The following is a 48,726-nucleotide window of genomic DNA, read 5'->3' on the forward strand; positions in this document are numbered from 1 at the left end:
CAACGGGGGCGGTCGGCCGCCCGACGTACCACCCGGCGGCGACGCGATCCAGCAACGCACCACCCGCCGCCGGCAGTTCCGTGCGGATCGCGGAAGCGGTCCGCGAACCCCGGCACTCGAAGGAGTTCTCGATGATCAGGAAGCGTCTCGCGACGGTCCTCGCGGCCACGGTCCTCGCCGGAGGCTTCGTCGGCCTCTCCGCCGGCGCGGCCCACGCCTCCGCCCGGGTCAACAAGTGCGGGAGCGCGTACGACTTCAAGCGGAGCTGGGAGATCAACGACATCCACAACGTGGCCGCGGTGGTCGGCTTCATCGACATCTACTACAACAGCGGAAACGGGTACAACTGCGCGATCGCCCGCGGGAACGACGCGGTCGTCAGCGGCCAGCACGAGATCTTCGTCGAGATACGGCGCTCCCGCGACAGCACCTGGATCAAGGACGGTGTCGGCAGCAACTACACCCAGTACGCGGGCCCGGTCTACGCGTACGCCAAGGGGGCCTGCATCGACTTCATCGGGGGGCTGAAGTACAACGAGTTCTCCGGCACCGGTGACACCGGCTACAGCTTCGAGCACTGCGGCTGAGCCGTGGCCGGGCGGCAAGGCCCGCTGGAGCCGGTCCGGCCCGCCCGAGGCCCGCGCGCGTGGGGTGGGGTTATCCCCACCCCGCGCACGCCGGTCGCCACCATGGTTCGTGCCCACCCGCCGTTCCTAGCCTGGACCCCGTCGCTGACGGACACGATCCACGAGGGATGGCAGCACCATGGCAGCCCGCCACCACCGCCCGGAGTACGAACCGCCCGAGCCTCACGCCCCCGCCCGCCCCGCGATCGGACCGCGCGCGGTGCGGCGCGGCCACGGGCGCGGCGGCGACGAGGTGCACGCGGTGCGCGGGGTCGACCTCGCGCCGGGCCGCGACAGCTCCACCGCCGCGTCGGGGGCGGCGGCATGAGCAACGGACTCGCGCGCGCCTCCGTGCGCTTCCGGCCGCCTTCCTTCGCGGGGACCTTCGTCGCCCTGCTGTTCGGCGCCGCGGTCATCATGGGTTGCGGCACCCTGTTGCAGACCGGCATCACCGCGAGCGTGCCCCCGGTGCGCTACGCGCAGGCGCCGGTCGTCGTCGCGGCCGGTCCGGACGTCGGGATCGTGCGCAAGGTCAACAAGAAGGAGAAGGCCGTCGACCGGCCGGTGCCCGACCGGCCCCGGGTGGACGCGGCCCTGGCCCAGCGCATCGCCGCCCTGCCCGGTGTCGCGGCGGCCCGTCCCGACACCGCCTTCCCGATCCAACCGGGTCCGGCCGCACCCGGCCTGACCGGGCGCGGGTACGCGGCGCTCGGCATCGCCGGCGGCGCGGACACCCTGGTCGAGGGCCGCGCCCCCGGCCCGGGCGAAGTGGTCCTGGACGCCGCCACCGCACGGGACGCCCGGCTGGCACCCGGCGCGAGCCTCACCCTGGTCGCACCCGGCGGCAACGGCACCTACCGGATCTCCGGCCTGGCCGCGCCGCAGAACGCCGGCCCGACGGCCTGGTTCGCCGACGCGGTGGCCGGGCAGCTCTCCGGTCACCCCGGCCGGGCGGACGCCATCGCCGTCCAGCCGAGCGAGGGCGTCGGTGCCAAGGACCTCGCCCGCCGGCTCCGCGAGGCCCTGCGCGACACCGCCGGCCCGCGGGCCTCCGGAGCGTCGCCCACCGGGATCAGGGTGGTCACCGGCGAGGACCGCGGCTCCGTCGAACAGCCTGGGCTCGGGCAGAGCCGGACGCTGCTGATCGCGATCGGCGGATCCTTCGGCGGCACCGCCACCATGACGGCCGTCTTCGTGGTGGTGTCCACCGTCGCCCTGGCCGTCGGTCAGCGGGCCCGCGAGTTCGCCCTGCTGCGCGCCGTCGGCGCGACCCCCCGCCAGATCCGTCGCACGGTCGCCACCGAGGCGATGCTGGTGGCACCCCTCGCCGGCCTGCTCGGCCTCGTCCCGGGCGTGGCGCTGGCCCGCTGGTGGTTCGACGGACTGGTCTCCCGCGGCGCCGTCCCCGAGGGCGTCGAACTGGACGTCGGAGCGGTCCCCGCGCTCGTCGCCGTCGCCACCTGCTCGCTGGCCGCGCTGGCCGCCGGCTACCTCGCCGCGCACCGTCCCTCCCGCCTGCGCCCCGGCCAGGCACTCGGAGAGGCCTCGGTGCCGGCCGGACGGGCGGGCGTGGTGCGGGCCCTCCTCGGTCTGGCGGCCGTCGTGGGCGGCGTCGTGCTGGCCGCCGTCGCCGCCGGCCTGAGCGGTGAGAACGCCGCCAACACCGCGCTCGGCGTGGTCATGTGCTTCCTGGTGGCCACCGCCCTGCTCGGCCCCTGGGTGGCCCGGGTCGCCGCCGGAGTGCTCGGCCTGCCGCTGCGGGCGGGCGCGGGCGGCACCGCCGGATCGCTGGCCGCCGACAACGCCCGGGCCGACGCCCGCCGGCTGACCTCCGCGATCACACCCATCGTGATGGTCAGCGCCTTCTGCGGCACCATGCTGTTCATCCAGAGCAGCGTCGGGCACGCCACCGGCGAACAGCTGCGTGCCGGGGTCGTCGCCGACCACGTGCTCGGCTCCACCGGTCGCGGCCTGCCCGCCGCCACCGCCGAACGGGCCGCCGAGGTGCCCGGCGTCGAAGCCGCCGTGGGCGTGCTGCGCACCGGAGCCGTCTACCGCTCCGACGGGAAGCTCCGCTCCGCCAACGCCCTCGGCGTGTCCGGCGATCCGGCGAGGCTGCCCCGGGTCCTCGACCTGGGCGTGCGCAGCGGCTCGCTCGCCGACCTCGCCCGGGGCACGGACACCGTCGCCCTCGACGCGGCCCTCGCCGACAGGCTCGGCCACAGCGTCGGCGACCGCGCCTCCTTCTGGCTCGGCGACGGCACCCAGGCACGGCTGACGGTCGTCGCCACCTACGAACGCGGCCTCGGCTTCGGGCAGTTGATCCTGCCCCGGGCCGCCGTCGCCGCACACGCCGCCGTCGCCTACGACAGCCAGGTGCTCGTCGCGGACGCACCCGGCGCCGACCGCGCGGACGTCGCCGCCCGACTGGCGAAGCTCCCCGCCGAGGCCTCCGCCACCGGGACCGCCACGATCGGAGGGCTCACGGTGGCCGACCGCGCCGGGTACGTCGCGCAGACCGACCGCAGGCGCGAGGCCGGCGACTGGGCGAACTCCGTGATGGCGTCCGTCCTCGGCGGCTTCGCCGCGATCACCGCCGCCAACACCCTGGTGATGACCGTCCTGGACCGCGGCCGCGAGGTGGCCCGGCTCCGCCTCACCGGCGCCACCCGCCGCCAGATACGCGGCATGATGCGCTGGGAGGCCCTGCTGGTGGCCGCGGCCGGGCTGCTGCTCGGCGGCCTGATCGCCTGGATCACCCTGGTCCCGATCGCCCGGGGCCTCGCCGACGCCCCGCCGTACATCCCGCCCGGCACCGCCCTGCCGCTGGCCGCCGCGGCCGTGGGCCTCTGCCTCGCCGCGACGGCCCTGCCGACCCGCGCCCTGCTGCGCTCCCGCCCGCTCGCGGCGAGCGGCCGGCGGTAGGCGGACAGGGCCAGGGGAACTGTCGGACCGGGGGCGGGACGCCCGGCCGCCTGCCGCCGGACGGGTGAACCCTGCGCGGGCCGGTTGGCGCCCCGGCTGCCGCTTCGCCACCATGACGTCCGCGAACCACCGTTCCCGTCCGTCCGACGCCGACGGCGGGCGGTGACCCGCCCGAGAGCCGCCGGTGCCTGCCGACCGCACCGCAGCCATCCGACGATCCCAGGGGGAACCGTTGCCCCAGACCGAGAACCTCACAACCACTGTCCCCGGAGCACGGCTGGTCCCGATGCACCGCATGGAGCTGCCGCCCGTGGGGCCGCCGCGCCGTGAGCAGTTGCCGAACGGCACTCCGATCTGGCTGGTCACGCGCTACGACGACGTCCGCCGGGCCCTCGTGGACGCCCGGTTCAAGCGGTCGCTGCTGTTCGCCCCGGACGCGCCGCCGCTGAGTGACACGCCCAACCTGGGCAGCGACCGGGACTCGATGTTCCACAAGGACGGGATCGAGCACCACCGGATGCGCCGCGTCTTCCAACGGGCGTTCACCCCCGGCGCGATCGAGCGGTCGCGTCCGTGGGTGACCTCCGTGGTCGACCGGCTGCTGGACGACCTCGTGCGGCTCGGCGCCCCGGCCGATCTGGTCACCGGGTACACCAGGCCGCTGCCGAGCGCGGTGATCGCCAGGATGATGGACCTCCCCGGCGAGGACCTCGGACGCGTCCGGGACTGGACCGGGCTCGCCTTCGCCACCGCCGACCGCGACCCCGCCGAAGTGACCCGCGCAATGCGGGAGTTCACCGCGTACGTGGCCGGGCTGCTCGCCGGCCGTCGGCGCGCACCCGGCGACGACCTGGTCAGCGCCATCGTCCGGGCCGCGGACCGGGAGGGTGAGGTGTCCGATCGCCAACTGGTCAACCTCGTGTGCGGGTTGATGGTGGCCGGACACGAGACCAGCATGACCACGCTGGCCAACGCGGTGCTCTACCTGCTCGCCGAACGCCCCGACGCCTGGAGCCGCATCGGCTCGGACGAGGCGGCGGCCGCCCTGGCGGCGGAGCGGCTGCTGCACACCATCCCCCTGGGGGCCAACAGGGAACGCCCCGGAAGCCTCCTTCGTACCGCCGAGGAGGTCGAGCTGGGCGGCGTGACCATCGGCGCCGGCGACATCGTCGCGGCCGACCGCACCACCGCCAGCCGGGACCCCGGCGTTTTCCCACCCGATTCCCTCAGCCGGCTGTTCGACCCGCTGGAAGCCGGCACCCTGGCCTTCGGCGCCGGTCCCCACTTCTGCCCCGGCGCGTGGCTGGCCCGCCTCCAGGTGCGGATCGCCCTCCACCGTCTCGCCGCCCGTCTGCCCGGCCTGCGCCTCACCCTGCCGACCACCGGGATCGAATGGCGGCTGGGCACCTCCACCCGCAGCCCCCTGCACCTGCCCGCCACCTGGTGACGAGCCGGCCTGGTGCCGGACCGGCCGCCACCGATGCTCCGGGACAGCCGTCCTCGTGAACGCCGGTGTCCCGGAGTCCAGGCGGTCGCCGTCGACGGAGACGGCGACGACCGGTCCACACAGCTCTTGACGATCACGCGGTGGCCGCACCCGCTTCCGGTGAGGGCGACGCAGGAGCGCAGAGTCACACGGAGTGCTGACGGAGGTACTGCTCGATCACGTCGGCGCCGCGTGTGACTCCACCGCTTCGCAGGATGGCTTGGCGCATTCCCGCAAGGCTGACGCGTACTGCCGGGTCTGAGGCGACCCTGTCGATCGCCGCCCGCAGTGCTTCGGCGCTCACCATGTCGGCGTCCAGGCATTCGCCGAGCCCGAGTTCCCCCAGGCGCCCGGCGTTGGCAGCCTGCTCGGGTGTCCGCGGGACGGCGACGAGGCCGACCTCGTAATGCAGCGCCTCCATAACGGAGTTAATCCCGGCGTGCGATACGAAGGCGGTGGCATGGCGGAGTACCGCCAGTTGCGGGAACCGCGACCGGACGTCCACCCGGCTCGGGATGGCGCCGAGTACGGCGGCATCCGTATCGCCCACGGTCATCGCCAGCTGCCAGGGCCCGTCGGCGATGGCGTCGATGCAGGCGCGGTAGAACTCCGGGCGACCGTTGAAGACGGTGCCCAGTGAGACATACAGCAGTGGCGCGTCGGGGTCGGGCGGCGACCAGTGCTCGGTCTGCTCGCGACTGCCCATCGAGGGGCCGACGAAGTGAAAACGTTCGTCGAAGCTGTCAGCGGCCGGCTGGAACTCTCGCGGGACGAACACGAGGTTGAGCCCGTCCGCCATCGTCATGGTGTCGGCGACACCGAGCGGGACGCCGTACTCGGTGGAGAAGGCCTCACAGTCAGCGGCGAGCAAGGCCATCGCCGGATCGCCGGTGTCGAGCCCTGCGGTCAACTGCCGGTCCAGTGAGTACGCCTCGTTCGAGGCGAGGTGAGGGAAGCACTGCACGGCGGGGATCCCCAGCCTCCTGGCGATGGTCCGGGCAGGCCAGTTCGTCGTGTCGTAACAGATTGCGTCCACCGGCTCCGAGGCACAGTACTTCTGCAACACCGGGTAGGTCGCGCGCATCGCCGCGAAGTAGTGGCGTAACCAGCCGGCCACGGCCTCTGGGCCGATCTTCGATGGTGGTGTGAACGGCTCCAGCGGCGGCAGTTCCAACCAGCGTGCGCCGGCACTGGTGACCGCGGCGGCGTGGCCTGCTCCGGTGGCGTAGTCCACCTGGTGCCCGCGCCGTACGAGTTCCTCGACCAACGGCACCATTGGATTGATGTGTCCATGTCCGGCTAGAGTCATGAAGAGTAACTTCTTCAGCACGGGGACACCCTGGCAGCACCAGCGCCGCAACGCCATCGAGATTCGCGACTCGCCGCAGCCACCGGCGGCGATGATGCCCGGGCCGCCGTCGAGCCCCGCAGTTCGACGCCCTCGCCATCGGCGACCCCTGGTACACCGTTGGATCGGTCATCCGCGCTCTTTTCGTACGACTTTTCGGAGTGGACGGTCAATTGTGAGAGCGGCGTATTCATCTTTCCTGCGCGGATCCATTCCAGGAATCCGGTCGATAGCACATCACGGCGGCTGGATGTCAATTCGTCGGCGGCTTCGTCACGCTTACGGATTACCACGAGACATCTGGCCCCGATGTTTCGTGGAACGATGCGACGGTACTGAAAAATGACGGACCGGCAGGGGAAGGAAAAGAACCATGGGAGCCTCTCGCGGCGGACCGATCGAATCCGGGCGGAGCACCCTGCTGTGACCGTCACCGTGGAGCAGACACTGCACCACCAGACCGGCGCCGGGCTGCCCGTGCCGTTCGCCGTCGCCGGGACGGGGGTGCACCTGCCGCCGGCCGTCGTCACCAACCAGGAGCTCACCCGCACCCTGGACACCAGCGACGAGTGGATCACCAGCCGCACCGGGATCCGTGAGCGCCGGCGGCTGGCCCCGGACCTGGCGACCTCCGACATGTGCGTCGCCGCGGCCCACCCGGCCCTGGAGGCCGCCGGGGTCGGGCCTGCCCAGCTAGACGCGGTCGTCGTCGCCTCCTACACCGGGGACCAGCCGCTCCTGTCGACCGCATTGATCGTCAAGGACGCCCTCGGTGCCCACCGCGCCCTGTCCCTGGACGTCACCCAGGCGGCCTGTGCCTCCGGCGTCCAGGCCATGCTGATCGCCGCCCACCTCCTGCAGAACCCCTCCATCAGCACCGTCCTGCTGCTCGCGGCCGACTGCGCCTCCAGGGTCACCGATCCGACCGACCGCACCGCCGGGGTGTTCTTCGGAGACGCGGCGGCGGCCGTGGTGCTCGCCCGCACCGACGAGGCCGGAGCGGGCCTGCTCTCCTACGACCTGGGATCCCAGCTCTCCTACGGCGTCCAGATCCCCGCCGGGGGCTCCCGGCTGCCCACCACCGCGGCCACCGTCGCCGCCGGGGAGCACTACCTGCGGATGGACGGCCGTGCCGTCTGGAACACCGCCACCGCCCGCCTGCCCGAGAGCATCGCGAGCGCCGCACACCGGGCCGGTGTGCCGGTTGACCGGATCCGGCACTTCTTCCTGCACCAGGCCAACCTGAACATCCTCACCGAGACCATGACCGCCCTGGGCGTTCCCCGCGAGCGCGTCCCCGTCACGGTCGAGCGGCTGGGCAACACCGGGTCGGCCGGGCTGTTCACCGCGCTCCACGCCACCGTGGCCGAAGGCGCCCTGCTCCCGGGGGACACCTATGTGCTGTCCGGGATCGGTGCGGGATTCCAGTGGGGAACCCTCTGCCTCCGGCACGCCTGACCGGCCGACACGTCTGACCGGCCAGCCAGGGGGTCAGCCGAGTTCGTTCCTGTGGACGACGCCGTCCTTGACGATCAGTCGCAGGTTGCGTTCGGGGTCGGCGAGGACGGACAGGTCGGAGGTCGGGTCGCCGTCGACGACCAGGAGGTCGGCCCAGGCGCCCGGCGCGATGACGCCGAGCGGCGCGGCGCGGTAGGGGTCCCGGCGGCCGGACAGGCGGAACAGCTCGGCGTTGCCGGAGGTGGCCGTCCGCAGGGCCTCGACCGGGCCGAGGTGCTCGCCGAGCCGGACGAGCATCTCGTTCTGCCGGTGCGCCTTCCCGGGGTCGAAGACCAGGTCGGTGCCGAAGGCCAGCCGTACGCCGTGCCGCACCGCCCAGCCGATGGTGCGGGCGACGCCTTCGCAGACCTCGCGGTTCTTGCGGGCGCTGTCCGGGGAGGCGTAGTGGTGGTCGTCGACCTCGAACGGCTGGGTGCTGAGCCAGACGCCGTGCTCCGCGAGGTGGCGGACGGTGTCCTCGTCGAGGAGGTGCCCGTGTTCGACGCAGCGCACCCCGGCCCGTACCGCGCGGCGGACGCCTTCGGAGGTGTAGACGTGCACGGTCACGTAGGTGCCCCAGTCGGAGGCCGCGGCGACGGCGGCCTCCAGCTCGGCCGGGGTGAACTGCAGCACGTCCAGCGGGTCGAACTCCGAGCTGACGCCGCCGCCGGCCATCAGCTTGATCTGGGTGGCGCCCTTCCTGAGCTGTTCGCGCACCGCGGCGAGCACCCGTTCCGGCCCGTCGGCCACCCGGGTGAACCCGAGCTGCTCGCTCCTGGCCGGCGGCCCGCCCAGGGCGGTGGGGGCGTCGTGGACCGTCCCGAAGTCCCCGTGGCCGGAGGTCTGGGAGACGGCCGCCTGGCTCGGGTAGATCCGCGGGCCGGGGAACAGCCCGCGGTCCAGCACCCGCCGCAGCGGTTCGGTGTCGCCGGCCATGTCCCGCACCGTGGTGAAGCCGCGCATCAGCATGGAGCGGGCCGCGGCCAGGGCCTGGTAGTAGACGGTGCCGGTCGGGGCGAGCTGGAGCTCCGCCATGGTGCCGCCGGCCGCGAACAGGTGGACGTGGGCGTCGGTGAGCCCGGGGATGAGGGTGTGGCCTCCGCCGTCGAGCACCGCCGCGCCACCCGGGGGACCGGACGGGAAGGGACGGCCCAGCACCACCTCCGCGATCCTGTCCCGCTCCACCCGGACGTACCCCGGCGCCGCCTCCGCTCCGGTCCCGTCGAAGACGCGCACGTTCGTCACCAGCAGCCCGGCACCCGCTCCGTCGACACCCATGCCGCCATCTTCGACCGGTCACGGAGCCGGGACCAGGGGGCCGGACGGATCGGGTCGGTCCGGCGGTGCCCGGCCGGCAGCCGACCGGCACGGCCCCGGGTGCGTCCGGGGCCCGGAATGCCGGACCGTGGGGGAGTTGATCAGGGTGAGGGCACGAGCGGGCGGGAAAGAGAAGGCCAGGGGGCAGTTGTCGGACGCGCTGCTGTCGCGGAGGGCCGATGCGACGGGACGGACGAATGGCGAACTCCCTGCTCGCAGTGGTGAGCCGGGACTGGATCGGGGCGCCGGTCGCGCTGGCGGTGGCGGCGGCGGGCGGCGGCCTCCTCGCGGTGGGGGCGCCCTGGGCGGTGGCGCTCGCTGGCCTGGCGCTGGCCGTCGGGGTGCTGCTGGAAGTGGGGGCCGTTCGGCATCTGGTGCTGGTGGCCCGGGAGGCGCGGGCGCATCCGCCGCCGGGGCGGTTGGTGGACGTGGGCGGTCACCGGATGCACGTCCTCGCCGAGGGCCGGGCCGGGGCGGGGCCGACGGTGGTCTGGATGCCCGGCGGGCACGCCCCCGGCGAGGACCTCCGCGAGCTGCACACGATGCTGTCGGCCCAGGCCCGGTCGGTGCTGGTCGACCGCCCGGGGACGGGCTGGAGCGACGTCGGGCCCTTCCCCCGGACGACGGCGGCCGAGGCGGCGGAGCTGCCGGCGGCGCTGGAGGCGGCGGGGGAGCGGGCACCCTTCGTGTTCGTCGGCCACTCCTTCGGCGGGCTGCTGGTCGCGAACGTGGCCAGGCGCCGGCCGGACCTGGTGGCGGGGCTCGTCCTGCTGGACCCGACCCCCCTGGAGGTCATCGCCTTCGCGCCGCCCAACGGGCAGCTCGCGGCGCTGCGCCGGGGCGTCCTGCTGACGGCGGTGCGGCAGCTGTTCGGCGCGCACCGGGGCCCCGGCGGCCGGACCGGGCCGTGCTGCGCCGCCGCGTCGATCTTCGCCGAGCTGTCGCCGTCCGGGCTGGCACAGGTGGGCTGGGACACCGTGGTGTACGACGGGGACCTCGGGGACCTGCCGCTGGTGCTGGTGGTACCGCGGGACCTGATCGGCGGCGAGGCGGTGCTGGCCGGTGCCCGGGACGCGGTCGAGGCCGAGCGGATCAGCCGCTTCTACCTCCGCAGCCGGGTCCGCTACCTGGCGGCGTCGACGGCGTCGAGGCTGGTGTACACACCGGCGGGGACGGGCCACGACTTCCCGCACGAGGCGCCCGAGTTCGTGGTCGGCGTGGTCGGGGACCTGGTGCGCGAGCTGCCCGCGATCAGCCCATGACCGTCCGCGCGGAGTCCGTCCGGACCGGGCGGCGGCGGGAGAAGGCGCCCAGGTCGACCACGGTGCCGGTGTGGTCGCAGCGGAAGTGCACCGGGTCGCCGTCGTGGTCGTGCCCGGCCTCGACCCGGTCGATCAGGGTGGCGAGGTAGCGGCCCACCAGCGGGGCGTTCTTGAACTGGTTGCCGCTGGTGCCCATCGCGACGTAGTAGCCGTCGAGGGCGGTGCGGTCGTAGATCGGGGTCCAGTCGTCGGCGACGTCGTACACGCCCGCCGCGCCGAGGGGCCGGTTGGGGACCCGGAGCGCCGGGAACCGGCGTGCCGCCCGGGTCACCTGGGTGCGGAAGCGCCGGGCGGTGGGGCGGGGATCGGCCCCGTCCGGGTCGTCGATCCACTCGTGCGGGTCGCAGTCCGGCTCGGTCCCGCCGACCAGGAGCTGCCCGCCGGGGGCCGTGCGGACGTAGGTGCCGACGTCGAGGTCGGCGACCAGCGGGAAGGGGTCGGCGGTCCGGACGTCCGGTGCGGGGACCTGGTGGACCTCCTCGCGCAGCGGACGCACACCGATCGTGAAGTCGGCGCCGACGCCCGCCAGCCGGTTGAGGCCGCCCGACCACGGGCCGGCGGCGTTGACCACGACCGGTGCGGCGATCCGCGAGCCGTCGGCCAGGCGGACGCCCGTGACCCGGTCCGCGTGCCGGTCGACGGCCACCACGGTGTGGTGGAGGAGGAGTCGGGCGCCCAGCGCGACCGCGGCGTCGGCGAGGTTCAGGGCGGCGAGCCGGGGGTCGTCGACGTACCCGGCGTCCGGGGTGAACAGGGCGCCGAGTTCGCCGGACGGGTCGGCGAAGAAGGCGTCGTCGTCCACCGGTTTCGGCGGCCAGTACCGTCCGGGGTCGATCCCGGGAAGGCGCTCGCGCAGCGTCGGGGCGTCCCACCGCTCGTACGGGACGCCGGCGCGCTCGAACAGGGCGGCGGTCTCGGAGGGTTCGACCTCGGGGGAGTCGAGCAGCACGGCGCCGGTGCGGTGGAAGGCGGCGAGCGGGCGGGGGCCGGTGAGCCGCAGGTGGTCGGGCCAGGACGTCCAGAGGTGCTGCGCCTCCCAGGCGGTGGCGACGCTCGCGAAGGTGGAGTAGTTGAAGCGGATGATCGCGCTGGAGGCGCTGGTGGACCCGTGGCCGACGGCGCCCGCCTTGTCCACGACGACCACCTGCCGCCCGGCGCGCGCGAGTTCGAGGGCGACGGCGGCGCCGATCACTCCGGCTCCGACGACCACGGCGTCCGGTCGAACGTCGGTCATGGCGGCCCCTCCCCGGGCGGCGGCGTGCGCAGGCTCGGCACGGCGGCGAGTAGCGTCCGAGTGTACGGGTGCCGCGGGGCGCGCAGGAGGGTTCCGGTGGGGGCGGTCTCGACGATCCGGCCGTGCCGCATGACCGCGACCGCGTCGGAGACGTGGCAGACCGCCGGCAGGTTGTGGCCGATGAACAGCATGGACAGGCCGAGGCGTTGCTGGAGTTCCCGGATCGTGTTGAGGACGGAGGCCTGCACCGAGACGTCGAGCGACGAGGTGATCTCGTCGGCGATCAGCAGGCCGGGTTCGACGGCCAGGGCGCGGGCGATGGCGACCCGTTGGCGCTGCCCGCCGGAGAGCCGGCGCGGCAGCCGGTCGGCGAGCCGCGGGTCCAGGCCGACGAGGCCGAGCAGTTCGGTGACGCGTTCGGCGCGGGCGGGCCGGTCGAGCCGACGGAAGACGGTGGCCGCCTCGACGAGCGTCTGGCGGACCGTCATCCGCGGGTCGAGCGCGGTGTCCGGGTCCTGGAGGACGACCTGGACCAGGCGGCCGAGGCGGCGGCGGTCGCGGACGGTGCGGGTGCGGGCCTCCCGGCCGTCGAGCAGGACCCGGCCGGCGTGCACGGGGGTGAGGCCGACGATCGCGCGGGCCAGGCTCGACTTGCCGGAGCCGGACTCGCCCACGAGCCCGAGCGTCGTACCGGACGGGACCTCCAGCGAGACGCCGTCCACGGCGGTGACCGGGCCGCGCGGGCCGGGGTGGCGGACGGTGAGGCCGGTGACCTGGAGTTCGGTCATGACGCGGCCACCGCCTCCGGGTCCGCCGCCACCGGTACCGGGGACCAGCACGCGACCCGGTGGCCGGCGTCGAGGTCCTCCAGCGGCGGGGCCTGTTCGGCGCAGTGGTCCCGGCGGCGCGGGCAGCGGGGCTCGAACGCGCACCCCGGGGCGGTCCGCAGCGGGTCGGGCGGTGCGCCGTCGACGGTCCGCAGCGGCCGGTCGCGGTCGGCGGTGAGCTCCGGGACCGAGGCGACCAGGGCCCGGGTGTAGGGGTGCCGGGCGCCGTCGGCGAGGCGGTCGGCGGGCAGGGCCTCGACGATGGTGCCCGCGTACATCACCAGCACGCGTTCGCAGAACTCCCCGACGAGCGCGACGTCGTGGCTGATGAACAGGATCGCGGCGCCGGTGTCCCGCCGGATCTCGGACAGCAGCCCGGTGATCTGCCGCTGCACGGTGACGTCGAGCGCGGTGGTCGGCTCGTCGGCGATGATCAGGCCCGGACGCACCATCAGCCCGGAGGCGATCATCACGCGCTGGCGCTGGCCGCCGGAGAGCTGGTGGGGGCGGGAGCGCAGCAGCGCCGGGGGGAGGGCGACCCGGCGCAGCGCGTCGGCGGCCTCCGCGGCGGCCCGGGCACGGCTCGCACCCCGGTGGGCCCGGACGGTCTCGGTGAGCTGGGTGGCGATCCGCAGGGACGGGTTGAGCGCCGAGGCCGGGTTCTGGAAGATCACCGCCAGGCCCGTCGCGAGGTGCCGGTCCCGTTCCTTCGGGGGCAGGGCGGCGAGGTCGGCCCCGAGCAGCCGCAGGGTGCGCCGGGGCGCCCGGGCACCGTACGGCAGCAGGTCGGCGATGGCGAGCGCGGTGAGCGACTTGCCCGACCCCGACTCGCCGACGAGCCCGACGGTCTCGCCCGGCCGCAGGGCGAGGTTCACGCCGCGCACCGGCCGGATCACGCCGTCAGGGGTGGGGAGTTCGACGTGGAGGTCCTCGACCTGGAGCACCAGGCCGTCCTTGGCGGGGCTGCTCGCGGCGGGGGTCGGTACGGGCGTGCGCGGCGCCGGGCCGCGCCGGGCGACGCTCCCGGCCAGGACCTCGCCGAGCAGTTGGAAGGTCAGGGCCGCGTAGAGGATGGCCAGACCGGGTGCGAGGGCGGGCAGCGGCTCGGCGTAGACGCGGTCGAGCCCCTGGTTGAGCAGCTGCCCCCAGTCGTAGCCGGGTGGTTGGACGCCCAGGCCGAGGAAGCTCAGCCCGGAGAGGGCGACCAGGGAGGTCCCCGCCGCCGTGGTGGTGGCCAGGAGCAGCGGCTCGGCGATGTTGGGCAGGACGTGCCGCCACAGCAGCCGCAGGCGGCGCAGGCCGAGGACCCGGGCCGCGGCCAGGTGGTCGGTGCCCGCCACCCCGGCGGCGAGGGTCTGGGCGAGCCGGGCGAAGCCGGGGACGCCCGCGGCCGCGAGGGCCAGCATCGCCCCGGCGGCGCCCGCGCCGAACACGACCGCGAGGAACATCGCGACCAGGAGCGCCGGGAAGGCGAGCAGGAGGTTGACCAGTCCGGCGGTCAGCCGGCGGGCACGCCGACCGAGTACGGCGGTGGCGGCCCCGAGGAGGACCCCCGCGCTCGCGCCGAGCAGGACGGCCGCCAGCGCGAGCAGCAGGGAGGGCCGGGTGGCCGCCAGGACCCGGGCGAGCAGGTCCCGGCCGAGGTTGTCGGTGCCGAACGGGTGCCCCGCGGACGGCCCCTGGAGCACCGCCGAGGGGTCCGGGCGGTCGGCCGCCGCGCCCCAGACCAGCGGTCCGGCCAGCGCGAGCAGGACGAGCGAGGCCAGCATGACGGCGGTGACCCAGGCCATGGGTGAGCGCCGGAGGCCGGACGGAAGGCTCATGGTCACATCTCCCTGATCGCCGAGCGGGGGTCGAGCACGGCGAGCAGCACGTCGACCAGGAGGCCGGCGAGCAGCACGGTGGTGCCCAGCACCAGCACCATCGCCTGGACCACCGGGTAGTCCTGGGCGACCACGGACTGCGCCATGGCGGAGCCGATGCCGGGCCAGGCGAAGACCTTCTCGACCAGCACGGTGCCGGCGATCAGGCCGGGCAGCAGGCTCCCGGCGACGGTGAGCGCGGCGGTGGCCGTGTTCGGTGCCGCGTGCCGCAGGTAGTACCGCGCGGGGGACAGCCGTTTGCTCCGGGCGGTGCGCAGGTAGTCCTCGTCCAGCACCTTCAGCGCCTCCACCCGGACGATGCGCAGCAGGACGGCGGTGGGCGCGAGGGAGAGGGCGAGGACGGGCAGGACGAAGGACTCGACACCCGCCGCACCGGCCACCGGCAGGAGTTGGAGGCCGACGGCCAGCAGCGCGGTGAGTCCGGCGGCCAGGACGAAGTCCGGGACCCCGGTCAGGCCAGCGGTGACGGCGGTGAACGCCAGCTCGGTGCGCGGGCGGCGGCCGTCGCGGGTGCGGACGGCGGCGAGCAGGCCGCCGGGCAGGGCGACGGCGAGGGTGGCCAGGAAGGCCAGCCCGGCGATCTCCAGGGTGGCCGGCAGCCGGGTGCGGACCAGCTCCGCGACCGGTGTCCCGGTGGTCAGCGAGGTGCCGAGGTCGCCGTGCAGGAGGCCGCCGAGGTAGTGCCGGTACTGGGACAGGAACGGCGCGTCGAGCCCGAGGCTGTGCCTGCGGGCGGCGACCAGGGCGGGGGCGGCGTCGACGCCGAGCGCGGCGCGGACCGGGTCGCCGGGGACGAGGCGGATCATCGCGAACGAGGCGGTGAGGACGACCGCGAGGGAGAGGAGCAGCCGGACGGTGCGGCGGCCGAGGAACACGGTCCAGGGGTGCCGCAGCAGTCGGGGTACGGACATGGTGGCCCCGGTCACTGGTGGAGGCGGATGCTGGTGGGGACGAGCTGGCCGCCGAAGGTGGTGGTGAAGGTGGTGCGGTGGCCGTACACGCCGCTGCGGCCGTCGGCGATCGGCAGGGCGTCGGCCGCGCGGAAGAGCGCGGCGGCGGCCCGGTTCCAGGTGCCGCAGCCCGTCGTGTCGGTCTCCCGGAGGGCCTGGGCGACCAGGGCGTCGTACTCGGGGTTGCGCACGCCCGCGAAGTTGAGGCCCTGGGCGGGGGTGGGGCCGGAGAAGAAGGGGATGAAGCCGACCGGTAGGGCGAAGCCCGGCGAGGTGCCGACCACCACGTCGAAGTCGGCGCTCTGGTACATGGCGTTGACGAGGGCGGGCAGGCTCTCGGTGACCAGGTCGACCCGCGCGCCGAGCGCCGTCCACTGCCGGGCCATCAGCTCGGCGACGGAGGAGAGGGTCGGGCCGAGGTCGGGGCTGGTGATCAGGCGGAGCCGCAGCGCCCGGCCGTCCTTGGTGAGCGGGCCGCCGGGGGAGCGGGTCCAGCCGGCCGCGCGCAGGGCCTCGGCGCCGGCCTGGGCGGGCAGGTTGGCGTCGGCGAGGTCGGCGTGGCAGACGGCGCCCTCGGCGCCGAGGTCGCCGGCGGGGCGGCCGGTGCCGCCGACGGCGACGTTGGCGAGCCCCTGGCGGTCGAGGGCGGAGACCAGGGCGCGGCGCAGCGCCGGGTCGGCGAGGGCCCGGCCGGGGCGCTGGTTGAAGAAGGTCAGCCCGACCACGGTGGCCACGTCGGTGACGGCCAGGCCGTGGCCGGTGAGCCGGGCGCGGTCGGGACCGTTCACGTTCGCGATGTCGACGCCGCCGGTGAGCAGCAGGTTCGCCGCGGTGGAGGCCTGGGGGACGACGGAGATGACGATGCGCGCGGGGAGGCCGGGCGCCGCGGTGCTCGCCCCGGCGGGCCCCCAGGTGTAGCCGTCGCGGACGGTGAACTCGTAGGGCCCGCCGGGGGTGTAGCGGGTGAGCACGTAGGGGCCGGTGCCCTGGGTGGTGCGGTCCAGCGACCGGGGGTGGTCGAGGCCGGCCGGGCAGACGATCGGCAGCAGGCCGATGCTGCGGGTGAGGAACGGGAAGGGGGCGGTGGTGGTCGCCGACACCGTGCCGGTCGCGTCGTCGGCGCTCGCGGTGAACGGCACGTTCGGCAGGACGGTCTGGGCGCCGGCGAGCTGGTTGGCCGGGTCGCCCGCGTAGCTGAGGGCCCGGGCGACGGCGGAGGCGGTGAGGGGTGTGCCGTCGGAGCAGGTGACGCCCGGGCGGAGGGTGAAGTCGGCGGTGGTGGCGGTGGCCTGCCAGGACGTGGCCAGGCCGGTGACCAGGGTGCCGTCGGGGGCGACGTTCACCAGGGAGTCGTAGGCGTAGCGGGCCTGGGAGGCACCGAAGGTGGAGTACGGGTCGAAGCTCGGGGTCTCGCCGGCCGCCGCGATCCGGACGGTCCCGCGGTCCACCAGGGGGGTGCTCGTCGAGGACGTGGCAGTGCTGCCGCAGCCGCTGAGCGCGAGGGCGGCAGCGGTCAGGGTGGCCGCGAGGGCGGCCGGCGGGGGGCGACGGAGCATGGCGTCATGGTGCCACCGGGCCTTGGCGATGGCGAGTCAACTCACCTGGGGGAAAGGCGTGTTCGATTCAAGGGGCGCAGTGCTCCCGCCTTGTGGGGAGCGGTGGGCGCCGGGGCGCGGGGCGCGGCGGCGGCGTGCCCCTGGTTCACTCTTTCGAGGGGTGTCGGGGCCTGTAGGCCGTCGGCCGGGTGACCTGGCCGTCCGCCATCGCCACACTGTGTCGACATGACGACGAACGATCCGGGCCGTGAGGTCGGCCACCTGGCGGACCGCTACTGGGAGTTCCTGCTGGAGCGGGAGCCGTTGCTGCGGGTCCGCCAGGGGCTCCCGGTCGAGGCGCTGCCGGGGGCGTCGCTCGCCGAGTCCGAGGAGCGGGAGCGGTTCGCGGCCGGTGTGCTGGAGCGGATGCGGCCGCTGGACGGCGCGGAGCTGTCCGGTGCCGATGCCGACACCGCGGCCGTCCTCGTGGCGCTGGCGGAACAGGAGTTGCGCGCCCACCGGTGGTACTGGCTGACGCCCGCCGCCACGCCGTACCGGCTCTTCCCGCTGTCGCTGTACGTCGATGCGGTCCTGGGTGCCTTCCGCTTCGCCGAACCAGCCGACGGTGAACGGTACGTGGCGCTGGTGCACGACCTCGCGCGGGTGGTCGGCTCGATCGGTGACAAGGTGGCCGGCCAGGCCGCGCGCGGCTTCCGGGTGCCGGCGGCGGCCCTGGCCGGGGTGCGGGCCACGGTCGAGGGCCTGCGGTCCTCCGCCGGGCGCCGGGTCACGGTGGCGGACGACCGGCTCGGTGGGCTCGGGCCGGCCGGGCGCGGACGCCTCCGGGACGGTGTCCGGCGGCTGGTGGAGGCGGAGTTGGCGCCGGCCTTCGACCGGCTGCTCGGGTGCGTCGACGACCCGGCGTACCCGGGAGGGGCGCCGCGGGACGTCGGGTGGGCGCACTACGAGGGCGGCGAGGAGGCCTACCGGGACTTCGTCCGGACCCACACCGGGAGCGACACCGGTCCCGAGCGGCTGCACGAGCTCGGCCGCGACCAGTGCCGCGAACTGGCCGAGCGGATGCGGGAGGTGCGCGCGGCCCTCGGCTTCCACGGCACCGAGGCGGAGTTCCACGAGCGGCTGCGGACCGAGCCCCGCTTGTACGCCCGGACGCCCGAGGAGGTCGAGGCCCGGTTCCGCGGCCACCTCGACCGGCTGGAGCCGCGGCTGCCGCAGTGGTTCGCCGTCCTGCCCGCCGCCCCGTACGGGCTGGCCCGGCTGGACCCGGCGCTGGAGCCGGGGATGACCTTCGGGTACTACGAGGTCCCGACCGCGGCCAGTGCGGTCGGGCGCTACCGCTACAACGGCTCGGACCTGGACCGGCGGTCCCTGATCGGCTCGGCCTCCCTGATCTACCACGAGCTGGCGCCCGGGCACCACTTCCACCTCGCCCGGCAGGCGGAGGACGCCGCGCTGCCGCGACTGCGCCGCGAGGCGGCGGAGTTCGGCGCGTTCAACGAGGGCTGGGCCGAGTACGCGGCGGGGCTCGGCTGGGAGATGGGCCTCTACGAGGACCCGTGGGACGCGTACGGGCGTCTCGCGCAGGAGCGGTTCACCGCGCAGCGGCTGGTCGTCGACACCGGGCTCAACCTCGGGACGATGGACCTGGCGGGGGCGCAGGACTTCATGCGCGCCAACTCCACGGAGGAGGACGGCCAGATCGCCTCGGACCTGTTGCGGTACTCGACGGATCTGCCGGGGCAGGCGCTCTCCTACCGCGCGGGCTACCTGGAGTTCGTCCGGCTGCGGGCGGAGGCGGAGGCCGGCCGGGGTGCCGGGTTCGACGTGCGGGCCTTCCACGAGGCGGTGCTGGGAGGTGGCGCGCTGCCGTTCCCCGCCCTGCGCCGGCGGGTCACGCGGGAGCTGAAGGTCGTAGCCGATCAATAAATATTACTATCTGACAAATTGCTTGGCGTACATACAAGCGATCGTTCTGGGTTATGTTCAGATTGCACTCGCACGAGTGAATCCCCTTGGGAGCATTTGGTTTTGGTGAGCTCGACTCGACTACGGTGACGGAGGATCGGGCGGTGGACCCCATCGGCGAGGAGTTTCGGTTCCGCGGGAAATCCGCGAGGGGAACCGGTCATCCCGCGAGGCGGGTACGTCCGTCCGTTCTGCTGTGTGCGCTCCGGAGTCCGAAGCGCCCGGATCCCCTGTCATCCGTCTGCGTAGAGAGATGGGAACACCATGCCGCCCGTAGTTCCGCCGTTCCTGATCGGTCTCGTCGTCGCGCCGCTGGCCAAGCGCCTCCTCAAGCCACTGGTGCGCGGTGTCGTCAAGACGTCCGTCGGCATCGTCATGGAGGTGAAGAAGGCCGCCCACGAGGCCGGCGAGAACATCCACGACCTCGCGGCCGAGGTGGCCGCCGACGTGGTGGCGGCCCAGGTCGCCTCCGGTGAGGGCCACCGCGCCGCGGAGGCCACTGCCCCGTTCGAAGAGAAGGCCGGGGCGACCGCCCCGGGCGACGCCGAGGCGAGGGCGCCGAAGATTCGCGCGAACGCCGGTGCTGGAAAGGCACACTGACGCACCATCATGTCCTGACCCGCCGCCTGGACGCACACCGCGATCGAACTCGCGCGCCGTGTCCACGCGGCGGTCGGCCGAGGGCCTTCCGGCCGCATCGGCCGCCCGTTCAGAATTCCGCTCCGTCGCGGTGTTCCGTCATGCCCGATGGCGGATCGTTCGCGACCTCTGCAAACAGGTGATCGTACACATGCCATCTCTGCTGGGTGCCGCGGCCGGATTCCGCTCCGTGGATCCGGACGTGAGCCCGCGCTCGGTCATTCCGGGCCGCCAGCGCTGGGACGTCAAGCTGGTCCTCGGACGGCCGAGGACGGCCGAAGTCCTCGCGGCGGCGCTGCGTCGCGTCCCCGGGATCACCGAGGCGCAGGCGAACCCGATCACCGGTGGGGTCCTCGTCCGGCACGAACCGCGGCTGCCCGCCGCGGATGTCGGCCGGATCCTGCGCCGGGTGGTCGCCCGGGTTGCGGAGGGTCCGGTCAGGACCGCCCCGCCGGCGGCGGCCCGGCCCGCCGCCGGACCGGGGACGCGGGCGGACCGCGTTCCCGCCCTGCGCCCCGTCCTCGCCGTGGGCGGCGGGGCGGCGGCCGGCCTCGCGCTGATCCGCGGGTCGGCGCTGAGCAGGCAGCTGGTGGCGCTCGGCGGGGTCGCCGTCGCGACGGCCGCCGTCGTCCGGACGGCATGGCGCCGAGCGGTCGAGCGGACCAGGGAGCTGTCCGGGTCCGGCACCGGCCGGCACCCGCTGCGGGAGGTCGTCGGGCCGCACCGCCGGCGCCTCTACCGGGCCTCCGCGCTCTCGGTCGCCTGCCAGGTCTCGGAGATGGCGCTCGGCACCTTCCTCGGCTGGACCGCCCTGGTCCTCATCAAGGGCGAGGCCGCGCCGCTGGTCCGCTTCGGCCTGACCACCGCCACCGCCCAACTCTGGGGCCTGGCAGGGCTGGTGACCGTCGCCTGCGCCGCCGTGGCAGGCCTCTCGTACGCCTCGAACCTCCAGTGGCGCGGGCTCGGCCAGGACATCGAGCACGACTGGCGCGGCCGCACCTACGCCCATGTGCAGCACCTCGAACTGGGGCAGCTGGAAGGCGAGCGGACCAGCCGGATCGCCGGCGTGCTCACCGACGACGTCCGGCAGCTGGGCAGCTTCTTCGCCACCTCGGCCAACGACGTGCTGCAACTGGGCACCAGCCTGGCCCTGTTGGTGCCGGCGTTCCTGCTGCTGGCCCCGCAGATCGCCTGGATCGCGTTCCTGCCGATCCCGGTCATCGCCTGGCTGTCGCTCCGCTACCAGGACAGGGCCGCGACCGACTACGCCGTCTCCGGCGAGCGCCGGGCCAGGCTGCACAGCCAGCTGGTGAACACTTTGGAGGCCGGCGCCACGGTCAAGAGCTTCTGCACCGAGGACTACGAGGCCGAGCGCATCGACCGGCTCAGCGGGGAAGCCCAGGAGAGCAACCGGCAGACCGACCGGGGCACGATCCGGCACGCCGAGGTCGTCCGGGTCTGCACGACGAGTTCGATGGCCGGCACCCTGCTGCTCGGCGGCCGCTCGGTGCTCGACGGCACCCTGCGGTTCGAGGTGTTCAGCCCGCTGATCGGGCTGCCGCAGATGGTGATGCTGCGGATGAACCGGCTCGGCGGCATCGTCGACCAGTACCAGCGCACGCTCGCCGCCTACGACCGGGTCCACCGGCTGGAGGCCCTGCCCGCCGAGACCGAGGGCACCGGGGAAGCGCTCGACGTCGCGACGGTGAAGGGCGAGATCGTCCTCGACGGCGTGACCTTCGCCTACCCCGGACGGCCGCCGGTCCTGGAGGATCTCTCGCTGACCATCCCCGCCGGGCAGGTCACCGCCCTCGTCGGCGCCACCGGCTCCGGCAAGACGACCGTCGCCAAGCTGCTGATGCGCTTCCAGGACGCGGAGTCCGGCAGCGTGCTGCTCGACGGGCGGGACGTGCGCGACCTGCGCCGGCGCGACCTGCGCCACGCGATCGGGTTCGTCGCCCAGGACGCCTTCCTCTTCGACGGCACCATCGCCGACAACATCCGCTACGGCAGTTTCGGCGCCTCGGACGAGGCCCTGGTGGAGGCGGCCACGATGGCCGAGGCCCACACCTTCATCGCGACGCTGCCGGACGGCTACGACACGGTGATCGGCGAACGCGGCGCCGCCCTCTCCGGCGGCCAGCGGCAGCGGATCGCCCTGGCCCGGGCGATCCTCAAGGACGCGCCGGTCGTCGTCCTCGACGAGGCCACCTCGGCCGTCGACAACGAGACCGAGGCCGCCATCCAGCGCACGCTCCGGGCCTTCTCGGCCGACCGCACGATGGTCGTGATCGCCCACCGGCTCTCCACCGTCCGCCACGCGGACCGGATCTACGTCATGGACAAGGGCGGCGTCGTGGCCGAACAGGGCACCCACGACGAACTCATCGCCCGGCACGGACTCTACGCATCCCTCTGGCAACTCCAGGCCGGCGAACTCGCCGCCTGACCGCCACCAGGCCGCTCCGCTCGCCGACAGCGTGACGCCACCGACCAGGCCGCTCCGCTCGCCGACAGCGTGACGCCACCGACCAGGCCGCTCCGCTCGCCGACAGCGTGACGCCACCGACCAGGCCGCTCCGCCCGCCGACAGCGTGACGCCACCGCAGTCGGCGCGTCCTGCGCGCCTGCCCGCCCACACTCTTCCGGAGGTCTTCCCATGTCCCGTCGCGACGGCGACGTCCTTCCCCTGACCGGGGCCCAGCGCGAGATCTGGCTCGCCGAACAGCGCTCCCGGACACCGATCCCCGGCTACCGCGTCGGCGAGTGCCTGGAGATCCACGGGCCGGTCGACGCCGGGCTGTTCGAGACGGCGCTGCGCCGGGTGGTCGACGAGGTCGACGCCCTGCACGTGACCTTCGTCGACGACGGCGAGGGCCCGCGCCAGGTCCTCCGCGAGACCTGGGACTGGGCACCGGCCCACCTGGACCTCAGCGGGGAGCCCGAACCCCGTGCGGCGGCCCTGGAGTGGATGGAGCGGGACCTGCTGCGCCCGCTGGACCTCGCGCGCGACCCGCTGTTCGGCCACGCGCTGATCCGGCTGTCGCCGACCGAGTACCTCTGGTACCTGAACTACCACCACGTGGTGCTGGACGCGATCAGCAGCTCGATGGTCCGCGGGCGGGTCGGCGAGGTGTACTCGGCGCTGGCCGACGGCGGCCCGGTGCCGCCGTCCCCGTTCGGCCCGCTGCGGGACCTGGTCGACAGCGACGCCGCCTACCGCGCGTCGGCGGACTTCACCGCCGACCGCGACTACTGGACGGAACGATTCGCCGACCGGCCGGAACCGACCCGGCTGACCCGCACGGCCCCGACCGACCCGGACCGCGCGCTGCGGCTGGCCGAGGAGCGGGAACTGCGGCGCCCGGACGCGCTGCGCGCCGCGGCGGCGAGGACCGGCGTCCGCTGGTCCCGCCTGGTGGTCGCGGCGGCGGCGCTCTACGCGCACCGGCTGACCGGAACGCGGGACGTGGTGCTCGCCCTCCCCGTCACGGCCCGGCGGTCCGCCGACCGCGACCTGACGGCGGTGCCCGGCACGATGTCCAACGTGGTGCCCCTGCGGCTGACCGTACGACCGGACATGCCGTGGGGCGACCTCGTCGCCCAGGCGGCGCGGGAGGTCGAGGCGGCCGTCGCGCACGAGCGGTACCGGAGCGAGGACCTGCTGCGGGACCTCGGGGCCCCCGGCAGCATCGGGACGGCGTTCCCGCTGATCGTCAACATCATGGCCTTCAACTCCCGGCCGACCTTCGCCGGGCACCCCGCCTCCGTGCACCACTTCGTGTCGGGGTCGACCAGCGACCTGGCCGTCTGGGTGTTCGACTACCGGGACGGCAAACCGCCGCTGCTCAGGCTGCACGGCTCGCCCGAGGCGTACGGCGCGGACGACCTCGCCGCCCACCAGCAGCGGCTGATCGCCCTGCTCGACGCCGTCGCGGACTGCGACCCGGACGAGCCGCTGGCCCGGATCGACCTGCTCACCGCCGAGGAGCACCGCGAGGTGGCCGCCCTCGGCACCGGGCCGACGGCGGAACTCCCGGCCGAGACCCTGCCGGAGCTGTTCCGCAAGCACGCGCGGGCCACGCCGGACGTCGTCGCGGTGGTGGGGCCGGAAGCGTCGCTGACCTACGGGGAGCTGGACGCGCGGGCGAACCGGCTGGCGCACGCCCTGATCGCCCGGGGCGCCGGGCCGGAGCGGTTAGTGGCGGTGGCGCTGCCGAGGTCGGCCGAACTGGTCGTGGCGATCCTCGCGGTGCTGAAGACCGGAGCGGCCTACGTCCCGGTCGATCCCGAGTACCCCGCCGCCCGGATCGCCCACCTGCTCGACGACGCCCGCCCGGCCCTGGTGGTGACCGACACCCTCAGCGCGGGGCGGCTGCCGGGGGAGGGCTCCGTCGACCGGCTGGTGCTCGACGACCCGGCGACGGCCGACCTGGTGAACGGCCAGTCGCCGGCCGACCCGATGGCGGCCGTCGACCCGGGCCACCCGGCGTACGTCATCCACACCTCCGGCTCCACCGGCCGGCCCAAGGGCGTGGCGCCGACCCACGGCGGCCTGCTCAACCTGCTCACCGACCTCCGGCAGGTTCACCTCCCGCCGGTGACGGGCGACCGGCCGCGGCGGCGGGTGGCCCTGACGACGTCGGTGTCGTTCGACGCCTCGTGGAACCAGCTGCTCGCCCTGTTCGCGGGCCACGAGCTGCACGTCCTGGACCACGAGACCTGGACCGACCCCGACGCCTTCGTCGGCTACGCGGCGCGCCACGGGCTGGACTACGTCGAAGCCACCCCGTCCTACCTCCAGGTCCTGGTCGCCCACGGGCTCCTGGCCGACGGGAACCGGCGCCCGGCGCTGGTCGCGGCCGGTGGCGAGGCCGTCCCGGAGCGGCTGTGGGCGGAACTGCGGGCGGCGGACGGGGTGTCCTGCCTCAACCTCTACGGACCGTCCGAGTGCACCGTCAACCCGGTGGTCGCCTCCGTGGGGTCGAGCCCGCTCCCGGTCATCGGCCGGCCCGCCACCAACGTCCGGCTCCACGTGCTCGACGGCGCCCTGCGGCCGCTGCCGGCCGGCACGCCCGGCGAGCTGTACATCGCCGGGCCCGGCCTGGCCCGCGGCTACCTGAACCGGCCGGGCCTCACCGCCGGGCGGTTCGTCGCCGATCCGTACGGTCCGGCCGGCTCGCGCATGTACCGCACCGGCGACCTGGTGCGCTGGAACGCCGAGGGGCAGCTGGAGTTCCTCGGGCGCACCGACGACCAGGTCAAGGTCCGCGGCTTCCGGGTGGAGCTTGGCGAGGTCGAGGCCGTCCTCGCCGAGCACCCGCTGGTCGCCGGGGCCGCCGCCGTGGTGCGCACCGAGGACGAGCCCCGGCTGGTCGCCTACGCCGTCGCCGAGCCCGGCGCCACGGTCACCGACACCGCCCTGCGCGAACACCTCCGGGAGCGGCTGCCCAAGCACATGGTGCCCTCGGCCTTCGTGCTGCTGGACGCCCTGCCCCTGACGCCGAACGGGAAGCTCGACCGGCGGGCTCTCCCCGCGCCCGACCGGCAGCCCGCCGACCGGGGCCGCGCACCGCGCACCGCGACCGAGCAGCTGCTCGCCGGGCTGTTCGCCGAGGTGCTCGGCGTGCCGGAGGCCGGCGCCGACGACGACTTCTTCGACCTCGGCGGGCACTCCCTGCTGGCCACCCGGCTGGTCGCCCGGGCCCGGTCGGTGCTGGGCGTGGAGCTGGGGCTGCGCGACCTGTTCGACGCGCCGACGGTGGCGGGACTGGCCGCGGCGGTGGACGTCGCGGGCCGGGCCCGCCCGGCGCTGGGGCGGCGCGAGCGGCCCGCGGCCGTCCCGCTGTCCTTCGCGCAGCGCCGGCTGTGGTTCCTGCACCGCATGGAGGGCCCGAGCGCCACGTACAACATCCCGCTGGCGCTGCGGCTCGGCGGAACCCTCGACCAGCGGGCCCTGGACGCCGCCCTGGCGGACCTGGTCGAGCGGCACGAGAGCCTGCGCACCGTCTTCCCGGTGGTCGACGGCGTGCCGTGCCAGCGGGTCCTGGAGGCCGACGAGGCCCGGCCGCGGCTGCGGGTGACCGAGGCCGGCGGGCGCGAGCTGCCGGACCTGCTGGGAGAGGCGGCGCGGTACGGCTTCGAGCTCGCCGAGGAGCCGCCGCTGCGCGCCGAGCTGTTCCGGCTCGGCGCCGAGGAGCACGTGCTGCTGCTGGTCGTGCACCACATCGCCGGTGACGGCTGGTCGGCGGGGCCGCTCCTGCGGGACCTGCGGACCGCCTACGCGGCCCGTACCGGGGGCGCGAAGCCGCCGTGGTCGCCACTGCCCGTCCAGTACGCCGACTACGCCCTCTGGCAGCGGGAGCTGCTCGGTGACGGCGCCGACCCGGACAGCCTGCTGAGCGGCCAGCTCGCCTACTGGCGGGAGCGGTTGGCGGACCTGCCCGAGCAGGTGGAGCTGCCCTTCGACCGGCCCCGCCCGGCGGTGATGTCCTACCGGGGCGCCCACCTGCCGGTGCGGATCGACGCCGAGCTGCACCAGGGCCTGCGCGACCTCGCCCGCGACGGCGGCGCCAGCCTCTTCATGGTGCTCCAGGCCGGGCTGGCCGCCCTGCTGGGCAAGCTCGGCGCGGGCAGCGACGTCCCGATCGGCACCCCGATCGCCGGCCGCACCGACGAGGCCCTGGACGACCTGGTCGGCTTCTTCGTCAACACCCTGGTGCTGCGCACCGACCTCTCCGGCGACCCGTCCTTCACCGAACTGCTGGGCCGGGTGCGCTCCGACGCGCTGGCCGCGTACGCCCACCAGGACGTGCCGTTCGAGCACCTGGTGGAGGCGCTGAACCCGACCCGGACCCTGGCGCACCACCCGCTGTTCCAGACCATGCTCGCCCTGCAGAACGCGCCGCTCGACACCGTCGACCTGCCCGGACTGAGGGTGACGACCGACCTGGTGCACACCGGGACGGCCAAGTGCGACCTGACCTTCATTCTGGCCGAACAGCCCGAGGGCCTCTCGGGCGTCCTGGAGTACAGCACCGACCTGTTCGACGAGGCCACCGCGGCGGGCATCGTCGACCGGTGGCTGCGGCTGCTGCGCGCCGTCGTCGCCGACCCGGGCCGACGGATCGGCCGGGTGGACGTGCTGTCCGCCGACGAGCTCCGCGCGCTGCTCCCGGCCCGTACCGAGGAGGAGGACGCGCCGGGCAGCAGCCTGACCGCGCTCTTCGAGCGGCAGGTCCGGGCCGACCCGGCCGCCGTCGCCCTCACGGACGGTGAAGCAACCTTCTCCTACGGCGAGTTGAACGCCAGGGTCAACCGGCTCGCGCACGCGCTGATCGAGCGGGGTGTGGGCCCGGAGCAGCTGGTGGCCCTGGCCCTGCCGCGCTCGGCGGAGCTGGTCGTGGCCGTCCTCGCGGTGCTCAAGGCCGGCGGCGCCTACGTGCCGGTGGACCCGACGTACCCGGCGGCCCGGATCTCCTACCTGCTCCAGGACACCCGGCCCGCGCTGCTCGTCACGACGAGCGCCGTCGGTGAGCTGCCGGGGGCGGACCACCTGGACCGGCTGCTGCTGGATACCGCCGACCTGGACGGGCGGCCGGACACCGACCCGGGGGTCGCCGTCGACCCCGGCCACGCCGCCTACGTCATCCACACTTCCGGCTCCACCGGCAACCCCAAGGGCGTCGTGGTCCCGCACCGCAACGTGGTGCGCCTGTTCCGGACGACGGAGGAGCTGTTCGGCTTCACCGCCGAGGACGTCTGGACGCTCTTCCACTCCTACGCCTTCGACTTCTCCGTCTGGGAGCTGTGGGGCCCGCTGCTGCACGGCGGCCGCCTGGTGGTCGTGGACCACGAGACCAGCCGCTCGCCCGGCCGGTTCCTGGAACTCCTCGCCCGCGAGCGGGTGACCGTCCTCAACCAGACGCCGTCCGCCTTCTACCAGCTGATGCAGGCGGACGCCGAGCAGCCGCGTGAACTCGCCCTGCGCACCGTCGTGTTCGGCGGCGAGGCGCTGGAGCACGCCCGGCTGGCGAGCTGGTACGAGCGGCACCCGGAGGACGCGCCGCGGCTGGTCAACATGTACGGCATCACCGAGACCACCGTGCACGTCACCCACGCCGCGCTCGACCGGTCCGGCACCGGCGCCGGCGGGATCGGCGCGGCCCTCCCGGACCTGCGGACGTACGTGCTCGACGACGGCCTGCGGCCGGTGGCCCCGGGCGTGGCCGGCGAGCTGTACGTCGCGGGCCCCGGCCTGGCGCGCGGCTACCTGAACCGGCCCGGCCTGACCGCCGGACGGTTCGTGGCGGACCCGTTCGGACCGGCGGGCAGCCGGATGTACCGCAGCGGCGACGTGGTGCGCCGCGCCGCCGACGGCGGCCTGAGCTACGTCGGCCGCGCCGACCAGCAGGTGAAGGTGCGCGGCTTCCGGATCGAGCTCGGCGAGATCGAGGCGGCGCTGGCCGCGCACCCCGGCGTTGCCCAGGTCGCCGTCCTCGCCCGGCAGGACCGGGCCGACGACACCCGGCTGGTCGCCTACCTGGTGCCGGCCCCGGGCGCCGCGCCGAGCCCGGCCGAGCTGCGCGAGCGCCTCACCGAGCGGCTGCCGGAGCACATGGTGCCCTCGGCGTTCGTCGTCCTGGACGCGCTGCCGCTGACCGCCAACGGCAAGCTGGACCACCGGGCCCTGCCCGCCCCCGACCTCGCCCCGGCGGCCTCCGGCCGTGCCCCGCGCACCCCGCAGGAGCAGGTGCTCTGCGAGCTGTTCGCCGAGGTCCTGGGCGTGGCGTCGGCCGGCGTCGAGGACGGCTTCTTCGACCTGGGCGGGCACTCCCTGCTCGCCACCCGCCTGGCCGCCCGGATCCGCGCGACGCTCGGCGTGGAGATGCCGCTGCGCACCCTGTTCGAGGCGCCGACCCCGGCCGGCCTGGCCGCCGCCCTGGTGGCGGCCGGACCGGCGCAGACCGCCCTGGTGCGGCGCGAGCGCCCCGAGGCGGTCCCGCTGTCCTTCGCGCAGCGGCGGCTCTGGTTCCTGCACCAGCTGGAGGGCGCCGGCGCGAACTACCACATCGCGCTGGCCTGGCGGCTCTCCGGGGAGCTGGACCGGCGGGCCCTGGAGGCCGCCCTCGCGGACGTGGTCGGACGGCACGAGAGCCTGCGGACCGTCTTCCCGGCCGTCGACGGCGTCCCGCACCAGCGGGTGCTGGGCGTCGTGGCGGCCCGCCCGCGGCTGCTCGTGAGCCGAGCCACGGAGGCCGGGCTGCCCACCCTGATGGCGGCGGCGAAGGACCGGCCGTTCGACCTGGCGGCCGACGCGCCGCTGCGGGTCGAGCTGTTCGAACTGGCGCCGGACGAGCACGTGTTCCAGCTGGTGCTCCACCACATCGCGGGTGACGGCTGGTCGCTGGGCCCGCTCACGCAGGACCTGACCGCCGCCTACGCGGCGCGCCGCCACGGCGGGGCACCGCGATGGGAGGGCCTGCCGGTCCAGTACGCCGACTACACCCTGTGGCAGCACGAGCTGCTCGGCGACTCCACCGACCCGGACAGCCCGTTCGCCCGCCAGGCGGCCTACTGGACACGGCAGTTGGCCGGCCTCCCGGAGCGGATCCAGCTGCCCGCCGACCGGCCCCGCCCGGCGGCCGCCTCGCACCGGGGCGGCTTCGTGCACGCCGGACTGGACGCCGAACTGCACCGTGCGCTGCGCGCGCTCGCCCGCGAGCACGGCACCAGTCTCTTCATGGTCCTCCAGGCCGGCCTGGCGGCGCTGCTGAGCAAGCTCGGCGCGGGCGACGACATCCCGGTCGGCAGCCCGGTCGCCGGCCGGACCGACCAGGCGCTGGACGAGCTGGTCGGCTACTTCGTCAACACCCTGGTCTTCCGCACCGACACCTCGGGCGATCCGACCTTCGCCGAACTGCTGGACCGGGTCCGGGACACCTCGCTGGCCGGGTACGCCCACCAGGACCTGCCGTTCGAGCACCTGGTCGAGGCCCTCAACCCGGTGCGCTCGCTGGCGCACCACCCGCTGTTCCAGGTCATGCTGGTGCTGCAGAACGCGCCCCGGGCCGACTTCGCGCCGCCCGGACTGCACGTCGACGACATGCCGTCGACGACGACCACCGCCAAGCTCGACCTGATCTTCACCCTGTCCGAGCGGCAGGCGCCGGACGGTTCCCCGGAGGGGATCGACGGGCTCGTCGAGTACGCCGGCGACCTCTACGACCCGGCCACCGTCGAAACCATGTTCGGGCGCCTGGAGCGGCTGCTCCGCGCCGTGATCGCCGACCCGCGGCGGCGGCTCAGCCGGTACGGCCTGCTCTCCGCCGAGGAGCACGGCGACCTGGCGGCCCTGGGCACCGGACCGGAGGTGGAGCTCCCGGCCGCGAGCGTGCCGGAGCTGTTCCGGGCGCAGGTGCGGGCGACGCCGGACCAGGTGGCGCTGGTGAGCGGGGACGTCTCGCTGACGTACGCGGAGCTGGACGCGCGGGCGAAGCGGCTGGCGCACGCCCTGATCGCGCGGGGCGCGAGGCCGGAGCGCCTGGTGGCGGTCGCCCTGCCGAGGTCGGCCGAACTGGTCGTGGCGATCCTCGCCGTGCTGCGGACCGGGGCGGCCTACGTGCCGGTCGATCCCGAGTACCCGGCCGCGCGGATAGGGCACATGCTGGACGACGCAGGCCCGGTCCTGGTGGTGACCGACGCCCGGACCCGGGACGGGCTGCCGGAGGCCGGTCCGGCCGGGTGGCTGGTGCTCGACGACCCGGCGACGGCCGCCCTGGTGGCCGACTGCCCGGCGACGGACCCGCTGGTCGCCATCGACCCGGGGCACCCGGCCTACGTGATCTACACCTCCGGTTCCACCGGCAGGCCCAAGGGCGTGCTGTCGACCCACGGCGGCCTGCTCAACCTCTTCGTCAGCCAGCGTCCGCTGCTGTTCCCCCGGGGGACGAAGGAGCGGCTGCGCATCGGGCTGACCACCTCGGTGTCGTTCGACGCCTCCTGCGACCAGCTGTCCAGCCTGTACGCGGGCCACGAACTGCACGTCCTGGACGAGGCGACCTGGTCCGACCCGGACGCCTTCGTCGACTACGTCAGGCGCGCCGGGCTGGACTACGTCAACGCCACCCCGTCCTACCTGCACGAGCTCGTCGCACGGGGACTCCTGGACGACCCGGAGCGCCGTCCCTCGGTGGTCTCGATGGGCGGGGAGGCCGTTCCGGACCAGCTGTGGGAGCGGCTGCGGGCCGTCGAGGGCGTGTCCTGCCTGAACTACTACGGGCCGTCCGAATGCACGGTGGACGCCGTCGTCGCACCGCTGGGATCGAGTCCGCGCCCGGTGATCGGCCGGCCGCTCGGGGGCCTCCGGCTGTACGTCCTCGACAGCACGCTGCGCCCGGTGCCCGCGGGCGTGGCGGGCGAGCTGTACCTCGCCGGGGCGGGCCTGGCCCGCGGCTACCTGAACCGGCCGGGCCTCACCGCCGGACGCTTCGTGGCGGACCCGTTCGGTCCGACCGGCACGCGCATGTACCGCACCGGCGACCTGGTCCGCTGGGGCGCCGACCGGAACATGGAGTTCCTCGGCCGGACCGACGACCAGGTCAAGGTGCGCGGCTTCCGGATCGAACTCGGCGAGGTCGAGGCGGCGTTGGCGGAACACCCGCAGGTCGCCCAGGTCGCCGTGACCGTCCGGGAGGACCGGGCCGGGGACGCGCGGCTGGTCGCCTACCCGGTGGCCGTCACCGGGGCGGAACTCCGGCCGGAGGAGCTGCGGGCGCACCTGCGCGAGCGACTGCCGGAGTACATGGTCCCGACCGCCTTCGTGCCCCTGGGGAGCCTGCCGCTGACCGCCACCGGCAAGCTGGACCGGCGCGCGCTGCCCGCACCCGTCCATACCGCGCCGACGACCGGCCGCGCCCCGCGCACCCCGCAGGAGCAGGTCCTCGCCGAGCTGTTCGCCGAGATGCTGGGCGTGGCCGAGGTCGGGGCCGACGACGACTTCTTCGAGCTCGGCGGGCACTCCCTGCTCGCCACCCGGCTGGTCGCCCGGGCGCGGGCCGCCCTCGGGGTGGAACTGGAGCTGCGCGCCCTCTTCGAGACGCCGACGGTGGCCGGGCTGGCCGCCGGCCTCGGCGGGGCCGGCCGGGCCCGGCTCGCCCTGGAACGGGCGGAGCGGCCCGCGCTGGTGCCGCTGTCGTCCGCCCAGCGGAGGCTGTGGTTCCTGCGCCAGCTGGAGGGCGCCGACTCCGTCTACAACATGCCGCTCGCATGGCGGCTCTCGGGACCGCTGGACCTGGCGGCCCTGGAGGCGGCGCTGGGCGACGTCAGTGCCCGGCACGAGACCCTGCGCACCGTCTTCCCGGCCGTGGACGGGGTTCCCCACCAGCAGGTGCTGCCCGCCGGAGCGGCACGCCCGACGCTGTCGGTCACCCCGGTCGACGAACCGGCCCTGCCGGAACGGCTGGCGGCGGCAGCGGCGCGCGGATTCGACCTCGCGGCCGAACCGCCGCTGCGCGCCGAGGTGTTCGGGCTCTCGGCGGAGGAGCACGTGCTGCTCCTGGTGATGCACCACATCGCCGGTGACGGCTGGTCGCTGGGCCCGCTGGCGGCCGACCTGGCCACCGCGTACGCGGCCCGCCGCCGGGGCGAGGAGCCGCGGTGGGCGCCGCTGCCCGTGCAGTACGCCGACTACACGCTCTGGCAGCGCGACCTGCTCGGCGACGCGGCGGACCCGGACAGCCTGTTCGCCCGCCAGGCGGACCACTGGACGCGGACACTGGCCGGCCTGCCGGAGCAGCTCCGGCTCCCCGCCGACCGCCACCGCCCCGCGACCCCCTCCTACGCCGGCGGCCACCTCGCGATCGAACTGGACGCCGAACTGCACGCCGGACTGGTCCGGTTGGGCCGGGAGCACGGCGCCAGCGTCTACATGGTGCTGCAGGCCGCCCTGGCCTCGTTGCTGGACAAGCTCGGCGCGGGCACCGACATCCCGGTCGGCAGCCTGATCGCCGGCCGGACCGACCAGGCGCTGGACGACCTCGTCGGCTTCTTCGTCAACACCCTGGTGCTGCGCACCGACACCAGCGGCGACCCGACCTTCGCCGAGCTGCTGGCCCGGGTCCGGGAGGGCGCGCTCGGCGCGTACGCCCACCAGGACCTGCCGTTCGAGCACGTCGTCGAGGCCCTCAACCCGGCCCGGTCGCTCGCCCGGCAGCCGCTCTTCCAGGTGCTGCTCGCGCTGCAGAACGTGCCCCGCACCGAGTTCGCGCTGGACGGTCTGGACTCCGAGATCCTCCTGGTGCGCACGCCCACCGCGATGTTCGACCTCGGCTTCCACCTGCTGGAGCACGGCGGCACCGGCGGGCCGGCCGAGGGCATCGTCGGGCGGGTCGAGTACAGCACCGACCTGTTCGACCACGCCACGGTGGAGACGCTGCTCGCCCGGTGGCTGCGGCTGCTGGCGGCGGTGGTCGCCCAGCCGGACCGGCCGCTGAGCCGGATCGACGTCCTCACCGCCGAGGAGCGGCACGAGCTGCTGGTCGTGCGCAACGACACCGCCCGCCCGGTGCCCGTCGAGAGCCTGCCCGCCCTGTTCGAGGCGCGGGTCCGGGCGACCCCGGAGGCCCCGGCCGTGGTGTTCGAGTCCACCGTGCTGACGTACGGCGAGCTGAACGCCCGGGCCAACCGGCTGGCGCACGCGCTGATCGCGAGGGGCGTCGGGCCGGAGCAGACCGTCGCCCTGCGGCTGCCGCGCTCGGCCGAGCTGGTGGTCGCCGTCCTCGCCGTCCTCAAGACCGGCGCGGGGTACCTGCCGGTCGACCCGGACTACCCGGCCGCCCGCATCGCGTACATGCTGGAGGACGCCCGGCCGACCGTCGTGCTCGACGACCCCGCGGCCGTCACACCGGATGGGGACCACCCGGAGACCGACCCCGTCGTCACCGTGGACGCACGGCATCCGGCCTACGTCATCTACACCTCGGGCTCCACCGGCCGGCCCAAGGCCGTGGTGATGCCCGCCGCCGGGCTGCTGAACCTGCTGGCCTGGCACCACGAGGCCGTCGGCGGCGAACCCGGCACGCGCACCGCGCAGTTCACCGCGATCAGCTTCGACGTCTCGGTGCAGGAGGTGCTCTCCGCGCTGCTGTACGGCAAGACCCTGGTGGTGCCGACGGAGGAGCAGCGCCGCAGCGCCGAGCTGTTCGCCCACTGGCTGGACCGGCACGGGGTCGAGGAGCTGTTCGCGCCCAACCTGGTGGTCGAGGCGCTCGCCGAGGCCGCCGAGGAGGCCGGGCTGGAGCTGCCGCACCTGCGGCTGGTCGCCCAGGCCGGTGAGGCGATGCGCCTGAGCGGTGCGGTGCGCCGCTTCCAGGGCCGTCGGCTCGGCCGGGTGCTGCACAACCACTACGGCCCCGCCGAGACCCATGTGATCACCGCCTACCCGCTGCCGGCCGACCCGGCGGACTGCCCGCTGCCGGTGCCGATCGGCCGTCCGATCGCCAACTGCCGGGTCTACGTGCTGGATTCGGCCCTGCGTCCGGTCGCCCCCGGGGTGCTGGGCGAGCTGTACCTGGCCGGGGCGGGCCTGGCCCGCGGCTACCTGAACCGGCCCGGGCTCACCGCCGGACGCTTCGTCGCCGACCCGTACGGTCCGGCGGGCAGCCGGATGTACCGCACCGGCGACCTGGTGCGCTGGCGGGCCGACGGGGAGCTGGAGTTCGCCGGCCGGGTCGACCACCAGGTGAAGGTGCGCGGCTTCCGGGTCGAGCCGGGCGAGATCGAGGCCGAGCTGACCGCGCACCCGGGCGTCGCCCAGGTCGCGGTGCTCGCCCGCGAGGACCGGATCGTCGCGTACGTCGTCCCGTCGGCCGGGAGCGGGGCGACCGCGGCGGCGCTGACGGCGTACCTGCGCGGCCGGGTGCCGGACTACCTGGTGCCGTCCGCGTTCATGCTGCTCGACGCGCTGCCGCTGACGCCGAACGGGAAGCTGGACCGGGCGGCGCTGCCCGCGCCCGAGGCCACGGCCAGGGAGACGGGCCGGGCGCCGCGGACGCCGCAGGAGCAGATCCTGTGCGAGCTGTTCGCCGAGGTGCTGGGCCTCGCCCGGATCGGGGTCGACGAGGACTTCTTCGCGCTGGGCGGGCACTCCCTGCTCGCCACCCGGCTGGTGTCCCGGGTCCGGGCGACCCTCGGGGTCGAGCTGGAGCTGCGCAGCCTGTTCCGGACCCCGACACCTGCCGGGCTGGCCGCCGGGCTGCACGACGCCGGCACCGCGCGGCAGGCGCTGGTGCCCAGGCCGCGCCGGGAGGAACCGCTGCCGCTGTCCTTCGCCCAGCGCCGGCTCTGGTTCCTCCAGCAGTTCGGGGCGCCCAGCGCGACGTACCACATGCCGCTGGCCCTGCGGCTCTCCGGCCGCCTCGACCGGGCCGCGCTGAGCGCCGCGCTCGCCGACGTGGTGGCCCGGCACGAGACCCTGCGCACGGTGTTCCCGCAGACCGCCGGAATCCCGTTCCAGCGGGTGCTGGACAGCACCGAGGCGGCCGTCCCGCTGACCGTCCGCGCGGCCGGTGAGGCGGAGGTGCCCGCGCTGCTGCGCGAGGCCGCGGTGCGCGGCTTCGACCTGACCTCGGAAGTGCCGCTGCGGGCCGAGTTGTTCGCGGTCGCGCCGGACGAGCACGTGCTGATGCTGGTCATGCACCACATCGTCGGGGACGGCTGGTCCATGGGCCCGCTGGCCCGCGACCTGGCCACCGCCTACACCACCCGCCAGGGCGGCGGGGCGCCGGACTGGCCGCCGCTGCCGGTGACGTACGGCGACTACACCCTGTGGCAGCACGAGATCCTCGGCGACGAGCACGACGCCGACAGCCTGTTCGCCCGCCAGGTCGCCTACTGGAAGGAGGCGCTGGCCGGGCTGCCCGAGCAGCTCCCGCTGCCCGCGGACCGGCCGCGCCCGGCCGCCATGTCGTACGGCGGCGACCTGCTGGACGTCCGGCTCGACGCCGAACTGCACGCGGCACTGGTGGAGTTGGCGCGACGCTCGGGCGCGACCCTGTTCATGGTGCTGCAGGCCGCGCTGGCGGCGCTGTACACCCGGCTCGGCGCGGGCACGGACATCCCGATCGGCTCGCCGATCGCGGGCCGGACCGACGAGGCGCTCGACGAGTTGGTCGGGTTCTTCATCAACACCCTGGTGCTGCGCACCGACACCAGCGGCGACCCGAGCTTCACCGAACTGCTCGGGCGGGTCCGGGAGACGGCGCTGTCGGCGTACGCGCACCAGGACGTGCCGTTCGAGCACCTGGTGGAGGCGCTGAACCCGTCCCGGTCGCTCTCCCACCACCCGCTGTACCAGACCGGGCTGGTCGTCCAGAACGCGCCGGGCGGCGACTTCGAACTGCCGGGCGTCCGGGTCTCCGGGGTGAACGTCCTCACGGGGACCGCGCGGCTCGACCTGACCTTCGGGTTCGCGGAGGAGCACGGGCCCGACGGCGCGCCGGCCGGGCTCAGCGGCGCGGTGGAGTACAGCACCGACCTGTTCGACCGCTCGACGGTCGAGGCCCTGGTCGCCCGCTGGACCCGCCTGCTGACCGCGGTCGCCGCCGCACCCGAGCAGCCGATCGGCTCGGTCGACCTGCTGTCGGCCGAGGAGCGGCACGAGCTGCTGCCCGCCGTCGACGGCGGGGCGGCCGGGGCGAGCCTGCCGGAGCTGTTCGCGGCACGGGTGGTGGCGGCGCCGGACGCGGTCGCGCTGGTCTGCGGCGAGGCCGAGCTGACGTACCGGGAGCTGGACGCCCGGGCGAACCGGTTCGCTCACGCGCTGATCGCCCGGGGCGTGGGCCCGGAGCAGCTGGTGGCGGTGGCGCTGCCGCGCTCGGTGGAGTCGGTGGTGGCGGTCCTCGGCGTACTGAAGGCCGGAGCGGCGTACCTGCCGGTGGACCCGGCGTACCCGCGGGCGCGGATCGACTTCATGCTGGCGGACGCCCGGCCGGTGCTGGTGGTCGACGACCCCGCCATGGTGGCTGAGGGCGACGGGCCGGAGAGCGACCCGGAGGTCGTTCTCGACGTCCGGCACCCGGCGTACGTGATCTACACCTCGGGTTCGACCGGCCGCCCCAAGGGTGTCGTGGTCAGCCACGGCGGCGTGTCGGGACTCGCGGCGGCGCAGGTCGAGCGCCTCGGCGTCGGGCCGGGCAGCAGGGTGCTGCAGTTCGCCTCGCCCAGCTTCGACGCGTCGTTCTGGGACGTCTGCAGCGCCCTGCTCAGCGGCGCCGCCCTCGTCCTGGCCTCGGCTGAAGCGCCGCTGGAGTCGCTGACGGACCGCCGGCTCGGCGTCACCCATGTGACCCTGCCGCCCTCGGCCCTGGCGGCCGTGGACGGCGCCGAGGTCACGGCCGGCACCCTGGTGGTGGCGGGGGAGGCGTGCCCGCCGGAGCTGGTGGCGCGCTGGGCGCCCGGCCGACGGATGATCAACGCGTACGGCCCGACGGAGACGACGGTCTGCGCGACGATGAGCGACCCGCTGGCGCCGGGCTCCGGCGTGCCGCCGATCGGCCGTGCGGTCGCGGGCTTCCGGGTCTACGTGCTGGACGACCGGTTGCGCCTGGTGCCGCCGGGTGTGCAGGGGGAGTTGTACGTCGCCGGTGCGGGTCTGGCCCGGGGTTACCTGGACCGGCCGGGGCTGACGGCCGGGCGGTTCGTGGCCTGCCCGTTCGAGCCAGGGGAGCGGATGTACCGCACCGGAGACCTGGTGCTTCGGCGCGCCGACGGTGAGCTTGAGTACGTCGGCCGCGCCGACGACCAGGTGAAGGTCCGCGGCTTCCGGATCGAACTCGGCGAGATCGAGGCGGCCCTGGCCGGGCACCCCGCCGTCGCGCAGTCGACGGTCCTGGCCCGGGACGAGCGCCTCGTCGGCTATGTGGTTCCGAGGCCCGGCGTTTCCGCCCGTCCGGCGGAGCTGGCGGCGCACCTGCGCGAGCGCCTGCCGGACTACCTGGTCCCGTCCGCGTTCGTGCTGCTGGAGGCGCTGCCGCTGACGCCGAACGGGAAGCTGGACCGGGCGGCGCTGCCCGCGCCCGAGTCCGTGGCCACGGCGGTGGGCCGGGCGCCGCGCACCCCGCAGGAGCAGATCCTCTGCGAGCTGTTCGCCGAGGTGCTGGGCCGGCCCCAGGTCGGGGTCGACGAGGACTTCTTCGACCTCGGCGGGCACTCCCTGCTCGCCACCCGGCTGGCCGCCAGGGTGCGCTCGGTGCTCGGCGTGGAGCTGAGACTGCGCACGCTGTTCCAGACGTCCACGGTGGCGGGTCTGGCCGGGGCGCTGGCCGAGGCGGGCAGCGCCCGCCCGACACTGGCCGTACGGGAGCGGCCGGAGGCCGTGCCGCTGTCCTTCGCCCAGCGCCGGCTCTGGTTCCTGCACCGCATGGACGGCGCGGCCGCGACGTACCACATCCCGCTGGCCCTCCAGCTGACCGGGACGCTCGACCGGGCGGCGCTGGACGAGGCGCTGGCCGACGTGGCGGCCCGGCACGAGAGCCTGCGGACGGTATTCCCGGAGGTGGACGGCGTCCCGTGCCAGCGGGTCCTGGACCCGGCCGAGGCCCGGCCCCGGGCCGGGCTGACCGAGGTCCCGCAGGACGAACTGCACGGCCGGCTCGCCGAGTTCGCCCGGCGGCCCTTCGACCTGGCGGCGGAGCCGCCGCTGCGGGCGGAGCTGTTCGCGGTCGCGCCGGACGAGCACGTGCTGCTGTTGGTGATGCACCACATCGCCGGTGACGGCTGGTCCACCGGCCCGCTGGCCCGCGACCTCGCCGAGGCGTACGCCGCCCGGAGCACGGGCCGCGCGCCGGGCTGGTCGGAGCTGCCGGTGCAGTACGCCGACTACACGCTCTGGCAGCGCGACCTGCTCGGCGACGCCGCCGACCCGCAGAGCCGGTTCGCCGAGCAGCTCGACTACTGGAAGCGCCAGCTGTCCGACCTGCCGGAGCTGCTCCAACTGCCCGCCGACCGGCCGCGGCCGGCCGTCGCCGGCTGGCACGGGGACCACGTCGGCCTGGAGCTGAGCCCCGAACTGCACGCCGCGCTGACCGAGTTGGCGCGGACCACCGGGACCAGCCTGTTCATGGTGCTGCAGGCGGCGCTGGCGGCGCTGTACACCCGGCTGGGCGCGGGCACGGACATCCCGATCGGTTCGCCGATCGCGGGCCGGACCGACGAGGCACTGGACGAGTTGGTCGGGTTCTTCGTGAACACCCTGGTGCTGCGGACGGACACCAGCGGCGATCCGAGCTTCACCGAACTGCTCGAGCGGGTGCGGGAGGCGGCGCTGTCGGCGTACGCCCACCAGGACGTGCCCTTCGAGCACCTGGTGGAGGTGCTGAACCCGTCCCGGTCGCTGTCGCACCACCCGCTGTTCCAGACCATCCTGGCCGTGCAGAACGCCCCGATGGGCCGGTTCTCGCTGCCGGGCCTGGAGGTGGCCACCTACGCGGTGGCCACCGGAACGGCCAAGTTCGACCTCGGGGTGAGCCTCGTCGAGCAGTTCGGTCCGGACGGGAGCCCGGCCGGGATCGTCGGCGCGGCGGAGTACGCCACCGACCTGTTCGACCGCTCGACGGTCGAGGCCCTGGTACGGCGCTGGACGCTCCTGCTGGAGGCCGTCACCGCCGACCCGGGCCGGTCGATCGGCGCGGTCGACCTCCTCGACGGCGAGGAGCGGCACCGGCTGCTGGAGCGGGGCAACGCGACCGCCCGCGAGGTGGCCGCGGTTCCGGTGCCGCTGGCCTTCGCGGCGCAGGTGGCGGCGACACCGGACGCGGTCGCCCTCGTCCGGGGCGACATCGAACTGACGTATCGTCAATTGAACGCCCGGGCCAATCGGTTCGCGCACTCGCTGATCTCCCAGGGGGTAAGCCCGGAGCAACTGGTGGCGGTGGCGCTGCCGCGCTCGGTGGAAGCCGTGGTCGCCGTCCTGGGCGTCCTGAAGGCCGGGGCGGCGTACCTGCCGGTGGATCCGGCGTACCCGCGGGCGCGGATCGACTTCATGTTGGCGGACGCCCGCCCGGCGCTGCTGGTCGACGACCCCGCCATGGTGGCCGGGGGCGACGGGCCGGAGACCGACCCGGAGGTCGCTCTCGACGTCCGGAATCCGGCGTACGTGATCTACACCTCGGGTTCGACCGGCCGCCCCAAGGGCGTCGTGGTCCCCCACGGCGGTGTGGCGAGCCTGGTCGCCGCCCAGATCGAGCGGTTCGCGATCGAACCCGGCAGCCGGGTGCTGCAGTTCGCCTCGCCGAGCTTCGACGCCTCGGTGTCGGAGATCTACACCGCCCTGCTGCGCGGCGCGGCTCTGGTGCTGCCCCCGGCGGGGGACCCGGTCGCCGCACTGGCCGACCCGGGCCTCGCGGTCACCCATGTGACCGTGCCGCCGTCCGTCCTGGCCGCCGTGCCGGAGGGCTCGGTGGCGGTGTCGACGCTGGTGGTGGCGGGGGAGGCCTGCCCGCCGGAGCTGGTGGCGCGCTGGGCGCCGGGCCGGCGGATGATCAACGCGTACGGCCCGACGGAGACCACGGTGTGCGCGACCATGAGCGACCCGCTGACGGCGGGAGCGGGCGTGCCGCCGATCGGTCGGCCGATCGCCAACGCCCGGGTGTACGTGCTGGACGACCGGCTGCGGCCGGTGCCGCCCGGCGTGCCCGGCGAGCTCTACGTCGCCGGTGCGGGCCTGGCGCGCGGGTACCTGGACCGGCCGGGCCTGACCGCCGGACGGTTCGTGGCCTGCCCGTTCGAGCCGGGCGAGCGCATGTACCGCACCGGCGACCTGGTCCGCTGGCTCGGTGACGGGCAGTTGGAGTACGTCGGCCGCGCCGACGAGCAGGTGAAGGTGCGCGGCTTCCGGGTCGAGCCCGGCGAGGTCGAGACGGCGCTGGCCGAGCACCCCGCCGTCGCCCGGGCCGCCGTCCTCGCCCAGGACGACCGCCTCATCGGCTACGTCGTCCCCCGCCAGGAGGAGGCCCGCGACAGCGCCCTGGAAGCGGACCACGTGGGCGAGTGGCAGGACATCTACGACGCCCTGCCGATCGTTCCCGAGGACGCCGGCTTCGGCCAGAACTTCGTGGGCTGGAACAGCAGTTACGACGCCAGCCCGATCCCGGTCGAGCAGATGAGGGAGTGGCGGGACGCCACGGTGGCCCGCATCCTGGCCCTGCGCCCCCGCCGGGTGCTGGAGGTCGGCGTCGGGACCGGTCTGCTCCTGTCGCAGGTCGCACCGCACTGCGAGACGTACTTCGCGACCGACTTCTCCGCCACCGCGATCGACGCGCTGGCCGCCCAGGTGGCCGGCCAGGAGGAGCTGGCCGGCCGGGTCGTCCTGCAGACCCGCCCGGCGCACGACACCGACGGGCTCCCGGCCGGGGAGTTCGACACCATCGTGATCAACTCGGTGGTGCAGTACTTCCCGTCCGCCGACTACCTCGCCGACGTGATCGGGAAGTTGATGGGGCTGCTGGCCCCCGGCGGCGCGCTCTTCGTCGGCGACGTCCGCAACCTGCGGCTGCTCCGCCCGCTGGCCACCGCCGTTCAGCTCCACCGGGTCGCCGAGGCCGCCGACCTCGCTTCGGTGCGCCGCACGGTGGAGCAGGCCTTGCGGGTGGAGAAGGAGCTGCTGGTCGACCCGGACTTCTTCACCGCCCTGCGGGAGCACGGCACGGACATCGGCACGGCGGTCGTCGAGGTCAAGCGCGGCCGCCACCACAACGAGCTGACCCGCTACCGCTACGACGTGACGCTGCACAAGCCGCCGGTCACCCCGGCGGCCCCGGAGCGGTCCGTCGAACTGGCCTGGGGCCGGCAGGTCGCCGGACCGGCCGAACTGCGCGAGCTGCTCGCCCAGTCGCCCCTCGGAGCGCTGCGGATCACCGGGGTGCCGAACAGCCGGGTGGCGCGGGAGGCCGCACTGGCCCGGGCGGTGCAGGACGGCGACGGCTCGCTCGCCGAGCTGCTGGAACGGCTGCACGCCCCGGAGGACGCCGACCTGCCCGACCCGGAGGACTTCCACGCCCTCGGCTCGGAGTTCGGCCGCTCGACGGCCGTCACCTGGTCGGCCACCGCGGCGGACGCCGTGGACGTCGTCTTCACCGACCCCCGGGCGCTCCACGGCTCCCCGGTCGAGGCGTACCGGCCGGCCCGGGCCACGGGTGCGCAGCTGTCCTCGCTGACCAACCGCCCGACCGGCAACCGGGGCACCAGCGCCCTCCTGGGCGAACTCCGCGACTGGCTGCGGGACCGGCTGCCCGACTACCTGGTCCCCTCGGCGTTCGTGGCGCTGGAGGCGCTGCCCCTGACGGCCAACGGCAAGCTCGACCGCCGTGCTCTGCCCGCCCCCGACCTCGGCCCGGTCGCGGTCGGACGGGCGCCGCGCACCCCGCAGGAGCAGCTCCTCGCCGAGCTGTTCGCCGAGGTGCTCGGCCTGCCCGCGGTCGGCGTCGACGACGGCTTCTTCGACCTGGGCGGGCACTCCCTGCTGGCGACCCGCCTGGCCTCCCGGGTCCGGGCGACCCTCGGTGCGGAGCTGGAGGTCCGGACGCTGTTCGAGACCCCCACCGTGGCCGGGCTGGCCGCCCGCCTGGACGGCTCCGGAGCGGCGCGGCCCGCACTGACCGCCCAGGCCCGCCCCGACCGGGTGCCGCTCTCCTTCGCCCAGCGCCGTCTCTGGTTCCTGCACCGGATGGATGGGCCGAGCGCCACCTACAACATGCCGCTCGCGCTGAGCCTGACCGGCGAGCTGGACCGCCCGGCCCTGCACGCCGCGCTCGCGGACGTGGTGGCCCGGCACGAGAGCCTGCGGACGGTGTTCCGCGAGACGGACGGCGTGCCGTACCAGGTCGTGCTGAGCGCCGAGCAGGCGCGCCCCGCACTGCCGGTGGTGGAGATCGACGAGAGCGCCCTGGCCGGGCGCCTGGCGGAGACGGCCGGGTGCGGCTTCGACCTGGCCGCGGAGCCGCCGGTCCGGGCGGAGCTGTACGCCCTCGCCCCCGACCGGCACGCCCTGCTGGTCGTGGTGCACCACATCGCCGCCGACGGCTGGTCGATGGGCCCGCTCTCCGGTGACCTCGCCGCGGCCTACGCGGCCCGCTGCCGCGGCGAGGCCCCGCGGTGGTCCCCGCTGCCGGTGCAGTACGCCGACTACAGCGCCTGGCAGCGCGACCTGCTCGGTGACGCCGCCGACCCGGACAGCCTGTTCGCCCGGCAACTGGCCTACTGGAAGGAGGAGCTGGCCGGCGTCCCGCAGCAACTGCAGCTGCCCGCCGACCGGCCGCGGCCGCCGGTGGCCTCCCAGCGCGGCGACGGGGTCGCGGTCCGGCTCGACGCCGAACTGCACCAGGCCCTGCGGGACCTGGCCGCCGCGCGCGGCGCCAGCATGTTCATGGTGCTCCAGGCCGGACTCGCGGCCCTGCTCACCCGGCTCGGCGCCGGCACGGACATCCCGGTCGGCAGCCCGATCGCCGGCCGGACCGACCAGGCGCTGGACGAGCTGGTGGGGTTCTTCGTCAACACCCTGGTACTGCGCACCGACACCGGCGGCGACCCGACCTTCGCCGAACTGCTCGGCCGGGTCCGGCAGAAGGCGCTCGGCGCGTACGACCACCAGGACGTGCCGTTCGAGTACCTGGTCGAGGTGGTCAACCCCGCGCGGTCGCTGGCCCACCACCCGCTGTTCCAGATCATGCTGGCCCTGCAGAACGCGCCGGTCGGCGAGTTCGCGCTGCCGGGGCTGGAGACCGGCCACCTGGCGGCGCCGACCGGCACCTCCCGGGTCGACCTGACCTTCAGCCTGGCCGAGCGGTTCGGCCCGGACGGCGTCCCCGACGGCCTGGTCGGCGCGGTGGAGTACGCCACCGACCTGTTCGACGCGCCCACCGTGGAGCTGCTGTTCGAGCGTCTGGCCCGGCTGCTGCGCGCGGCGGTCGCCGACCCGGACCGGCCGATCAGCCGGATCGACATCATGCCCGCCGAGGAACGCCGCCGACTGCTCGCCGGGTCCACCGGCGTCGCGGCCGAGCTGCCGGAGGCCGCGGTGCCGGAGCTGTTCGCCCGCCAGGTGCGGGCCACCCCGGAGGCGGTCGCGGTCGTCGCGGGCGGCACCGAGCTGACCTACGCGCAGCTCGACCAGCGGGCCGCCCGCCTGGCGCGGGCGCTGATCCGCCAGGGCGTACGGCCGGAGACGCCGGTCGCGGTCATGCTGGACCGCTCGGCGGAGCTGGTCGTGGCGATCCTGGCGATCATCAAGGCCGGCGGCGCCTACGTGCCGCTGGACCCGCGCTTCCCCTCCTCCCGGGTCGACCTGATCCTGCGGGAGAGCGGGGCCGCCCTGGTGCTCACCCGGGAGGTGCTCACCGCACTGGAGCGGTCCGCGGCCGCCGATCCGTCCGACGTCGAAGTCCCCTGTGTGCCGGAGCAGTTGGCGTACATCATGTACACCTCCGGCTCGACCGGCCGGCCGAAGGGCGTGGCCGTCACCCACCGCGACGTGGTGGGCCTCGCGCTCACCCCCGAGTGGCGGGGCGGCGGACACGCGCGGGTGCTGATGCACTCCCCGACGGCCTTCGACCTCTCCACCTACGAGCTGTGGGTGCCGCTGCTCAACGGCGGCCGGGTCGTCGTGGCGCCGCCGGAGCAGCTCGACCTCGACCTGCTCCAGCACACCATCACCGCGCACGGGGTGACCGGACTGTGGCTCACGGCCGGACTGTTCCGCCTGGTCGCCGAGGAGCGCCCGGGCCTGCTCGCCGGGGTCCGCGAGGTGTGGACCGGCGGCGACGTGGTCTCCCCGGCCGCCGTCGCCCGGGTGCGGGAGGCCTGCCCCGGCATCGAGGTGGTCAACGGCTACGGGCCCACCGAGGCCACCACCCTGGCCACCCGGCACCCGGTGGACGACCTCCCCGAACACGCCGCGACCGTGCCGATCGGCCGGCCGATGGCGAACATGCGCGCCTACGTGCTCGACGAGCGGCTGCGCCCGGTGCCGACCGGCATGGTCGGCGAGCTGTACCTCGCGGGGACGGGCGTGGCCCGCGGCTACCTCGGACGGGCCGGCCTGACGGCGGAGCGCTTCACCGCCGACCCGTACGGGCCGTCCGGCAGCCGGATGTACCGCACCGGCGACCTCGCCTCCTGGCGGACCGACGGCACGCTGGACTTCGCCGGACGCGCCGACCACCAGGTCAAGCTGCGCGGCCTGCGGATCGAACCCGGCGAGATCGAGGCCGTCCTGGCGGGCTGCCCGGGCGTCGCCCAGGCGGCCGTGGTCGCCCGCGAGGACCGGCCGGGGGACAAGCGGCTGGTCGCCTACCTGGTGCCCGCCCCGGAGGGGGCGCCCGAGGCGGGCGAGCTGTCCGGCCGGCTGCGCCGCGACCTGCCCGACTACATGGTGCCGGCGGCGTTCGTCACCGTGGACGCGCTGCCGCTGACCGCCAACGGCAAGCTCGACCGGGCCGCCCTGCCGGCCCCCGAGTACGGGTCCTCGACCGCCGGGCGCGGCCCCCGGACGCCGCAGGAGCAGTTGCTGTGCGGCCTCGTCGCCGAGGTCCTCGGCCGGGAGCAGGTGGGCATCGACGACAACTTCTTCGACCTGGGCGGGCACTCGCTGCTGGCCGCCCGGCTGGCCTCCCGGGTCCGCGAGACCCTCGGCCTGGAGCTGGGCCTGCGGATGCTGTTCGAGGCGCCGACCGTGGCCGGTCTCACCGAGCGGCTGGTCATGGACAATCCCGAGGACGCGTTGGACGTGGTGCTGCCGCTGCGCTCGACCGGGACCGGGACGCCGCTGTTCTGCGTCCACCCCGGCGGCGGCATCAGCTGGTCGTACAGCGGACTGCTGAACCACCTCGGCCCGCAGCACCCGGTCTACGCCATCCAGGCGCGCGGCCTCGGCCGGCCCGAACCCCTGCCGACGTCCTACGAGGAGATGGCGGCGGACTACGCCGACCAGATCCAGAAGATCCAGCCGGAGGGCCCGTACCTGCTGCTCGGCTGGTCCGCCGGCGGGCTGATCGCCCACGCGCTCGCCTGCGAGCTGCAGTCGCGCGGCGAACGGACCGCACTGCTGGCGATCCTCGACGCCTACCCGGTGAAGGAGGTGCGGTTCGAGGTGGCTCCGGTGCCCACCGTGCGGGACGTGCTCGTCGGCGTGCTCGACGTCGACCCGGACGAGCTGGGCGACCGGGAGATCACCTACGCCGAGGTCGCCGAGGTGCTGAACCGGCGGGGCAGCGCGCTGGCCGGCCTGACCGAGCGGCAGGTCGAGGTGATCGTCGAGATCATGATCAACAACTCGAAGCTGGCGGTCGACTTCGTCCCCGGCGGCTTCGACGGGGACCTGCTGCTGTTCAACTCCACGATCGACCGCGCCGAGGACAACGCCGGGCCCGAGACCTGGCGCCCCTACGTCACCGGCCGGATCGAGTCCCACGAGATCACCACCCGGCACGACCGGATGACCCAGGCCGGCTCGCTGGCCCAGATCGGACCGGTCCTGGCCGCCAGGATCACCGAGGCCGTCGGTGACACCGACGGCACCACCACCCTTTCCCACCAGGAGGACTGACCCATGACCAACCCCTTCGACGACCAGGACGGCACCTTCCTCGTGCTCGTCAACGAGGAGAACCAGCACTCGCTCTGGCCGCAGTTCGCCGACGTCCCCGACGGCTGGACCGTCGTCCACGGCCCCGACACCAACGCCGCCTGCCTGGAGTACGTCGAGAAGTCCTGGACCGACATGCGGCCCAGGAGCCTCGCCGACGCCATGGACACCCGGAAGTAGCGCGGCCCGTAGTGAACCCGACCGACACCACGGACGAGGCCCGCCCCGCGGCGGGCCTCGCCCCGGCCCACGACCCCGTCCCGTCCCACGACTTCGCCGCGGACCTGCTCACCCCCGAGGCCCGGCGGGACCCGTACCCCCTCTACGCCCGCATGCGGCAGGAGAGCCCCGTCCACCGCAGCGACCAGGGCATCTGGTACCTCACCCGGTACGCCGACATCGAGGCGGCCCTGGGCGACCTGCGGCTGTCCAACGACCGCGACCGGATGACCCGGGCCTACAGCGCGCTCGGCGGCGACCTGAAGGCCCTGAGCCGGCTCACCGACCGGCTCGGCCGGGTGATGACCAACACCGACCCGCCGGACCACAGCCGGCTGCGCAAGCTGGCCAACCGGGCCTTCACCGCCCGCCGGGTCGAAGCGCTGCGCGACGGCGTCCAGCGGATCGTCGACCGGCTCGTCGACGAGGCGGTCGCGGCCGGGCGGAGCATGGACCTGATCGAGGCCGTCGCCGCCCCGCTGCCGATGTCCGTCGTCTGCGAGCTCTTCGGCATCCCCGAGGAGGACCGGCCGCGGGTCAAGGGCTGGTTCCGCCGTTTCGGTCGGCTCACCGAGGACATCGACAAGTCCGAGGCGGCGATCGACCAGTACGAGGAGTACCTGTCCGGGCTCATCCGGCAGCGCCGGCGCGCGCCGGGCGACGACCTGATCAGCGCCCTGGTCGCCACCCAGGCGCAGGACGAGCGGCTCACCGACTCCGAACTGCTGTCCACCTGCTTCGTCCTGATCACCGCCGGCGACGAGACCACCGCCAACCTGATCAACAACGGCGTCCTCGCCCTGCTGCGCCACCCGGACCAACTGGCCCGGCTGCGGGCGGATCCGGGGCTGATCCGCGGCGCCGTCGAGGAGCTCGCCCGCTACGACACGGTGACCCAGGCGATCGTCCGGGTCGTCGCGGAGGACCTGGAGATCGGCGGACGGACACTGCGGGAGGGGGACCTGGCGTACCTGTTCCTCGCCGCGGCCAACCGCGACCCGGACCGCTTCGAGGACCCCGACCGGCTCGACCTCACCCGCCCCGGCAACCGGCACCTGACCTTCGGCCACGGCCCGCACTTCTGCCTCGGCGGCCCACTGGCCAAGCTCCAGGCCGAGGTGGCGATCGGCACGCTGGTGCGTCGGCTGCCCGGGCTGCGGCTGGCCGACGAGGCGGCGCTGGACTGGCGGCCCAACCCGCTGCAACGGCGGCTGAGCGCCCTCCCGGTCACCTACTGACCATGAACGACGACCACTGACCATGAACGACGACGAAGGAGTACCGACCATGGCCCGAGAGTTCGAGGTCCGCCGGGAACAGGACCTGCCCGCCACGCCCGAACAGGTCTGGGACGCGGTCGCCACCGGCGCCGGCAATCTCGGCTGGCTGTACCCGATGGAGGTCGAGCCGCGCGTCGGCGGGAAGGCCAGCCGGGGCGACTCCACCGTCGTGGCGTGGGAGCCGCCGCGGCGGTTCGCCGTCCGGGCGACCCAGGACGGCGGGTTCTCCAACACGCTCAGCTACCACATCGAGCCCGCCGACGGCGGAACGAGCCACCTGCGGATGGGCATCCACTGGGTGCACACGGGCGTCGTCGACGAGGCCTGGATGTGGGACGCCAAGTCGGACGCGGCCGAGAAGCACGTCGACTTCTACCAGCACGGCCTCGCCGAGTACCTGCGGCACTTCGCCGGCCGCCCCGCCGTCTACGTCAGGGCCCCGCGCCCCGAACCCACCGCCGACCCGGCCGACTTCGCCGCCCTGCGGCTGCGCCTCGGCCTCGCCGCCGACGCGGCCGTCGGCGACCGCCTGCGGCTCGACGTCCCCGGTACGGACGGCGGCCCGGAGGAGGTGGTCGTGGACTGGCTCAGCCCCGACTTCGTCGGCCTGCGCGGCCCGGACGCGCTCTACCGGTTCTTCAACGGCAGCACCTGGAACGTGCCGATCTGGCTCGGCCACCACCTGTTCGCCGAGGACGCCGACGAGCAGCGGGCCACCGCGGCGTGGACCGCCTGGCTCAACGACACCCAAGCCTAGGAACCCCGATGGAAACCTCCACCAGGACGCTGCTCTTCGCCGCCGAACTCGTCGAGGAGAACGGCACGTACACGCTCCTCGTCGAGGACGTGCGAACCGGCAGCGTCGAGACCACCCCGGTCCCCAAGGCCATGGTCGACAAGCTCCCGACCTTCCTCTCGGCGCTCGCCGCCAAGCTCAACCCACCGGCGCCGCGCCGCCGTTGGTAGCCCTTCCCGCACCGTGAGGCCGGTGCCGTCCGGGAGTCGCCGCTCCCGGAC

Annotated in this window: 21 protein-coding genes; 14 read left to right on the plus strand and 7 right to left on the minus strand. The window is 74.7% G+C overall.

All coding sequences use genetic code 11. The features are described 5' to 3' along the window. Positions 1-131: 131 nt before the first annotated feature. The 4 genes from ACFU7Z_RS02090 to ACFU7Z_RS02105 all read left to right on the plus strand — a co-directional run bounded on the left by ACFU7Z_RS02090 (position 132) and on the right by ACFU7Z_RS02105 (position 4,998). The gene (locus ACFU7Z_RS02090) at positions 132-587 is read left to right on the plus strand and encodes a hypothetical protein (protein WP_380775341.1); all 456 of its coding nucleotides are present in this window, start codon (positions 132-134) and stop codon (positions 585-587) included. 178 nt (positions 588-765) lie between these two features. Next, on the plus strand, positions 766-954 hold the full coding sequence (locus ACFU7Z_RS02095; protein ID WP_380775343.1) for a hypothetical protein: 189 nt from the start codon (positions 766-768) through the stop codon (positions 952-954). Next, a complete protein-coding gene (locus ACFU7Z_RS02100) occupies positions 951-3,551 on the plus strand; it encodes an ABC transporter permease (protein WP_380775344.1) in 2,601 nt (866 codons plus the stop codon). Before ACFU7Z_RS02095 ends, ACFU7Z_RS02100 begins: the two co-directional genes overlap by 4 nt. Positions 3,552-3,846: 295 nt before the next feature. Then, the gene (locus tag ACFU7Z_RS02105) at positions 3,847-4,998 is read left to right on the plus strand and encodes a cytochrome P450 (protein WP_380775347.1); all 1,152 of its coding nucleotides are present in this window, start codon (positions 3,847-3,849) and stop codon (positions 4,996-4,998) included. Positions 4,999-5,182: 184 nt separating this feature from the next. Here the strand turns inward: ACFU7Z_RS02105 and ACFU7Z_RS02110 are convergent, their stop codons facing one another. Beyond that, entirely contained in the window at positions 5,183-6,367 is a 1,185-nt protein-coding gene (locus ACFU7Z_RS02110) for a macrolide family glycosyltransferase (protein WP_107418960.1), read from the minus strand. 441 nt (positions 6,368-6,808) lie between these two features. Here ACFU7Z_RS02110 and ACFU7Z_RS02115 point away from each other — a divergent pair, with 441 nt between their 5' ends. Then, positions 6,809-7,843: a 3-oxoacyl-ACP synthase III family protein gene (locus tag ACFU7Z_RS02115; RefSeq protein ID WP_074005848.1), complete on the plus strand. Its 1,035-nt coding sequence runs from the start codon at positions 6,809-6,811 to the stop codon at positions 7,841-7,843. Positions 7,844-7,876: 33 nt separating this feature from the next. Here ACFU7Z_RS02115 and ACFU7Z_RS02120 read toward each other — a convergent pair whose 3' ends face one another. Further along, positions 7,877-9,160: an amidohydrolase family protein gene (locus ACFU7Z_RS02120; RefSeq protein WP_380775349.1), complete on the minus strand. Its 1,284-nt coding sequence runs from the start codon at positions 9,158-9,160 to the stop codon at positions 7,877-7,879. A 236-nt stretch (positions 9,161-9,396) separates the two neighbouring features. On the opposite strand from ACFU7Z_RS02120, the gene ACFU7Z_RS02125 reads away from it, so the two are divergent. After that, the gene (locus tag ACFU7Z_RS02125; protein WP_380775351.1) at positions 9,397-10,461 is read left to right on the plus strand and encodes an alpha/beta fold hydrolase; all 1,065 of its coding nucleotides are present in this window, start codon (positions 9,397-9,399) and stop codon (positions 10,459-10,461) included. Here the strand turns inward: ACFU7Z_RS02125 and ACFU7Z_RS02130 are convergent. Genes ACFU7Z_RS02130 through ACFU7Z_RS02150 form a run of 5 tightly spaced genes read right to left on the minus strand, consistent with a single transcriptional unit; the run spans position 10,451 to position 16,971 of the window. After that, positions 10,451-11,755 (minus strand): NAD(P)/FAD-dependent oxidoreductase, encoded by a 1,305-nt coding sequence (locus tag ACFU7Z_RS02130; protein WP_380775354.1) that lies wholly within the window; start codon positions 11,753-11,755, stop codon positions 10,451-10,453. The two genes, ACFU7Z_RS02125 and ACFU7Z_RS02130, sit on opposite strands and share 11 nt — an antisense overlap. Beyond that, a complete protein-coding gene (locus ACFU7Z_RS02135) occupies positions 11,752-12,543 on the minus strand; it encodes an ABC transporter ATP-binding protein (RefSeq protein ID WP_380775356.1) in 792 nt (263 codons plus the stop codon). The genes ACFU7Z_RS02130 and ACFU7Z_RS02135 overlap by 4 nt, the downstream gene beginning before the upstream one ends. After that, on the minus strand, positions 12,540-14,405 hold the full coding sequence (locus tag ACFU7Z_RS02140; RefSeq protein ID WP_380775358.1) for a dipeptide/oligopeptide/nickel ABC transporter permease/ATP-binding protein: 1,866 nt from the start codon (positions 14,403-14,405) through the stop codon (positions 12,540-12,542). Before ACFU7Z_RS02140 ends, ACFU7Z_RS02135 begins: the two co-directional genes overlap by 4 nt. A 2-nt stretch (positions 14,406-14,407) precedes the next feature. After that, positions 14,408-15,376: an ABC transporter permease gene (locus tag ACFU7Z_RS02145; RefSeq protein ID WP_380775360.1), complete on the minus strand. Its 969-nt coding sequence runs from the start codon at positions 15,374-15,376 to the stop codon at positions 14,408-14,410. A gap of 11 nt (positions 15,377-15,387) precedes the next feature. After that, positions 15,388-16,971, minus strand: a complete 1,584-nt coding sequence (locus ACFU7Z_RS02150; protein WP_380775362.1) for an ABC transporter substrate-binding protein — start codon at positions 16,969-16,971, stop codon at positions 15,388-15,390. 225 nt (positions 16,972-17,196) lie between these two features. On the opposite strand from ACFU7Z_RS02150, the gene ACFU7Z_RS02155 reads away from it, so the two are divergent. The 8 genes from ACFU7Z_RS02155 to ACFU7Z_RS02190 all read left to right on the plus strand — a co-directional run bounded on the left by ACFU7Z_RS02155 (position 17,197) and on the right by ACFU7Z_RS02190 (position 48,675). Then, on the plus strand, positions 17,197-18,897 hold the full coding sequence (locus ACFU7Z_RS02155) for a DUF885 domain-containing protein (RefSeq protein WP_380775364.1): 1,701 nt from the start codon (positions 17,197-17,199) through the stop codon (positions 18,895-18,897). 303 nt (positions 18,898-19,200) lie between these two features. Then, positions 19,201-19,536, plus strand: a complete 336-nt coding sequence (locus ACFU7Z_RS02160; protein ID WP_074005859.1) for a DUF5132 domain-containing protein — start codon at positions 19,201-19,203, stop codon at positions 19,534-19,536. A gap of 190 nt (positions 19,537-19,726) precedes the next feature. Continuing rightward, a complete protein-coding gene (locus tag ACFU7Z_RS02165; protein ID WP_380775366.1) occupies positions 19,727-22,024 on the plus strand; it encodes an ATP-binding cassette domain-containing protein in 2,298 nt (765 codons plus the stop codon). A 210-nt stretch (positions 22,025-22,234) separates the two neighbouring features. Continuing rightward, positions 22,235-46,171, plus strand: coding sequence for a non-ribosomal peptide synthase/polyketide synthase (locus tag ACFU7Z_RS02170; protein ID WP_380775369.1), 23,937 nt, complete (start codon positions 22,235-22,237; stop codon positions 46,169-46,171). A gap of 3 nt (positions 46,172-46,174) precedes the next feature. Further along, complete coding sequence (locus tag ACFU7Z_RS02175) at positions 46,175-46,390, plus strand: MbtH family protein (RefSeq protein ID WP_074005862.1); 216 nt, start codon at positions 46,175-46,177, stop codon at positions 46,388-46,390. An 11-nt stretch (positions 46,391-46,401) separates the two neighbouring features. Then, positions 46,402-47,667, plus strand: a complete 1,266-nt coding sequence (locus tag ACFU7Z_RS02180) for a cytochrome P450 (RefSeq protein ID WP_380775372.1) — start codon at positions 46,402-46,404, stop codon at positions 47,665-47,667. A 49-nt stretch (positions 47,668-47,716) separates the two neighbouring features. Then, entirely contained in the window at positions 47,717-48,466 is a 750-nt protein-coding gene (locus ACFU7Z_RS02185; RefSeq protein WP_380775374.1) for an SRPBCC domain-containing protein, read from the plus strand. A gap of 8 nt (positions 48,467-48,474) precedes the next feature. After that, complete coding sequence (locus tag ACFU7Z_RS02190) at positions 48,475-48,675, plus strand: hypothetical protein (RefSeq protein WP_049649157.1); 201 nt, start codon at positions 48,475-48,477, stop codon at positions 48,673-48,675. The last annotated feature ends 51 nt before the right edge of the window (positions 48,676-48,726 follow it).

The sequence above is a fragment of the Kitasatospora sp. NPDC057518 genome, assembly GCF_042802075.1.
Classification (GTDB): Bacteria; Actinomycetota; Actinomycetes; order Streptomycetales; family Streptomycetaceae; genus Kitasatospora.

What these genes read in the sequence shown, in the direction of transcription:
- ACFU7Z_RS02130 (WP_380775354.1), bottom strand. Translation starts at nt 11,755, where the DNA reads ATGACCGACGTTCGACCGGACGCCGTGGTCGTCGGAGCCGGAGTGATC.
- ACFU7Z_RS02190 (WP_049649157.1), top strand. Translation starts at nt 48,475, where the DNA reads ATGGAAACCTCCACCAGGACGCTGCTCTTCGCCGCCGAACTCGTCGAG.
- ACFU7Z_RS02100 (WP_380775344.1), top strand. Translation starts at nt 951, where the DNA reads ATGAGCAACGGACTCGCGCGCGCCTCCGTGCGCTTCCGGCCGCCTTCC.
- ACFU7Z_RS02170 (WP_380775369.1), top strand. Translation starts at nt 22,235, where the DNA reads ATGTCCCGTCGCGACGGCGACGTCCTTCCCCTGACCGGGGCCCAGCGC.
- ACFU7Z_RS02120 (WP_380775349.1), bottom strand. Translation starts at nt 9,160, where the DNA reads ATGGGTGTCGACGGAGCGGGTGCCGGGCTGCTGGTGACGAACGTGCGC.
- ACFU7Z_RS02160 (WP_074005859.1), top strand. Translation starts at nt 19,201, where the DNA reads ATGCCGCCCGTAGTTCCGCCGTTCCTGATCGGTCTCGTCGTCGCGCCG.
- ACFU7Z_RS02125 (WP_380775351.1), top strand. Translation starts at nt 9,397, where the DNA reads ATGGCGAACTCCCTGCTCGCAGTGGTGAGCCGGGACTGGATCGGGGCG.
- ACFU7Z_RS02155 (WP_380775364.1), top strand. Translation starts at nt 17,197, where the DNA reads ATGACGACGAACGATCCGGGCCGTGAGGTCGGCCACCTGGCGGACCGC.
- ACFU7Z_RS02140 (WP_380775358.1), bottom strand. Translation starts at nt 14,405, where the DNA reads ATGAGCCTTCCGTCCGGCCTCCGGCGCTCACCCATGGCCTGGGTCACC.
- ACFU7Z_RS02095 (WP_380775343.1), top strand. Translation starts at nt 766, where the DNA reads ATGGCAGCCCGCCACCACCGCCCGGAGTACGAACCGCCCGAGCCTCAC.
- ACFU7Z_RS02090 (WP_380775341.1), top strand. Translation starts at nt 132, where the DNA reads ATGATCAGGAAGCGTCTCGCGACGGTCCTCGCGGCCACGGTCCTCGCC.
- ACFU7Z_RS02135 (WP_380775356.1), bottom strand. Translation starts at nt 12,543, where the DNA reads ATGACCGAACTCCAGGTCACCGGCCTCACCGTCCGCCACCCCGGCCCG.
- ACFU7Z_RS02145 (WP_380775360.1), bottom strand. Translation starts at nt 15,376, where the DNA reads ATGTCCGTACCCCGACTGCTGCGGCACCCCTGGACCGTGTTCCTCGGC.
- ACFU7Z_RS02175 (WP_074005862.1), top strand. Translation starts at nt 46,175, where the DNA reads ATGACCAACCCCTTCGACGACCAGGACGGCACCTTCCTCGTGCTCGTC.
- ACFU7Z_RS02105 (WP_380775347.1), top strand. Translation starts at nt 3,847, where the DNA reads ATGGAGCTGCCGCCCGTGGGGCCGCCGCGCCGTGAGCAGTTGCCGAAC.
- ACFU7Z_RS02150 (WP_380775362.1), bottom strand. Translation starts at nt 16,971, where the DNA reads ATGCTCCGTCGCCCCCCGCCGGCCGCCCTCGCGGCCACCCTGACCGCT.
- ACFU7Z_RS02165 (WP_380775366.1), top strand. Translation starts at nt 19,727, where the DNA reads ATGCCATCTCTGCTGGGTGCCGCGGCCGGATTCCGCTCCGTGGATCCG.
- ACFU7Z_RS02185 (WP_380775374.1), top strand. Translation starts at nt 47,717, where the DNA reads ATGGCCCGAGAGTTCGAGGTCCGCCGGGAACAGGACCTGCCCGCCACG.